Source organism: Chryseobacterium sp. CH21, assembly GCF_004119445.1.
In the GTDB taxonomy this organism is placed as follows: Bacteria; Bacteroidota; Bacteroidia; order Flavobacteriales; family Weeksellaceae; genus Chryseobacterium.
This window is the reverse complement of sequence record NZ_QICI01000062.1, coordinates 1-57671: the sequence shown is the minus strand read 5'-3', so window position 1 is coordinate 57671 and position 57671 is coordinate 1. Positions and strand designations below refer to the sequence as shown.

The window sequence follows — 57671 nt, the reverse complement described above, 5'->3', positions numbered from 1 at the left end:
GCACATATTCAGGATATTCCTGAAGTTTATTGGCCGCATAATTCATTGCATACCCTTTAGTTCCATCAAAACCTTCAATCGCAGTTTCTTTTCCTCCGGTCGTAATCAATGTTTTAGTAAGATTCGGACGCTGCTGAAAAATTCTGATCGGATATTCATCTTTGATTCCCAATACTACTTTTCCCTGAAGCAATACTGAGTTCAGTAATTTCCAATTGGTTAACCCTCCGGATAATTCAATGTTTTTGTCAATAATTTCCTTTGCGGTCTGTCCAAATATCACTTGCGAAAATATCAGTCCAAATACGAATAGTAACTTCTTCATTAATTTTATTTATAAATTCAAATATAGGGGGATTTATGTAAAATTGCAAAAACTCAAAAGTGCTAAAAGGGCAATTTGCCAATTTACTTTACCAGCTTTACTGATTTTAAATTAATTTTCGGGCTTTTTCCAGATCTTCAGGTGTATCAATGCCTACTCCAACGAAATTGGTTTCTATCATTTTGATTTTCATCCCATATTCAAGATAGCGGATGCATTCAATCTTTTCTGATATTTCCAATGGTTTCATCGCCAGTTTTGAGAACTGCAGCAAAGCTTCTTTTCTGAAAGCATATACTCCAATATGTTTAAAATAGCTTACATCATAGGAAACTTCTCTGTGAAAAGGAATTACGGAACGGCTGAAATACAAGGCAAAACCGTTATTATCGGTAATCACTTTTACGTTATTCGGATTTTCAATCTCTTCTTTTTCGTGCAGTTGTATTTTTAAAGAAGCTAAAGATATTTCCTGCTGGTCATCATGTTTAAAAACTTCAATCAGCTGGCGTAAAGGTTCCAGTTTCAGGAAAGGTTCATCTCCCTGAACATTGATCACGATATCACAGTCTATATTCTGTACAGCTTCAGCAATACGGTCGCTTCCGGTCTCGTGCTGTCCTGTCATTACGGCTTTACCTCCGTTTTTTACGATTTCATCAAGAATAATTTCGGAGTCTGTAGCGACAAATACTTCGTCAAACAGTCCGGTTTCCACTACATTCTGATAGGTTGTGGTGATCACGGTTTTTTCTCCTAAAATTTGCATTAATTTCCCGGGAAAACGGCTTGCTTCATAGCGCGCAGGGATGACAGCGATTATTTTCATTCAATACGATATTAAGTAATTCCTTTTAAATCAACAGGTTTCATTCCGGCATTTACAAAAGCCTGAATAAACCTTTTATCCTGAGATCAAATGTAGTGAAAAGTATCTTATCTACTCTACAAAACAGAGATTTCAGCAGTTTAAAAAGAGAGTTTTACGCCTACCATATTATATTCCCATTGGCGGGATGCAGTAAAGTTCAGATTATATTTTGTCTTTCCGATTGTTCCTTCAGATGAAGTGTATCTGCTTTTTGAGATGGTTTTTCCAATAAAATACCCCATTAATAAAGCTAAAGGATAATCTGAAGCCCAGTGAACTTTACTCTGCATCATTTGAAAACAAAGTGCTCCGGCTAAGGTATATCCTACCGGTTTGATCCATTTTGCATCCGGATAGTTGTCTGCAATCACGGTGATACCCGCCATAAAAGTCGTTAAATGCCCTGATGGCATCGCATCATAATTCGAGGTATTCTTGCCAAATGCTGAAAAACTTGGAAAGGGATTCCATGCACCTCCTTTATTACCGTTGATTTCTGCAATAAAAGGGCTTTCTCTCCCGGTAATTCTTTTAATAGTCTGGGTAAAAACTCCTGAAAGAATTAAACTTTCCATCAAACCACTGGCTGTAGCCTGTGCTCTGTAATCATTTTTTATCAAACCATACGTTCCAAAACCAATTCCCAGTAACACTAATGTAGAACCGTTTCCTATCAGATACAAGGTAGATCCTATATCTTTTGGAATCTTAAAAACACCTCCAACTTTGGTGTAGTTATTATCTTTGTCCATTCCCCATCTTTCTCCCAGCTCTCTGGAATTGTCAATCAGTTTCTGGTCAACTGGTAAAAGAATCAACGTAGCTGCAACAGCTCCTCCAAGATAGTAAGCGTGGTCTTGAGCTACAAAATCTTTATTGGTATTGATAAAGTTTCTGGGTAGTTTGGTTACAAAATCTAATAATTTAGGTTTTGGGTACGTTCTGACAGATCCGTCTTTTAGGGTGTAGGTTTGTACTTTTGGTAATTCGAGTTCCTTGGGAAGCTCCTTTACCTTCAGTGTATCAACCTCTTGTGAGCATACCAGTATTGAAACTGGTAAGAGTAGAAATCTCAGTTTTTTCATCGTGTAATTTTCGACTTTATTATATTTAAGTGTGTGTAAAAGCCCCAAAGATAATTCCTAGTTGAGCTTACTACAAAGAAGTAATTTAATTTTTAATATTTATTTAATTTTTTATAAATAAACGCAACTTCAATTTAAATATTTTATCAAAAAAATAATTCCATACATCCAGGAAATATAGAGAAAAGAGTAAAAAAATCCGAATCCAAAGCTTTTTAACAAATCTCCTTTACATTTTCCTGAGTTTTTAAAAACCAATCTTAGTGCTCTGAAAAATATCCAGTACAAAATTGCGCCCAGTAAGAATACTGCCGACCAAAAGAAAAGTCCAAAAAAATAAGAAAGAAAAATGAGCAGAATAGAAATTACAATCCATGCAAGAATGGAAAGAATAACTCCTCCTATTCCATCACCGGCATCATGAATATCAATATCGAAACCATCAAATTTTGGTGTTTTATCAGCATATCTTTGTATTCTTTCTTTGTTTAAAATGTTTCCTATGTTATCTTTTAACTTCAAACCCGAATAGAGCCCTATACTGATAAAAAGGAAAAATGCTCCGCCCAAAACAGAAGTTGATAAGATTGAATTCTGAAATAGTGAACGATGATCTGCTTTCCCTGAAAGCCATACGCTTAAAATTACTATCGTTATAATCGCCAAAGTTGAAAAAAATAAATATTTTGTTTCTAGAAAATATTTCTGTGGAAGTTTCATGGTTTTTTAGGGGATGTAAAAACACTTCGACTCTGCTCAGCGTGACATGGTTCATACTCTTTTCGAGATCAAGCAGTGTCATGCCGGGCAGAGCCGAAGTTTATATTTTATCAGAAAATTACTTTAATTGATTCAAAGCGCTTTCCAGTTTTGGAAGCATTACTTTGATCTCATCTACCGCTAATCCTCCTACAGAAGCACGGAACCAAGGTTCTGATTTTTCTTCTCCGAAGGCTGAGAATGGTACTAATGCTACTCCTGCTTCATTAATTAAATAGAAAACAAGATCTGAAGAGTTTTCAATGACAGCTCCGTCTGGTTTTGTTTTTCCGATATAGTTTAATTGAATGGTAAGGTAAAGAGCTCCCATCGGTTCAATACTGTCAACAGCAAGTCCTTTTCCTTTTAGATCCTGAATTCCACCGTGAAGAACTTTTAAGCTTTCTTCAAGTTTAGCTTTAAAATCGTCAACGAAAGTATTTACATTCTCTGGATTTTCATAGAATTTGGCAGTTGCTTCCTGCTCCGGTTTTGGTGCCCATGCTCCAACGTGAGTAAGAAGCGCCTTCATTTTATCAAGGATATGAGCAGGACCGAATCCCCATCCAACACGTACTCCTGTTGCTGCAAGGCATTTTGAAATACCGTCGATGTAGATCGTATATTCTTTCATTTCAGGGAAAAGAGAAACCGGATCTACGTGCTCAGCACCAAAAGTAAGGCAAGAATAGATCTGGTCATACATTAAGTATAACGGTTTTTTGTCTGCTCCTCTTTTTTTGTTTTCAGCAATGACCAATTCGCAGATCTCTGAAAGCTGATCTTTTGTAAACATTGTTCCTGTAGGGTTCAATGGTGAACATAATGCCAATAATACTGCTCCATCCAAATGAGGTCTTAAATCATCAGCAGTCGGAAGGAAATTGGTTTCAGGCTTTGTTTTTACTTCTACAGCATTGGCTGAAGTAAGGTAAGCATAGTGATTATTGTTCCAAGATGGTGTAGGATATACTACTTTATCTCCTTCATCTACGATCGTTTTGTATACGGCATAGATCAAAGGTCTTGATCCTGCAGTAATCAGTATGTCTTCAGGAGAATAATCAAGGTTCCATCTCTTTTTAAGGTCTTTGGAAACTTCTTTTCTTAAAGATAAAAGTCCGTTTGCAGGAGGATAGTTCGTCAGATTATTCTGATATGCTTTCTGAATCTCTTCCTTCAGCAATGCCGGAATAGGATAGATATTAGAATTCAGATCACCAATAGTAAGATTGGCAATTTCCGCTCCTTTTGCTTTTAGGTCATTTACTTCGTTACCAATTTTTACAATTTCAGAACCGATCAGGTTCGCTGCTAATTTTGAAACTTTCACTTTTTCTTATTTTAAATTTATATTATCGTTCTCCATGAATCTTCTCATATATTTGATCTACCGGCGTTTGTGCATCAAAAAGGGTAATTATTTCTTTTGCTTTTTTTGCCGTATTGGAATTCGGATATTTTTTGATCATCCTGTTGAACTCCGCTCTGTTTTCATCGTTTAGTTTTCCGGTTCCTTTGTCCTGTTCTCTTTCGTAAGTGGGTGTATTATCCATTCCTAAAAGATAATCGGACAAATAGTAGTTATAGTCTTGTTTTACAGTCTTTATCAGCTTGCTTTCAGGATATTCATTCATGAAATTCTCCCAGAAAATCAATCTATTACCTAATTGTTCCCAGCTGATAATCAATCCTGCATCTGCTGCATAATTGGTTTCACTTTCTTTATCAGTCTGTGAAATATAGACTTCATAATCCGGAGTCACTTTATTCTTAAAAAGAGAAGAATAATATCCCGGAATGGTCCATATTTCAGTTATTCCTTCTCCTACTTCTCTGAATTCAAGACCTGCTTTCATCAGTTCTGAAGCTATTTTTTTAACATTATCCGGAAAATTGTACTGATCCTTATCATAGTTATAATAATTCACATATTTATTCAGGACATCAGCATGAAGGTTCATCAGACATTCTGTATACTTTCCTCTTATTTTTAAATAATTTTCGTATACTCTGTCGTTCTGTTCCGGACTGTTAGTTGCCATCTCTTTTTCGATTTTGGTACGATACCATTGGAGAGATGTAATATAATCCTCTGTTTTGTTAGAAGATGAACAAGCTGTGTCTATAGGTTTGTACTGATCTTCTTTGGTCTCCGTTGTAGCAACCGAATCGTTTACTGGTTTTGTATCTGAAACTGCAGCTTCCTTTTTACAGGAAACTACAGCTGCAGACAATAGGCAAACTGCTATTATTTTTTTGATCATCTGCTGTTTTCGGAGAATTAATCCAGTTTTAAATCTGTTTTAACAGCTCCGATTTTAGCTTCCAGTGATTTTAATTTGTCTCTGAAATCAGCTTCTGAAGTAATGGAATCCTTCACTGAAACATAGAACTTGATTTTTGGTTCTGTTCCTGAAGGTCTTACGCATACTTTTGTTCCATCCTGAGTGTAATAGATCAAAACGTTAGATTTCGGAATGCCATTCATTACTTTTTTCTCATTCGTAGAAATGGTAAGGCTTGTCTGTTCTTTAAAGTCTTTCACTTCTTCTACCAGTGAACCTGCCAATTCTTTTGGAGGATTCTCACGGAAGTTTTTCATCATGTTCTGAATTTCTTCAGCTCCTTCTTTTCCTTTTCTTACGATATTGATTAATCCTTCATAATACATTCCAAGATCTTCATAGATCTCAATCATGTATTGGTACATTGTTTTTCCGTTGGCTTTGCACCATGCAGCAATTTCACAAGCCACAAGGATACTTCCGCAAGAGTCTTTATCACGAACAAAATCTCCGGTCATGAATCCAAAGCTTTCTTCACCACCACATACAAATTTTTGTGTTCCTTCTGCTTCACGGATCATTTTTCCGATCCATTTGAATCCGGTAAGACCTACTTTGCATTCTACTCCGAATTTTTGTGCAATATCAAAGAAGATATCCGAAGTTACGATTGTAGAACCAATAAATTCTTTTCCGGTGATTCTTCCTTGTTTTCTCCATTCATTCAGAATGTAATACGTAAGAATTGTGTTGGTTTGGTTACCGTTCAATAATTGCATTTCACCATCAAGGTTTCTTACTGCAATCCCTAATCTGTCTCCGTCCGGATCTGTTCCGATCACGATATCTGCATTGGTAATTCTTGCCAGATCCATTGCCATTTCCAACGCTGCAGGCTCTTCCGGGTTTGGAGAATCTACGGTAGGGAAATTTCCGCTCGGAATCATCTGTTCTCTTACAAGATCTATTTTTTTGAATCCAGCTTTTTCTAAAGCTTTCGGAATGGTAGTATAGGTTGTTCCGTGGATAGACGTGAAAACAATATTTAAATTTTCTTTTCCAACATTCTGATAGGTAGAGTTTTCAATACAGGCATCGATATAAACATCATCCTGCTCCTCTCCGATCCATTCAATCAGATCATCATTTCCGTTGAATTTAATTTCTTCAAATTTCACAGAATATACTTCATTGATGATCGCTTCATCATTAGGCGGAACAATTTGTGCTCCGTCATTCCAGTATACTTTGTAACCGTTATATTCCGGTGGGTTGTGAGAAGCTGTCAATACAATTCCTCCATTACATTTTTTATCACGAACAGTGAAAGACAACTCCGGAGTGGGTCTGTGATCTTTGAAAAGCAATACTTTGATTCCGTTGGCTGTCAAAACATCTCCTACCAGTTTCCCGAATTCTTTTGAGTTATGACGAACGTCATAAGCGATGGCTACTTTAATCTCTTCTCCTTTAAACTGCTGCAGCATATAGTTGGCTAATCCTTGAGTAGCCTGTCCTAATGTATATTTATTCAAGCGGTTGGTTCCTACTCCCATTATTCCACGCATACCTCCTGTACCGAATTCCAGTTCTCTGTAGAAAGAATCTTCCAGATCAGGTGAATTGCTGTCAATTAATGTCTGTACAGCATCTCTCGTTTCTTTATCGAAGGTATCACTTAACCAAAGTTTCGCTTTTTCCAGTGTATTCATATTTATGTCTAAGTTTTTTAAGCGGGAAGAATGAAGCTGGAGGCTGGAAGATACAGTCTGCCTGGTTTCAAAATTCCGGCTTTGTTTTAATTTTCTATTTTTTATTTTAAAGTTTGGAACTAAGTCTTTAATCTGAAAACAAGAAGTATGAAAACTAACATCACTCCTAGCCTCCAGCTTCTGACTTCCATCCTTACTTTACTCTTTTATCTGATTTCTGAAAGCAATAATTTGATTCATTAAGCTATAACTTTCATTGTATATTTCACTAAATTTTTCTTCTGTAATATATTTCCTGTTTTTTGCTTTATATAAACAGGTTACTGTTTCTGCTAAAGAGCGAATCGAATATCCTAAAAATTTTTTAAATTCTAATTTTGACTGCAAAATACACCCTTCCGAAATATTAAGAGCAATAGAATCCGATGCTCTTCTTATCTGAGACGTAAGATTAAAAGCCTCATCCTTTGGAAAATATTGGGATAAATTAAAAATAATTTCTCCAAATTCCATAGATTTCTGCCAAATAATCAATTTCTCAAATTTAAAACTCATATTTCTTTTTAAGCGGGAAGAATGAAGCTGGAGGCTGGAAGATACAGTCTGCCTGGTTTCAAAATTCCGGTTTTGTTTTTATTTTTCTATTTTTTATTTTAAAGTTTGGAATCAAGTCTTTAATCTTAAAACAAGAAGTATGAAAACTAACATCACTCCCAGCCTCCAGCTTCTAGCTTCCATCCAAATTACTCTAATTTCTTATTTTCGACTTTTGTCGTTTTATCAATTTTGAACGCTCTTATTGGATCGTTGTAATAAATAAATTTTGCAGTATTCTGAATATGTCCTTTTAACGAATCTTTTACATTTACTTCTGCATAATTTCCGTTTTTAGAATCAATATTCAGATTGGTTATTTTCCAATAAGGAGCAATTAAACTTGCAGTATCTGAAATCTTTATCACTGCATCTTTAGACAATCCCAAAAAGTTGGCGCGGCTTCTGTTGTGCATTTCCACTTCTGCTCTTCTGGTATTTACAGATCCCATGAAACTTGCATTATTTTTCATGTTGAGTCTGAAATTGTCTGTTTTGATTTCACTTGAAATATTGACTTCAACAGAATCAGAAACGGCTACTTTTTCCAGGTTATATTTTGAATAAATCGTTACGTTATAAAAATCTACTCCTTTTGTCCCTCTTTTTTCTTTGATGAAAAGAGTTTTGTCTTTTACATCCACATCCAGATTGCTCGCCACATTCGGATAGGTTTCTATTTCAACAAAATTTTTAGGACCTCTGGCATAAAATACACGGAATTTCCCTTCTAAATCAAGGTTTACAAACTCCGAAACATCCACATCTTTCTTTTCAATATTTCCTTTTGGAGAAACTTTTCCACAGGAAACTACCGCCACCAGCATTAATGTGTATACAACTTTTTTCATATTTAATTTTAAATATTCTTTATTATAATCGCAACGATATTTACTGAAGATCCCTAAAAGTTTTTTCATGTCTCTCACAGGGCTTTCAATATTACGTTTGAACAAAAATAGGATTAAAATTTCTAAAAATCTTTGTCTTTTGACAATAAAATACCTGATAATTTTCAATTTTGTGCTTTTTTGGAAAAGACTATTTCTTAGTCTGCTTTATTTTATTTTATTTTATTTTTTATCTGATTAGTTTAAAATATAAAAAAGCACTCTGTTTTTTACAGAGTGCTTCTTGTTTATTGGAATTGAAGTGATTATAATCTGTTAACCACCCCGTCAAAAATTCTTTGAATTTTCGCCACCCCTCCAAGGATGGGAATGGTCATATATCGACTGAACATTTACATTAACAGATTGATTTTCATTTGAAACAAAATGAAAATCTTTCGGTTTTATATCACTTCATCAATATTATAGTTCTTGTGCTCGCGGTTTGTTCTGATAATCATTTCTCCTAAAAATCCTGCTACAAACAGAAGGCTTCCCAAAATCATCATTGTTAATGCAATAAAGAACCAAGGATTATTGGTAATTAAATGTCCGTAGATTCCTCTTGCCACATCAATAAGTTTAGAAATTCCCAACCAAAGTGCTGAAAGAAAACCTACGATGAACATTAAAGTTCCTACAGCTCCAAAGAAATGCATTGGCCTTCCTCCGAAACGACTTACAAACCAAAGGGTTATCAGGTCCAGAAATCCTCTTACAAATCTTTCAGTTCCGAATTTTGAAGTTCCGTAAGGTCTTGCCTGGTGCTGTACTTCTTTTTCTGTGATTCTTCTGAAACCTGCATTAGCAGCCAATACCGGAATATAACGGTGCATATCTCCGTAAACATCAACGGATTTTACGACCTGTCTTTTGTAGGCTTTCAAACCACAGTTGAAATCATGAAGATACACTCCTGAAACTTTTCTCGCTGCTGCATTGAATAATTTTGACGGAATATTTTTCGTCATTACATTATCAAAACGTTTCTTTTTCCAACCGGAAACAATATCATAATTATCATGAACCACCATATTATACAGTTCCGGAATTTCTTCAGGGAAATCCTGTAAATCGGCATCCATTGTAATCACGACATCCCCATTTGTTCTTTCAAAAGCTGCATGAAGGGCCTGTGATTTTCCATAATTTCTGGAAAATTTAATAGCGTGGATCTGAGGATGCTGAACTTTCATATTCTCAATAATACTCCACGACAAATCCGTACTTCCATCATCTACAAACCAGATCTCGTAAGATAAACTGCTGGTTGTGCATACTTTATCAATTCTTGAAAAAAGCTCTTCCAGAGAGTCTTCTTCGTTCAGTAACGGAATAACTATAGATAAATTCATTTAATTTTAATAAAAATTAGGCTTGATTGGTTTCTTCAGGTTGATGTATCGTTCTTGTTCTGAAAAACGCTCCGAAAAACACCGACAAAACTACGTAAAATATAAGAATTGCTGCAAAATATCCTGAAAAATGACTTGCGGTAAGCATATCTTTTCCTTTAACAGCCTCAGGCGTGAAGCTTTGTAATCTTTCTTTATACTTTTGATCCAGTTCATCAATATCTTTCTGATGCTTCAGAATTTTTCTTGCAGAAGTATATTCTGTATCCAGTTCTGATTTTTGTCTTTGAACATATTGGTAGTTCAACAAGCTTTTAGCTGCAGGATCTACAAAGGTTAAAAAAGCATAAATACTGAAGATGGAAAGAATTCCTCCAATGAACATTGGAACAAATGCTCTTTTGAAAGCGTCTTTGAATTTTACCACTCTATGGGTGTTCCAGTAGGATTTTACAGACCAGAAAGCAGCTCCGGCATATAAAAGCGGCAAAACAAAAGCATTGGCTTTCAAAGAGATATCAAAATAATTGATTCCTGAGAAAAAAGTATACACTACAAAGAAAACGATCATTGTAGCGATAAAAAGTATAATTCCTAGTGTTGATGGACTTTTCGTCATATTTAAATTTTTAGAAAAAAGTTGAAAAATTTTCCCTCTAAATGTCAAGCGTTTAGCTTTACCACTGCATTTTTTCGACTAATTTTCTTTAATAAAGTTTTGAAGTTTATAAAATATTCCTACCTTTGCAACGGCAAGTCCTAAACAACCAGCTCCTGAGAATCCTCCAGGGTGGGAACGCAGCAAAGGTAATCGGTCGTAGCGGTGTGATTTAGGTAGCTTGCCATTTTTTTTGTTTTAAAGTAAGAAGAGAGGTAATTTGATAATTATCTTTTTTTGTTTTTAATACCTTACGCATCATTTTCATTTTCTAATTTTCAGATTACCTCCGGTTTCGTTATTGATTAAAATTCGAACGTCTCGCCTAATTTTGGTAAAACAAGTTCTACATTTTTATCTGCAAAATGCTTTAATGCGCTTTCATGATTGATCTCAATTGCTGGAAAAGTATCAAAGTGACATCCGATTACTTTCGGTGTTTTTAATAACTCTGCTGCTGCAAAAGAAGCTTTTCTAGGGCACATTGTGTAGTGACTCCCGATAGGAAGAATAGAAAGGTCAATGTTTCCGTATAGTCTCGGAAACAGCTCCATATCAGCCATTACTCCTGTATCACCAGCCAAATAGATGTTTTTACCTTCAGGAAGTCTGAAGATATACCCTACAGGAACGCCTCCATAGCTTCCATCCGGGAAAGAACTTGTATGATGAGCCGGAACCATGGAAATTTTAAGATCGTCGATTTTTGCCGATCCTCCTAAGTTCACATCGTCTGTATTTTTAGCCTGCTTGAAGTAACCGCATACTTCAGGAACTCCAATTACAGTAGCTTCCGGGTAATGCTGCAATACTTCTGCTACGTCAGCAATATGATCACCGTGCGCATGGGTCAACAGGATGTAGTCGATTTTTTGAGCAGCAATATCAAAACCTGACTCTGCTTTTTTGTAGTTGTAAAAAGGGTCGCTCAAAATTGTTTTGTCCTTGTAGGTGAACAGGAAACAATTTTGCCCTAAGAATTGTATTTTCATTTTAAATTTTAGTTTAAATTTTTAAACACAAATGACTCAAAAATTTTCACAAAGAGCACAATGAGATTAGTGACATTCGTGAAAATATTCGTGCCATTCGTGTTTCTTTAATGTATTATTTCGATGGAAATTTATCTTCGATCAGTCTTAGATTAATTCCATGTTCCAAATAAGCTTTACACCCGTCTAAAACCGTTGTAAAACCTCCTGTATTGTCATTAATTACTTTTAACAGATCTTCGCCTGTCTGGCTGAATCCGTAGCTTTTAATGATAACAAGAGTTCCTTTTTCCATGGTTTTGAATTCATAGTCTACTTGTGTTGAAGGTTCTCCCCATTCTGTTCTGATCAGTTGGTTTGGAATAATCTCGTGAACTTTCACTTCGGATTTTACGCCGTACATTTCCCATTCCCAGATAATTGTTTTACCTTCTTCCAGTTTTCCGGTAGATTTTGTAAACCAGAAATGAGTGGTTACTTCAGGATTGATGAATGCTTCAAAAACATCTTCAACCGGTTTTCTGATAAGCATTTGAGCTTCAACATAGACATTGGAATTCATAAGTGTTTTATTTTAAAAAATTAATTAAATAAATTAAGTCCGACCGCCGTTAGAATAGCCATTACAAACGTCATAATTCCTACCTGCTTCAAATATTGGTCTAATTCTTTCGGTTCTTTTACAGATAATATCTTTCTTCTTAATTTTGATAGTGGAAATAACAGAATCATTACGATAAAGACGTAATAGTTTTGCTGCTGCATAAATCCATTCATTCCTAAAAATGCAAGAATAAGCAATAACGGAAGCTGTAACAGAACCATTTCATAGATCATTGCATTTCTGAATCCGATTCTCAATGCAAAGCTGTTTTTCCCTGATAATCTATCACTTTCGATATCTCTCATGTTATTCAGGTTAAGAACGGCCATACTCATCATTCCAACAGCAGTTCCGGGTAATAATATATCCCAGCTGAAAGTTTTTGTAAATAAGAAATAACTTCCACATACAGAAACCAATCCAAAGAAGATAAACACGAAGATATCTCCCAATCCCATGTATCCGTAAGGTTTTTTACCTACTGTATATCCAATCGCTGCAAGAATACATGCTACTCCCAATCCTATGAAGATGTAAAATTCATTCATATAGTTTGGAATGAATGCTACGTACAGCAAAGCAATGGTAGCAATGAAAGATAATGCTGCGAAAAGGATTACTGCATTTTTCATCTGTTTTGCTGTAATTTTCCCTGATGCTACAGCTCTTGCTTCTGCTTCATTGATCCTTTTAGCGTCTGTTCCTTTTATCCCATCACCATAATCATTGGCATAATTTGATAAAATCTGGTATAAAAGCGTCACCAAAAGAGCGAGTGCAAGGATCTTCCAATCCCACGTTCCACCTTCTCCGTAAAGTCTCCATTTTGCAATGAAAGCTCCCATAATAATTCCGCTTAGGGAAAGCGGTAAAGTTCGTAGCCTTGCGGCTTTTATCCAATCCGTCATAAATTTATCATTGATAAGCGATAATTGATAAATGATAATCTCAATCATCATTCATCAATTATCAATTATATTTTTAAGATATCCATTGATCTTCTCCGAAGTTGGGCTTTCTTTTTTCAAGGAATGCATTTCTTCCTTCCTGAGCTTCTTCTGTCATATAGGCAAGACGTGTAGCTTCTCCTGCAAAAACCTGCTGTCCTACCATACCATCGTCTGTAAGATTCATAGCGAATTTCAGCATTCTGATAGATGTTGGAGATTTAGCCAGGATTTCCTGAGCCCATTCGTAAGCGGTATCTTCTAATTCTGCATGAGGAACTACTTTGTTTACCATTCCCATTTCGAAAGCTTCCTGAGCGGAATAATTTCTTCCTAAAAAGAAAATTTCACGGGCTTTTTTCTGTCCTACCATTTAGCAAGGTAAGCAGAACCATAACCACCATCGAAACTTGTTACGTCAGCATCTGTCTGCTTGAAAATAGCGTGTTCTTCACTTGCTAAAGTAAGGTCACATACTACGTGAAGTGAGTGTCCTCCACCAACTGCCCATCCCGGAACTACTGCAATAACCACTTTAGGCATGAAACGGATCAGACGCTGAACTTCAAGGATATTCAAACGGTGTCTTCCGTCTTCTCCTACATATCCCTGGTGTCCTCTTGCTTTCTGATCACCTCCACTGCAAAATGCCCATCCTCCATCTTTAGGACTTGGCCCTTCTCCTGAAAGCAATACCACTCCTATGGAAGGATCTTCATAGGCGTCATAAAAAGCATCGTATAATTCTGAAGTTGTTTTAGGTCTGAAAGCATTACGAACCTCTGGTCTGTTGAAAGCAATTCTTGCTACTCCGTTAGATTTTTTATAGGTAATATCTTCGTATTCCTTGGCGGTTTTCCACTCGATCATCTTATAAAAATTTTTCTCAAAGATACGGAATTACAGAGAAATTCTCAGGTTGAAATTTAAGGTTCATCTGTATAAAAAAAAGAAATTTTGAATGCATGAATTCGCAATGAAAAATTTTCAGCAGAAACTGCATAACACGGTTGAATAAATTAAACCTAACAGGTTTTAAAAACCTGTTAGGTTTATAATTCATAACAGATCTAAAAGCTCCTGCATGAAACATAGAATCCAAATAAGAAACTCAGCAAACACTTTCTGTTTACAATAAAAAAAAACCGGAACGTTTCTGTTCCGGTTTTCATATCTGTTATTATAAAAAAATGATTATTTTGCTCCAGCAGCTGTAAGTTCAGCTTCTTTCGCTTTCATTTCTTTAACTTTTTCAATGTTTTTAGTTACTACATAAATTTCTTTTAATGCAGAAACTGCGTCAATGCTTTTTGGATTTGCTTTATACCATCCTTCAGCGTATGGTAATGCTTTTCCAAATCTTTCTCTTCTTGCATCGATCAATTTAGAAGCTTCATCCGGCTTGTCTTTTCTCAATGCATTAATTTCTGCTACTACTTTAGCATCATCACCAATAGTAGTGTACACTAAGTTTTGGTAGGCATCAGAGAAATCAGGTTTAAGCTCAATTGCTTTTTTGAATGATTCCACCGCATCGTTAACAGTAGCCGGGCTTTTTGCCTGCATAACTCCAAGGTTATACCAGTTTGTAGGATCACTTGGGTTCTTAGCCAACTGTTCTTTTAATCCTGAAACAAATTTATCCGTGTTTCCAGACTGAAGGTATGCTGTAGTCTGAGCTTCTTTAAGCTTAGCACTGTTCGGGAATTTCACTAATCCTTTTTCAATAACAGCAAGAGCTTCAGGTCCTTTTTTCGCATTAAGAAGTAATGAAGCCAAAGTTTCATACAAATCTGGTTCTATACTTTTAGTCTGCTCTGTTTTGAAGTCAGAATAGTCAGAATTTTTCTTCATAAGCTCCCAAGTGGATTTATCAAGATTTACTACTTGTCCTGTTTTCTTTTCTTTAGCAGTATAAGTAGTTTCTACTCCTGTAAATCCTGAATTAACAAGGTCTGTATAAATTTTGATTGATTGGTCACTGTTATTAGCTAACGCGTGGCTAAGACCAGCATAATACATATATATTTTGTTGTCCTGACCGCTAGACTTTAATAAGTCATAAACTTCAATAAACTTCGGTGCTGCTGCTGCATAATTCTTTGCATTATATGCATCCATAGCAACTTTGTTAGCTTCCTGAAGCTGAGCATTCAAAGCAGCGGCATCTTTTTTCTGCCCAAAAGCAAAAGCAGATGCTACGATAGCCATTCCTAAAATTAGTTTCTTCATAATAACTATTTTATATTTATATTGTACAATTTATTCTTCAGAATCAGGATTTTCCTCTGCTGTATTTTCATTTTCAGCCTGAGGTGCTGTATTCTCTTCCTGATCATCAAATAGTGTTCCTACTCCTTCTTCCCCTTCTTCAAGTTCTTCAGAATCTTCTTCTACATCTTTATCCATTTCTACTTTTGCAATGGCTGCAATTTCGTCATTTTTCTTAAGGTTAATCAGCTTCACTCCCTGCGTATTTCTACCCATTACTCTCATTTCATCCATTCCCATTCTGATGGCAACACCAGATTTATTGATGATCATCAATCCATCTTCATCTGTTACGTTCTGAATAGCGATAAGATTTCCTGTTTTTTCAGTAATGTTCAGGGTGATAACTCCTTTTCCTCCTCTGTTGGTAATTCTGTAGTCTTCTACTGCAGTTCTCTTTCCGTATCCTTTTTCAGAGACTACAAGTACTGTTTCGTTCTCTACATCATTCACAACTATCATACCAATAGCTTCATCACCATCTTCAAGCAAGATACCTCTCACCCCGATAGATCCTCTTCCTACTTCTCTTACTTTTTCTTCAGGGAAACGGATACATTTACCGTTTTTAGTAGCGATCATAATCTGAGATGTTCCGTTCGTAAGGTAAGCTCCTAATAACTGGTCATTATCTCTGATCTCAATAGCATTTACTCCATTTACTCTCGGTCTTGAATAAGCCTCTAATGATGTTTTCTTGATTGTACCGTTTTTGGTTACCATCACAACACTCATTTGATTGACATATTCTGAATCCTTCAGGTTGTTGGTTCTGATATATGCCTTGATCTTATCGTCCGGTTCAATGTTGATCAGGTTTTGTACTGCTCTTCCTTTTGCTGTTTTGGAGCCTTCAGGAATTTCAAACACTCTTAACCAGTAACATCTTCCTTTTTCTGTAAAGAATAACATATACTGGTGGTTGGTAGCAGAAACAATATACTCAAGGAAATCAGAATCCCTTGTTGTTGCCGCTTTGTTTCCTACACCTCCTCTACTTTGAATTTTATATTCTGAAAGTGAGGTTCTCTTGATATATCCTGCATGAGAAATTGTAAGAACTACAGATTCGTTCGGAATAATATCTTCGATAGACATTTCTCCTCCTGAATAATCAATCTCAGTTCTTCTTTCATCTCCGTATTTTTCTTTGATTTCGATCAATTCGTCTTTGATAATCTGGAATCTTCTTGGCTCGTTGGCTAAGATATCTTCTAAATTTTCAATTTCTTTCATAATCGCATCATATTCATCACGGATCTTGTCAAGCTCCATTCCTGTCAGACGAGCTAATCTAAGATCAAGAATCGCCTGCGCCTGAATATCAGAAAGTTCAAATGCCTCGATCAAGCCTTCTTTTGCAGCCTGAGGGTTTGCACTGTGGCGGATAATAGAAATGGCTCTGTCTAAAGCATCCTGAGTTCCGATCACTTTCATGAATCCTTCAAGAATGTGCGCTCTTTCTTTTGCTTTTTTAAGCTCATACTGAGTTCTTCTTACGATTACCTCATGTCTGTGCTCTACAAAGTGATGAATGATATCTTTAAGATTCAGCTGCTCCGGTCTTCCGTGTACCAATGCAATGTTATTGACACTGAAAGAAGTCTGAAGTGCTGTATATTTATATAATAGGTTAAGAACAACATTCGGGATTGCATCATTTTTCAATTCGTATACAACGCGAAGTCCTTTTCTATCCGATTCGTCTCTGATCTCGTGGATACCAGGGATTTTTTCGTCTTTAACAAGTTCTGCTGTTCTGGCGATCATTTCAGCTTTGTTCACCTGATAAGGAATTTCAGTAACGATAATAGCGTTTCTGTTTCCGATTTCTTCAAAGTTAACCTTAGCTCTTAGAACTACTCTACCTCTTCCTGTATGGAAAGCATCTCTTACACCATCATATCCATAGATGATACCACCTGTAGGGAAATCCGGAGCAATGATATGCTGCATCAGCTCATCAATTGTAATTTCTTTATTATCAATATAAGCACAGATAGCATCTACTGACTCAGATAAGTTGTGTGGCGCCATATTGGTCGCCATCCCTACTGCAATACCTGAAGTACCGTTTACCAAAAGGTTTGGAACTTTGGTAGGCATTACTGTCGGCTCCTGTAAACTGTCGTCAAAGTTATTCTGGAAATCAACTGTTTCTTTGTCCAGGTCAGCAAGAACCTCATCAGAGATTTTTTTCAATCTTGCCTCAGTATAACGCATTGCTGCAGGCGGGTCACCATCCATTGAACCGAAGTTACCCTGCCCGTCTACCTGAGGATAACGTAAGCTCCAGTCCTGAGCCATTCTTACCATAGCATCGTAAACAGAGGAATCTCCGTGCGGGTGATATTTACCCAAAACGTCCCCAACAATTCTCGCAGATTTTAAATATTTTCTATTAGAAAACACCCCTAATCCATACATACCATAAAGTACTCTTCTATGAACGGGTTTCAAGCCGTCTCTTACATCCGGTAACGCTCTTGAAACGATAACGGACATCGAATAATCGATATAAGACGACTTCATTTCATCAACAATGTTGATAGGAATCAGTCTTTCTCCTTCTTTTTGCATAAACAAATTTTATTGTAATGATATTCAAACCTTTAGCTGTAAGTCTGAAAATTATTTATTTCCAATTTTTATTAACGGGCTAATTTACGAAAAAAATGCCGATTTTTGCTGTAGAATTTATCCAAAAAATCTTAAAAATTCATAAAAAATGAGCGTATTAAGTATAACTTTCCACTGTACAAAAGATAACCTGGAAGAATGGGAAAATTATATTGATGAAACACTGGTTTTAATGACGGAAAACCTGATGGATGTAAATAAATATATTCTTTCTGAAGTACACAGTGATTTTATTGAAGAAGGTAAAAATTATAATCTTCTGTTAATCTTTGATAATGATGAACTGCGGGAAGACTTCATTCAAAGTGAACTTTTGAATATTTCGGAAAGGATCGAGAAGAAATTCGGACAGGAAGTTATGATTTTTAACACTTTCCTGAATCCCAAAAAATCGAGATTATAATTGATCATAAAAAAGCACTGAATTATCAGTGCTTTTCTTTTTTATCTGTGATGTCCACGGCCACGGCCTCTATGATGATGGCCACGCTCTTCATAAATATAGACTTTCTGAACCTGGCCAGGTGCATAGTATCTTGCACTTCCACCATAATACCTTTTTGCGTGTCCCGGCGGCATTCTTCTTCCATGAGGTTCGTGCACTACACATGAGGACAGCATTAACAGGACTACGCCTGCCCCTACAATTTTCAACATACTTCTCATTACTTTCACTTTTTCAATTTCGATAGCGAAATATATCAATGTTAATGCCAAAAATGAAAGTTAAAAGTTGTAGTATATACTCTTATTATCGTCAATGGTCAATATTGCTTCGCAAGTCAATGGTGAATTTTGTTTTGGAGATTAGTGTGCTTATCAAACAAATTCATCATTTATGATTATTTAAATTGTTTCGCTTCTTTTCTCCATCAGGACAAGATCTTTCCATTCTCCATTGAGCTTGCCGATTTTTTTACGAACTCCCACTGTTCTGAAGCCGTTTTTCTGATGGGATTTAATGGCCAGTTCATTTTCGGAGAAGAGATTGGTCTGTAATGTCCAGAATCCGTGGTCTTCGCTATCCAGAATTATCTTTTTAAGCAATATGGAACCCAATCCTTTGCCTTGGTATTCTTTATCGAAATAAATGCTTACTTCTGCCACTCCTTTAAAACTTTCTCTTTTACTGAAAGGCTTCAATGCGCACCATCCTATTACTTCATTATTTTCATTTTCCAGCACCCATCGGCAGTCATTGAAATATTCCATGCTCCAGGCTTCCGGAGTAGGAACTTCTGTTTCCAAAGTGGCAATTCCACTGTCTATTCCCTGTCGGAAGATCTCAAGCACTCTTACTTCGTCACTGGGAAGCATTTCTCTTAATTCGTAATTCATCGTATTTAATGGTATTTTCTTTTCATTTTTCTTTTAATTCTCGAATAGTGAGTCTGTTTACTCTTCTCATCCTGAGAAACAACGCTGATATTTCCATCCACTTCCATAACGGAAAGCTTTACATTATGCATGTCTTCAATTCCGTGTTCTCTGATGGCCTCTTCCAATTCACTTTCGGTGATCTTTACCCTGTTCAGGGCAGCCTGATCTGCAATTCCGTCTCTGATCAGAATTACAGGTTCATCTTCCATAAAAGTCTGAAAAGAACGATTGGAAAACATAATTCTTTTTAAAATGAAGTTAGCAGCAAACAAAACCAATGCCGCAATAATTCCTCCCTGAAGAGAGGTATCAGGGCCTACCATTGCGTTCTGAACAGCATTTGAAATTAACAATAATAACACAACATCTCCTGCATTGAGCTGAGAAAGCTGATTTTTACCAAATAAACGAATGGCAATTACCATGAAAAGGTAAACGCAAAGAGAACGGAGGGCGACGTTAAGAATAGGGTCCACAATTTTTTTATCTACTCAAATGTATTGATTTTTGTGATTCATAAAAAATATTTCATGAACAGATTTTGGTATACATTTTGAGCTTAGGATTCTGATAAATAGCACAAAAAATACCATCAAATGAAAAAAGTATTTCTCTTTTTAGGAATTATCCTATTCTTTGCATCCTGCAAAAAAATGGGCCTAAACCTTCTCCCTCTTCAGATGCAGCTATCAAGGAAAAAGTAAATGAACTTTACACGCAGTATGGAAAATCTAATGAAGCTATATACAACCACCCGATTCCTGACAGTTTGTTTTCACAGGATTTTAAAAAAGTTTTAGATGAAGCAATACATGCATCAAAAGCAGATATTGAGAAGGTGAAAAAAAGTGATCATCCTGACGAAAAACCTTTAATCTTTGAAGGAGCTATTTTTTCCAGTCTGTATGAAGGGTTTACAAGTTATACAATAAAGTCTGTCAAAGTACAAGATAATACGGCTGAAGCATTGGTGGCTTTTGAATACAATATGGCTGAGCCTAAAGTAACATGGATGGATACGGTACATCTTACCAATACGGAGAAAGGATGGAGAGTAGATAATGTTACTTTTGATACAATAGGAAACTCTAACGATCTTAGATCAAGATTAACAGAGTTTGTTCAAAATACAAAATAATAGGTAAGCCGCTTATAAAAGCGGCTTTATTTTTTAGGGGCATTGAACGATTGGAATATTACTGCAAATTACTTTATTTGCCCATTCGCAAAACGTACAGTATTTTTTAGGTTCTCCTCCGTACACTGACTTCAAATCTGACTTTGCCAGCTTTTTTAAATTTTTCATATCGTTTTAATTTTATGGTAATCCAAAATTAAAACCTTGATGTTTATCCTTTATTACAACTTAATCTGATAAGTTTTCATTATTCACATATTATTGAATAATATGATTGAATACTATCTGCTGTGGATCTCTACTGTCACTGGCATTACGTAAGTGTAAGCAACCATGTTATCAGTTAGTTTATTACGATCTACTCTATAATCAAGATCGCTTAATACGGTTTCAATTTCTTTGCTTACTGTTTTGCAATCTCCACTGGAGTGAACATTAACAATCTTCCCATTTCTTGCAATATCAAATTTCACCACTGAGTTTACGGTTCCCTGTTTATAATCCGGGTTGGTAAAGTCAAAATTGGCTTCTAATTTATTTCTGATATCATTAAATGTTTCACTTCTGTTCAGCTGAATTTCCTGAATGGTATTATGATCTGTAGTTTGAGCTTTAGCAGTGTTCAAAACAGCAGCAAATCCGCAAACGAAAAGTGAAGCCATCAATATTTGAATTCTATTTTTCATAACTAACTGGTTTTAAATATTATACTAACTTATTTTTGTATCTCTTAACCAAAGTTATTAAAAATAATTCATATTAATTTTACATTCAGTTAACATTGAGTTAACATTAAAGTGTAATAAATTGATTATCAATAATATAAATTTTTAAAATAATTGAAAAATTAACATTGGAAGGTAAGTTTTAAAGCAAATTATCTTGTTTTTTGTTATAGTATTAATTTCAGAAAGCTAGATATAAAAAAAGAACCTGCATTAGCAGATTCTTTTTGAATGATTTATAAGCCTTTAATTATTCTTTGTGTTTCAAGCTCATCAATAATAAATTGAGCATCACTTTCTGAAATATATTTACTTTCATAAAGCCAGTGAATTCTTGCAATCTGAGTATGTATAGGAATCAGATTGTCAACTCTATAATACTCCTTCAGGTAATAATCTTTTCTGCACTTCTTAATTTCATCAATAAAAGCATCTACTTCTTCCATTTCTTTTTTAGAATAGGAAAAATTAATTGGCTTTGCAGCGGCCAGACTCTTAGAACTCACTGCTTTGAATTCATTATTACACAACCCGGTTACAATAAGAGACGGAAACAGAGCAATCACAAAAACAACCATTCCTGATGAAGCAGAGAGGTGATAAGTTTGGTTAATCACAATCGTAAGCAATATGGAATTGAATACAACGGATACAGCAATTGCCAAAAGCACCCAATCTTTTGTTTTTCTAAAGACAGTCTCATCATCATAAATATCTGCAAAATGAACTTTATATTCATGCAGCTCCTTGGTAAAACTATTCTTTACAAAGACACCATCTTCTTTGATTTCAAAATAGCTTGTATTTCTTCCATTCTTTTGTGTCAGTGCTTTCATTAAAAAAAATCTTTACTCCAGTTCTCTCTTTAGGAATTTCCCAGTCAAGCTCTTCTTAGACTTCACAATTTCCTCAGGAGTTCCCTGTGCTACGATCTGTCCACCATATTTTCCTCCTTCCGGTCCTACGTCAATAATATGGTCTGCTAATTTGATTACGTCCATATTATGTTCGATGATGATGAATGAGTTTCCAAGTTCTACCAGTTGGTTAATGGCATCCATCAGAATTTTTACGTCTTCAAAATGCAATCCTGTGGTGGGTTCATCAAGGATATAAAGGGTGTTTCCTGTCTGTCTTTTTGCTAATTCGGTTGCCAGCTTGATACGTTGCGCTTCACCTCCTGAAAGGGTTGTCGACTGCTGCCCAAGGGTAATGTACCCTAAACCTACATCCTGTAGTGTTTTCACTTTCGCAAAAATCTTAGGAATCGGCTGGAAGAAATCTACCGCTTCATCAATCGTCATGTCCAATACATCAGAGATTGATTTTCCTTTGTAACGAACTTCCAGCGTTTCTCTGTTGAAACGTTTTCCGTTGCAGGTTTCGCAGTGTACGTATACATCCGGAAGGAAGTTCATTTCGATGACTTTTAATCCTCCTCCCTGACAGGTTTCGCATCTTCCGCCTTTTACGTTGAAAGAGAATCTTCCCGGTTTATACCCACGGATTTTACTTTCCGGAAGCTCTGCAAAAAGATTCCTGATATCGGTAAACATTCCGGTATAAGTCGCAGGGTTCGAACGTGGCGTTCTTCCGATTGGAGTTTGGTCTACGTCTACAATTTTATCAATATTATCTAACCCTTCAATTTTTTTGTATGGTAACGGTTCCTGAACCGCTCTGTAGAAATGTTTGTTAAGGATCGGATACAATGTTCCGTTAATCAGAGAAGATTTTCCACTTCCAGAAATTCCGGTTACTACCACCAGTTTTCCAAGAGGAATATCTAGGGTTACATTTTTAAGATTGTTTCCTGTAGCTCCTTTTAAAACAATATTTTTACCACTTCCTGCCCTTCTTTCTTCAGGAATTGCAATTTTTCTTTTTCCATTAATATATTGAGCAGTGATGGTATCAGCTTTCAATAAATCTTTCGGTTTTCCCTGCCAAAGGATTTCTCCACCAAACTTTCCGGCTCTTGGACCAATATCCAGCACCTCATCAGCTTCAAGAATCATGTCTTTATCATGTTCTACCACCAATACAGAGTTTCCGATGTCTCTAAGGTTTTTCAAAGAATGAATCAGTCTTTCGTTATCTCTCTGGTGAAGCCCGATACTTGGCTCATCAAGAATATACAATACATTCACCAACTGAGAACCGATCTGTGTCGCCAGACGAATCCTCTGTGACTCTCCTCCTGAAAGGGTTTTCGAACTTCTGCTCAAACTTAAATAATCCAAACCTACATCCAGAAGGAACTGAAGTCTGGTTTCAATTTCTTTTAAAATCTCGTGAGCAATGATTTTATTTTTTTCTGAGAATTTATCTTTTACGTCGGCTAACCAATCTTTTAGATCTGCTAAGCTTAATCCATTAACCTCAGCAATATTTTTCCCATCAATTTTAAAACTTAAACTTGAAGGCTGAAGACGGGTTCCATGACATTCCGGGCAAGTTTCTTCAGTGGTGAAATGTCTTTCGAGTAAAATCGCTTCGTAAGATTCTCTTTCCTCAATGATTTCTTCCATGAAAGCAATCAGTCCATCAAAACCAATTTTTATTTTCTTGGTAATTCCTGCGTATTTGAGGTCTTTATTGAATTCTTTGTGACATCCGTTGTAGATGTAATCCAGTGCTTCTTCCGGAATATCTTGCAAAGGTGTTGTTAATCCTAATCCGAAGATCTCTAGGATATTTTTAATTTGTGACAGAATCCATTTGTTTGATTTAATATCTTCCAAAGGCAATAACCCTCCCTGATTGATTGATAACTTTGGATTATCTATGAAATAATCAGTATTGATTTTTTTAATAGTTCCCAGACCTTTACAGTTTGGACAGCTTCCTTTAGGAGAGTTGAATGAGAAAGTATTCGGTTCCGGCAGCGCCAAAGAATGTCCTGTTTCTGCATCCATCAGATTTTTGGAAAAGTATTCAATATCTGTACTTCCCAGTTTCTGAATTCCTATAATTCCTTCTCCCATTTCCATTGCGGTACGCAATGATTTTTCCATTCTGCCTTCAGAAGCATTCTCCCCGATGATCCAACGGTCGATAACAATGTCGATGTCGTGGGTTTTATAACGATCAAGTTTTAAATCATATTCAATATCCTGCAGCTCGCCATCAATTCTTGCCTGTCCGTAACCTTTTTTCGCCATCTGAACAAAGAGCTCATGGTAATGTCCTTTTCTGGAACGAACCACTGGCGCCAAAAGCATGATTTTTTCTTTTTTATAATTTTCTTTAATGGTTTCAAGAATCTGATCTTCGGTATAGCTTACCAGCTTTTGTCCTGTAGACAAAGAATACGCATCCGAAACTCTTGCATACAAAAGACGCAGAAAGTCATACAATTCTGTAACAGTTCCTACGGTAGAACGAGGATTTTTATTGGTTGTTTTCTGCTCGATGGCAATTACCGGAGAAAGTCCTTCAATTTTATCTACATCAGGACGCTCCAGCCCGCCCAGAAACTGGCGTGCATAAGCAGAGAATGTTTCGATATAACGACGCTGGCCTTCCGCAAAAATAGTGTCGAAAGCCAATGACGATTTTCCACTTCCGGAAAGGCCGGTAATTACGACCAATTCATTACGTGGAATTTTTACATTAATATTTTTAAGGTTGTGTTCACGTGCACCGTAAACTTCTATATATTCTGTTGATTTGCTCATAATTTGGAGTGACTTTGCCTGAAAATCACAACGTGCAAAAATACGGAATTTTATGGAATTTTTTTGAATATAAAGCCGATAAAAGTTTCATAAAAAATTCTTATGTTTTGTTAAGAGATTGAATCGGAAATTGTTGAATGGTGATTCCTATTATTATGAATTTGCTTAAACTTTTTTGAAACATTAGGGTGTTTAGAGTATTAAGATGAGCTTCGCTTTAAGCTTAAAAATCAGAATGATTTATCTTAACTTAATTATGCTTTACTGCTTAAATCTTTCTTAATGATTTAAGAAAGATCCAATATTTTTTGATACATTTAAACAACTCCTACATTAAAAATGCCGTAGCGGGTACGGCATTTTATATTTTAAACTGATTTACTTTGAAGAGATTACATATCCTGAAAATCAACATCTTCATTGTTAATTCTTACAATATATTCGATCCCGTCAATAGCTTTAGCAATAATCTGATTTCTGATAATATTCGCCATGTTTTCCCAATAAGCTCTTCCGTAGAAAGAATAATTCTGAGGGATAATTTCTACCTCAACCGTTCTTACAAAACCTTCTTTAGGCTTATTGCTGATCATTGTTCCTCTTCTTACTCTTACTTCTCGTACCTCATCTTTCAGGATCATTCGGCAATAGTTTTTAACGTCTTCCAAAGAAATGATTTTATCTCTGGTCGTGAGTGCATATTTATAAGCCTGAATACTGTCTGTTCCTTTCTGTTCTTCAGCTCCGCCCAATGTTTCTGTAAGTAGTACAACAGTTTGAGACTTCAATTGATTGGAAAGTTCGGTTCCCGGACGCATATGATTGGCAAGCGTACAATGAGTTACCCAAAAAGCAGCATAGGTATGGTCTGTTTTTTCTACGGGTTCCATGATCACATAATTCAGCTCCTGTCTGATATTCCTTTTGGCATTGTTTACTTTCTGTACCATGGATTTCATCTTATCAGACATTTCACTAAGAACTCCTTTTACATTATCTCTGTTCAGCAATGAAAATGCGGCAATTTCATCTCTTGTCAGTTCCAGAACATTGGCAATCATATCCACTGCATTTCTGCTGGTGAAACGTTCCATTCCTCCTTTTCTTACTGTATATAAACCTTTTTTAAGGTCATCTGCCGGAGTAAAAGGAATTTCGGTATACTTTCTTCCGTCACCGTCCTGTACTTCATCCACATAAAGGAAATGCTCCCCTTCATCGGTAACCAAAGGAATATTATTCCCCATGATGTCAAGGCTGTATTCTGTTTTTTCCAGCCTCTGTTGTATACGGGAAAAGCATTCAGAACAAAGGAGAAATTATCAAGGATTTCTGCTGAAAATTGTGGTGGAAACTCAAATGTAAGCCACAGATAACGTTTATTATCCAGGAATTTGGTAATTTCTTCTTTCTCTGCAAGAAAATCAAGATTCTGTGGAAGCTGTCCAGGTTCTGAGAACAGACTTTGAGAAATTCCTGTTACCTCAATAAATTTATGGCGGTAGATACTTTTAATATCCTCAATTACTTTATTTCTGATTGATTGTTCTTTGAACATCTGCTCATAACCATCATTTTGAGTTTCTGTAAGATAGCTTAATCCTTCTCTTACAAACAGAGGATTACCATTACTTGTCACGTTGATATACGGCAATAATTTATACACAAAATCAAGGTGTTCAAAAGCCGGATTGGAACAGAATACACTCAGATATTTTGGAAAATTTTCACTTACATATTTACTGACATCTACTCCAATTGTAATTTTTCTGTAATCTTCAGGTCTTCCCTGAAATCTTGCAATAGGAATTTTATTGAACCTGTCATCTATACTGTAGCAGGTATTTCCTACAAACATAATGGAGGTGTGAACTTTATTGATTCTCACATTTCCTACCGGAGTAAAAGGAATATTAATCTGCTTATCTGATTCTGATTTTACTGTGGAAGTCATCTGTTTACGGAAGAAAAACTCCGTGTGTTCCAATAAAATTTCGGATGAATCATAAGGCTGTGTAAAAGCCACAGAATGGGCAGGAATAGGATGTGTATAAATAGACGGTGTAAGAAGTTTTGCCAGTTTTTCTAAGATACGGGCATTTACCGTTTGTATTTCATTATTCGCTTTAAAAACTTCTGTACTGAATGCGTCTATTAAAAGTTTTACAAAAGGATCTAAAGACTGAGGGCTTCTCAATCCCCATACTTTTGTGGCATTCTGCAGCATTCTTGCTTTTACAGATTCTTTGGAATATATATTCTGATCTAAATTCATAATTTTCTTTCGCTGTTAAAAATATTAATCAATAGACATTGGGCTTAGAAACAGCTCTGTTGAAAAACTGAAACGTTCTCCTGTTTCTTCCATTTTTGCATTGATGGCAATTCTTACTTTCTTTTTAATTTCGGTGTGTTCTTTAGTATCGTAGCTGTGCTCTACAAACTGGATGTGAGCATCAATCTGCGGGTTTACAATTCTTGGTTCATATTCCTGAATCTGTCTCCTTAGGCTTTTGATAAAAACGCTTTCCCAGATGGCGCTTGTAACTCCATTATCGAATTCAAGGTTCCAGACATCGTTTCCATAGTTTTCATCATATCTGTTCTCTCCTTTTTGGTGGTGATCAGCAGCATAATATTGTGGGCAATACTTTCCCCCATATCGCAGGTATCGATACTTCCGCCTTCGGTCATTAAAGTAGACGGTACGAAAGGCATTCTGTAATTTGGTGTATCCATAACTTTTAGTTTTTACTTCATGGTTCCCGCTTATCTAAAAACGGAATACCAAAATACGCATTTTCACCAAATAATAAATATAATGTTCTAAATATTATTCAAAAAGAAAGGTCTTCAAACTGAATTGAAGACCTTGTAATCTGTTATATTTTTATTTCATTTAAGCATCTGCTTTTTCCTGTTGATAAAATAGTATACCGGAAGCCCGAGTAATACCAATACAAAGCCAGGCCATGTATACTGCTGTTTATAGATTAACAATAAAATGCAGAAACAGGTTCCTATTATAAGATAAACCACAGGTGTAACCGGATATAACCATGTTTTATAAGGTCTTTCCAGATCTGGTTGTTTCATTCTTAAATAAATAACTCCAAAAACAGTAATCATATAGAACAAAACGATCACAAAAGAGATCATATCCAATAAATTTCCATACTGCCCGCTCAGACACAAAATGGAAGCCCAAACTCCCTGCATCCATAAAGCATTTTCAGGAACTTCATTTTTGTTGTTTTTTTCTGCTGACTTGAAGAACATTCCGTCTTTTGCCATCGTCTGAAAAACTCTTGCACCTGCCAGAATCAATCCGTTATTACATCCAAACGTAGAAATCATTACCAATAAAGCAATGATGATCGTTCCTGCACTTCCAAAAATATTCTGAGAGGCTGATACTGCTACTCTGTCATTGGCAGCAAATGCAATTCCGTCTCTGTCTAATGCATTTAAGTATACGTAGTTTACCGCAATATAAAGAATCATTACAGCAGAAGTACCATATATCATGGATTTTACAACATTCTTTTTAGGGTTTTCAATTTCACCGGAAACAAATGTTACACTTTCCCAAGCCACAGAACTGAAAACAGAGCCTACCATGGCTGCAGCAATTCCACCTAAAAGAGTCATTCCTCCAATAGGTTCCCAGCCTTCTTTAAGAAAATTACCACTCAGATCTTTTTTAAGATTATTAAATGAATCGGTACCCCAGCTAAAGTTTTCTGATAAATGAGAGATATCTACCAATATAAAACCAGCAGCAATTAAACCTAATAATGCAATAATTTTAGAACCTGTAAAGATATTCTGAAGAATTTTCCCGCTTTCTACTCCTCTGGTGTTGATGTAGGTAAGCAAAATAATAACTGCAATCGCCATAATCTGTATCCAGGTAATTTTAAATTCACCACTTTGAAAAATAGGTGCTGCATCGTTGAGAGAAGGAATAAGATACGCTGTAAATTTACCAAAAGCCATTGCTACGGCTGCAATCGTTCCGGTTTGTATCACCGTAAATAATCCCCAGCCATAAAGGAAACCCATTCTTTTTCCAAAAATTTCTTTCAGATAAGTGTATTGCCCTCCTGCTTTCGGAAATAGCGCTGATAGTTCTCCATAGCTTATGGCAGCGGCTACCGTCATTATTCCTGTAATCACCCACACCACAATCAGCCAGTATCCGGATCCCAGATTCCTCATCATGTCAGCACTTACAATAAAAATTCCGCTTCCAATCATAGATCCCATCACGAGCATGATAGCATCCCATAGTTTTAATTTTTTCTGCATAGTCAAGTATAGGCGTCAAATATAATCAAATCTGCCTTTTATTTTCAATTTTGTTGAAAATACATTAAAAACACTTGTTTTTTGTTATTTTTTATGCTGTCAGGATTCAATTTTAATTAGTACTTTTGGAAAAAATAATAAATATGAAATTTAAAACGATTGTATTGGGTGCAGCGTTAACAGCTTCTTCATTAGCATTTGCTCAATCCGGACCACCGGAAGGAAAAGCTTTGGTAGGTGATACTTACGGAGATCAGGTAACTTCTTCTGCTGAATCCAAAGCGGTTTCAGTAGATAAATTAAATAAACAGCTTAAGAAAGATAACAAAAAGGTTGAGAATGTATCCGTTAAAGGAAAAGTAACCGATGTTTGTGACAAAAAAGGATGTTGGCTTACCATTCAGACAGAAGACAATTCCAAATTTTTTGTGAAAATGAAAGACTATGCTTTCTTCGTGCCTACAGCCCTAAAAGGTAAGAATGTAGTATTGGAAGGAAATGCAGAAAGAAAGGTAACTTCTGTAAATGAACAGAAACATTATGCTGAAGATGCTAAAAAGCCTCAGTCTGAAATTGATGCGATTACGCAGCCAAAAGAAGAGATCAGATTTGTAGCAAACGGAATTAAAGTGGTAAACTAAACTTTTATTCTTGAGTAAAATCTAAATTCTATAATTTCCGAGATTAGGTTTTGGCTAAAGCCAGTTAAATATTTTATGTTCAATTTAATGCTAATCTATTACAAAAAATAATTATAGAAAATAATAAAAAATAAAGCCGATAATTTAAATTATCGGCTTTATTTTTTGGATGTATAGTAAAACCATTAAGTAAGACTTAAGGAATAAAGTATAGTTAAGATAAATCATTCTGATTTTTAAGCTTAAAGCGAAGCTTATCTTAATACTCTTAAACTCTTATTACATCTTAATGGTTCAAAAATAAAAATAAGTTTTTTTAATCTTCAATTGTAAAATCCACCACAGAATCCAGCTTTGGATATTTAGTAGCAGAAATAAATTTCTTTCCGGTACAGTCTATTTCTTTCCAGCCTTTTCTTTTTTTAACGTCTCCGGCTTCCATTACAAAAGGAAGGAATGAAATTTCGCTCTTCCCTTCTTCTTTTATTTCTCTATACTGAACGGCAATATCTAAAATACATTCATGATCAGTATTCAATCTTACATTTCTGTAAATTAAATCATAATGGGTTTCTTGATTTTCCGGAATTTCAAGGTACTTTTCCCAGCCTGTACTATCGGAGTTTAATTCGCTGATCGCCTTTAATGCATAATAAAGAGCTATCGTATAATATTTTCTTGTTCCTGTTCTGGTATAATCATCTACAAAGTGACCGCCTTCAAATAAAATCGTGGGCATTCCGGCTTTGATAAAGTTGTCTCCTGTAGAAGTCGGATAAATTCATCAGAATATCTTCCAATCTGATTGGGAATCATTTCCTTTAAATGATTATAAACACTTCCGATTACTGCCATGCATTTTTTTCTGTTTTCCGTCACAGTACGTTCTACGTTTTCAGAAGGTGCCAAAAAGGAAAGTGTAGCAGGATGAATGCCATCGGTCGTAAAAATCGTTCGCTGCTCATGGAGGTTTAATGCATAATCATATTTCTTAGAGGCCGCTGCTTTCTTCAGAAATTTAATCTCCTTACTTGCTTCATTATGAAAGTCTCTGTTCAGATCAATATCGGCTGCATTCAATCGGGTCCATCTTTCAGATCCGTCAGGATTCAGCATGAATATAAAATCGAGTTTTATTTTACTGAATAAATCGTCTTTCATTTCCGGAGCTTTATCAAGGCTTACCAAAAGGTCGAGCATAGCATGAGTAGCGTTGGATTCATTGCCGTGCATTTGAGACCAGGCTAACACCTGAATGTTTCCGGTTCCGATGCTTAACTGATAAATAGGTTTATCTAAATAGGATGTTCCGATCTCCTGAATATAATCGCTGAGATTGGTCTGTAGATAAGAAAATAATTTTTCAGGGGAAATATAGCGATTTGAGAAATCGGGGGTTTGAGAATAGATCTGTTCAAAATTCATTTTGGGAATTGTTTACAGGAATCAAATTTAGCCATTTTTAGTCAAAACTTTAATTAACATTTGTAAATATGGACAAAATTCACAAATTTACATTTGACACCTGTTTTAAAAATCGTTTACAAGGTTTAAATCTTAGCATTTTTAAACTTTAAAAGCGTGTTAACACTTGTAACATTGTTAAACACTATCAGAAGACAATTTGTCTGTTGATAAAATTGTGGATTGCGAATAATTTAAAACAATATAATTAAATTATTAAAAATCAATACTTTATAAAATTTATCTCAATTGTATTTGTAATAGTACTTTAAGTGTATAAAAAGACTATTTTTGCCATTTGAGGGTTATTTTCCTAAACATTAAAATTGTGGATAACACTGTAATTTAATACCGTATACATATGTAAAGTGCTTATAAAATCCTATTTTCCTTTTAAAGTTTAATCAAACAGTCATTTTTTGAAGCATTTTAATTCAGAATAAAAACTGTTGCTTAACAGAAATACTATTTCTCTCCAATAACATCCAAAATAGGTTTAAAATAGTGTGTTTACATCAGTAATTTACCTATGTAACATTCACAAAAGTGCTTTTATATGGCTTTTATAAGATATTTATCTATAATTAAAGTCCTAAAAGAAATTTAGTTGGTTTAATAATGTATACTCTATTTTTCAAGAGATTTAAGGGACAAAATAACCCTTTAAAATGCATGAATTTACATTTTTAAACCAATATTCAGGGGTAAACCATGCTCCAATACTATATTAAAGATACCTGTTCAGAAGTCCTATAGTAGATTGTTATAACAGTTAAATACAATTGTAACTATATAATAATGGGTTGATTTTAAAATAATTACATACATATTACAAATGTATACAAATATTATTTTCATTTATTTACATTTGTGTTTTGCATTTGTAAATTATAAGAGTTACATTTGTAAAATAATTAAAGGCTTATTTTTATGAGTTTAAATGAAAGAATTTCCAAAATTATAGAGTATTCTAATCTTACTCCTTCTGAGTTTGCTGATGAGATAGATGTGCAGCGTTCCTCTATTTCGCATATTACTTCCGGAAGAAACAAACCGTCTCTTGAGTTTATCATAAAAATAAAATCCCGCTTTCCGGAACTTCTGTGGGACTGGCTGGTTACCGGTGAAGGTGAGATGCTGAAATCTCAGCTGCCCGAAACCGAAACTTATGAAGAACATACTGAAGAGGAGAAAATAAAAACAACTCCACTCCCCGATCTCTTTACTATGATGAATGAGGATGATGAATTTGGAAGTGATGAAACAGAGGTAGAAGCTCCAAAATCAAGTTCTGGAGAATCGTTTATACCTGCCCAAGATAAAGCTCCGGAAAAAATACCGGATTCTCAGCGATTAGAAAATCCTGGTGATCAGATTTTAGGGCAACTGTTTGGAAATCAACAAAGTAAAATAAAACGTATTGTTCTGTTCTATGAAAATGGAAAATTCGAAAGTTTTGAGCCCTAAAAAACCTGATCAAAAAATGATCAGGTTAAAAAATATTTGAAGAAGAAAACTAAAGCTATTGCTTTATTTTATTTTTGAAATATAATGGGAAATTAAAGAGATGAAGTTTTCATCTTACTGCATCATCTGTTCCACAACTATATTTTTATAATTTCGGTTATTTATTAAAGGGTAATCTGTTCTGTTTATCGTGTTGTAAAGATCCTGTTGGAGGTATTATAGAGGTAAATAAGGTCTTTTCATACATTGCTTTTTTTATGGCTATACCAAATATAAATATTTAAAACCAAATCAACAATAAAAATCAAATTATTCTAACATATAATTAATGTAAGTAGAAATTATATTGATTATTATTAATTTTGATTTATAATCCAAAACTGCAAATTCAAAAAATTCCCTCCCTCTTTTAATTGATTTAAACCAATTAAAAAGCCCGCAAATCTGCGGGCCTGATAAATATTAAGAGCAATCTTAATTGCTTATTACTTCTTTCTTCTTTCTAGTTCTTTCTTGATAAGTCCCAGCTCTCTTCCGGTTTGTCCGGCTACAGAGGTGTTTTCCTGAGCTCTTCTCGTTAAATAAGGTACAACATCCTTGACGGGTCCATATGGAAGATATTTAGCTACATTATAGCCTTTATCGGACAAATAGAAAGTAATATTGTCACTCATCCCATAAAGCTGCCCGAAATACACATGAGGATTGTCGGTTTCCAGAGATTTTGCTTTCATTTTATCCATAATCAACTCTGAAGAGATTTCATTATGGGTTCCGAAAAACGCTGAAACTTTGTCCAGATGATTCATGACAAAATCAATTCCTGCATTGTAGTTTTTATCTGAAGCGTCTTTGGTTGGCTGAATAGGATCTGCGTAACCTTTTTCTGCTGCTCTGGCTCTTTCTTTTTCCATATAAGCACCACGCACGATCTTATAACCAATAAAGTAGTTCTTCTCTCTTGCTCTCTGAAGATTAGCTTCCATATATTCCAGCCTTCCGGTTCTGTACATCTGAATTGTATTCCAAACGATAGGTTTTTCCTGGTTATATTTCTCCATCATCTCTTCGCAAAGGTGATCTGCTGCATCCTGCATCCAGGTTTCTTCAGCATCTACCATTACTTTTTTATCATTTTCGTGGCAAAGACTGCATACTTCATCAAATCTTTTCACGACTCTTTCCCATTCTTCTTTCTGGCTGGTAGTAAGTTCTGCCCCTTTTCCAACTGCTTCATAAAGATCAATCCTTCCGAAAGCCGTAGGTTTAAACACAATAAAAGGAATTGCCGGATTTCCCACCGAGAATCTAACAATGTCTTTAATTTCTTTGCATACCGCATCAAAAGTTGCTTCATCTTCTTTTCCTTCAATAGAGTAATCGAAAATACTTCCAACTCCTCTTTTGAACAGCTGTTTCACAACTTTCATGCTTTCTTCGCGGGTTTCACCACCACAAAACTGGGCAAATAAGGTACTTTTTACAATTCCGGTAACGAAAGGAAAGTTGTTGTGTACTGTAAAATTCAGGACAGATGTTCCAAGGCTTGTAAGAGCGGGCTGTTCAATCATTTTAAACATCCAGTAAGCCTTTTTCAATTGTGCATCAGACTTGTCTGCAAATGCGACTTTTGTATCGTTAAAAATGGGCATTCCTATTTATTAAATTTAGTTAGGCAAAGGTAGTAATAACCTCAGTTTATTTAAAGAATTTTTTTTATAATTTATGCTCTATTCCGTTTAAAAGCATTGCAATAATTCCTACAAAAACCCAAAAACGTAATACGTTCAATGTAAAGAAGTTACTCCTGCGGGATGCATTAATAAGAAGATAGATGCATAGAATCATAACAAAAAGCCCTCCGGCAAAGTAATAAGCCATGAATCCAGTAACTCCTGTTTTGGTGATGATTTTCATAGAAACTGCCATGGTGATCATCAGTAAAGAAGTCAGTATGATTTTTGTATTTCTGGTTTTAAAATAGTTAGGAATGGTAGTATATCCAAATGTTTTATCTACACTTTTGGTAAGGGTATCTTTTACAATATCAATACACAGCAAGATAAGAAAAAGAAAAACAGCCATCAGAAAGACCTTTTTGGAAAACGTTTCATAGTACACCATCATTCCAAAAAATGGGTATAAGGTAAGGCTGACAAAAGTAAGGTTGTTTACAATCAGTATTCTGCTTAGTTTATGACTGTAAAACCACATAAAGAACTGATAAACCACAAAGAAAGCAAATACATTATGGGAAATCATCCAGGCTACCCCTAAAGAAATAGCACTGAGAGCCAGATAAGCATATAAAAAATATTTCTGTTTGATGAAACTCTGAACCCTTGTTCTGAAAGGTTTTACAATGTGGTCTTTCTCGATATCATAGAACTGATTAATAATACCACCTGCCAGTATCGTAAGAACCGTACAGAAAATAATACCATGTACTTTGAAATCGAAGACGAATTTTTGAAAGGATTCATCCTGATTGAACAGGAAAAAAGTAGAAACATAAAGGGCAAATGTCAGCAGAGCAGCTACAAAAAAACGTGCTCCGAGGAGAAAGCCCACGAATTGTGAAAATCTGTAAAATATAGATTTTGATACATAGTTTTTAGATTGGAAAGTTTCTTTTTCAGAATTCATTCCAATCTGTTTAAAATCTGTAAATCACTTCTTTTTGGAAGCCTTCAAGCATTTTTTCTGCTTTTGCATAATCTTTGGTAAATCCTAAGATATAGCCGCCACCGCCACTACCACATAGTTTCAGATAATAAGCATTAGAATCCAGACCTTTTTTCCAGATATTAAAAATACTTTCAGGAATCATAGGGCGGAAATGCTCGTATGCCCAGTGAGAAAGTTTTTTCAGGTTTCTGAAGAAAGGATTCATGTCTTTTTTAAGGAAAGATTCAATACATGCGTTATTGTAACGGATGAATTCTTCTTTCAGGGTTTTACGGAAACCTTCTGTTTTCATTTTTTCAAAGAAAATCTGGATCATAGGTCCTGTTTCTCCTGTCATTCCGGAATCAATCAGGAAAATAGCTCCTTTTCCTTCTTCTCCTTCTGGAATATTTACCCTGTCTAAATTTTCTTTATTTTCGATCAGAATTGGAAGATTCATATAACAGATCAGTGGATCCATTCCAGAACTTTTTCCATGGAAATAGCTTTCCATTTCTCCGAAAACAGCTTTTAATTTTTTAAGATTATCTTTTGAAATGTTCTCAGGATTCAGTTTGCTAACTGAATATTTTTCAAAAATAGCAGCTACCAAGGCTCCTGAACTTCCCACTCCATATCCCTGAGGAATATTGGAATCAAAGAAAAGTCCGTTCGAAATATCGTTTTTGAAGCTCTCGATATCCAACTTAAAATCGTCGGAAAGGTCAAGTGCTGTAAGAAATTCAGAGTATTTCTGCAGATGTCTGTTGGAATTAAGTTCAAAATCAGAACTCAGATCTGAAAATTTCAAAGTTCCTTTATAGAAACTGTAAGGTACTACAAGTCCCTGGGAATCTTCGATCATTCCATATTCTCCGAACAGAATTATTTTTGCATAAAATAAAGGGTTGGTCATGTTGACAATAAATCTTTTTGCAAAGTTAAAAATTATTCCGCTGAATATAAGCAAAACTCAGGCCGAAATTTTTCTATGAAATATACAAAAAAAGCCTGAGATTATCAGGCTTTCATCATAAATTATTTAAAAATTACTGTTTGATCAGCTTTTTGTTGATGGTCTGTGTCTCTGTTTTAATGGTAATCGCATAGTTTCCTGTCTGAATTGAGGAAAGATTTATTTCCTGTTTATTCCCTTTTAAAGAAGAATCTGAAAGCACCAGTCTTCCGGCTTCATCATAGATTTTATACCCTTTCAGCCTTTCTTTTGAAGAGAGGGTTATCATATTTTTAGCAGGATTCGGGTAAATATCAATTGAGTTATTTTTTATCTTGATGTCTTCCACTGTCAGGACACTGCAAGAGAAATTTGCATTCCATCCATTTCCTGTTACCCCTCCATCAGAAACAAATTTTACGGTTATTGCCCCTGAAGGATCTGTTGATGCAAACGGACCTGGAATTGTGCTTCCACTTAGATTATTTCCATTGGCAAATAATGGTGACGCTGTAGAAGAACCATTATATACAGACATAAAATCGTAGCCCTGTTCCAGATCGAATGCCGTAAATGTCATGGTCATAGAAGAACCAGAAGTAGGATAAAATGTTTTTACCAATTCTTCATTATCTTTATACTGCCCTGCTAAACCTCCCGTATCTAAGAATTGAGTTCCGTCACACCATGCTCCATCTGTTAAAAATAGCTGTGATAACTGGAAAGCATTAGGGCCGCTGCAATCTGTTCCTACACTTGATCTGTAATATGTAGCCGGTTGAAGACTTGTAAAATTAAAAGAAGGTGCTGTTGCATTTCCGGAAGATATTAATGTTCCGTTACTTGTTGTCAGCTTATATTTCCATGATGTAGAGGCAGCATCTGTAAAAGTAGCATTTGCTGAGTTTTGTGTGATATTATTAATCGTAAGATTGGAGATCGTTGCAGTACAAGATGTTGTACAATTGGTTCCAAGACATCCTTTTGAATCGACTGTATTTCGGATCAGCGTTGCTGGCTGTACTCCAAAACCGTTTGCAAAATTAATTCCTACGCTGCTTACCAAATGGCAGTAGCTCATAATGGTACCACCACCGGCCGGAGGAAGAGCAGCAGTACATCCTTCGTTATTTCCTGATGCAGGTCCACATCCATCAATAGCGGTATTATTTCCATTCCAGAAGCAAGAGTGTGTATGTGGTGAGCCTAAATTGTGCCCAAGTTCATGGGTCATTACTTCTATATTCCAGGAATAAGCAGGTACGTTCTGATAGTTCAGATTCATTCCACAATAAGAATATCTATAATTGGTACATAATGAATTAACATAAGCAATACTTGTTGTAGCAGGGTTTCTTAATAACTGTGCAACATCTCCGTTAAAACTGGTTCTTGTAGTTCTAAACTGACTCAAAATTGCACTTGGTGATCCAGTATAAGGATCAGTAGTTGTCCAGACAAAAACTTCACTTAATGCCACATTCACATTCTCATTGGCATACAGTGTTGAAACGTTATTGTGCATGGCTGTCACCCAATTGGTTGTTGTCGTTGTATTGCTTCCATTTTGGGTGTAAGGACCGAAACCTGCTTCATAGTATATTCTTACACAGTTATCTGTTTTCTTTTTACTGGTATTATTAGGGTTAAAAACAGGTCTTTGAACCTGGTTTTCTTTCAGACCATCTACATCACATGCAAAAGGATTGGAACCTGTTAATTTAGAATCTGAATAGCTTACAAAATCTTCAGAATTTTTAGCTTTTCCTACTACTATGTTTCCTAATTCAGGAGTGGATACCACTCCTACAACATCATTATTAAAAAAGCTAAAAGCAATAATAGAAGCATTATCCCCTTTTACAATTCCCTGATAGTAAACTCCTGGTGTATATGGTACTGCGTTCCCTTTATCTGTAACTACTTTAAAATCGCTGGTCAGGATTTGATGTTTGTACATTTCAACAGTGATTTGTCTGCCATCAAAGGGAAAAGATATTTCAAGAAAATCTGGTTTATCTTTGATTAATCTTTTCAACTCTGCAGACTTCAGAGACATAACACTGATATCAGTTGCAGCCCGCTTGTATTCGTCTGATTTATCTGTAGTTTTATTGAGTTCAAATAGATCATAGCTTTTAAGCTCTGTTTTTTCATTATGAAATTCCGAAACTTTTTGAGCAACAGGTTTTAATTTTTGAGAAAAACCAAGAATAAAACATTGCAAAAAACAAATTAGTAGAAACTTTTTCATGATTTTGGTAATTTTGTCATTTTTACAAATAAACAAAAAAATCAAAACATAGTGAAAAATCATTACTGTATTTTAATATTTATTACATGTACATAAAATAAATCAAACAAAACTATCAAATAGGTGTTTTTTATTTTAAAGAATAAAAAAAGACGTTAAAAATAACGTCTTTTAATTTTATAATGTTTCTCTATCAGTTCTCATTTTGACCTTCAGGAATCGGATTAAAACCAATCCTGCACCAAAAAATATGGTCATTGATAAAGCGGCAATACGCATATTGTTAAAATGCTCAATCAATGTTGCAAAGATGAATGTTCCAATAATGATGGCAATTTTCTCCAATACATCATAGAAACTGAAGTAAGTAGTGTTCTCCATTGAATTTTCCGGAAGTAATTTTGAGTAAGTGGATCTGGACATCGCCTGAAGTCCTCCCATTACTAACCCTACTACTGCTGCAACTCCATAGAACTGATATTCTACCGTTGGATTTTCTTTATTCAGGAAATAAGCCCACAAACACGCTACTATCCAAAGTACAATCGCAATTGAAATTACGTTTCTATTACCAATTCTTTTGGATAATCTTGAGAAAATAACAGCCCCGATAATGGCTTCAATCTGAATAACCAAAAGGGTTCCGATCAGTTTATCCTGAGCAAGATTGATTTCACTCTTCCCGAATAAAGTAGCCATAAGGAAAATGGTCTGCATTCCGACACTGTAAAAGAAGAAGCTTGATAGGAAGAATTTCAGATTTCTATCTTTGAAAAGCTCTCCTCCTACTTTAAACAGTTCGTGGAAACTTTCTTTTGCAATATCTTTATAGAAGCTCAGGTTATCTTTAAAAACTTCAAAGAAACCTCCCTGCTCTTCATGCTTTTTGAAGATATTTTTATAATTCAGCAATACCAAATCTTTAGGAAGTTTATCTTTCACATCCCCAAATTGAGGAAGATGTTTGAAGGTATATTGGGAAAAACCGAACCACCATGCACCTGTTAACAGAAAACTGATTCTTGTAAATAATAACTGCTGAGCAGCTCCTTTGGCAAAAACCTGGATCAAAATTAAACAGATTACTACCAAAACTACAGAACCCAGATATCCGTACACATATCCTCTGGCAGAAAGCGCATCCTGCCTGTCTGGTGTAGCAATATCCGGAAGGAACGAGTTATAAAACACTAAACTTCCCCAGAACCCTACACTGGCAGTAATACTGAATAAGAGCCCCAGAAATACATTGTGCATTCCGGTAAACATGGCTAATCCCATACAAGATGTTGCTCCCAGATAACAGAAAAACTGCAGGAAAGATTTTTTGTTTCCGATGGTATCTGCTAATGAAGATAAAAACGGAGACAATAATACTACGATAAAGAACGATATCGTAAGTGAATATCCGTATACGGCATCCGGCTGATATCCTTCTCCAAAAATTTTGATAGAATGTCTTACCGGGACATCAATCCATGTTTTGGTTTCTGCTACGTATTCCTTTTTCTCATACGCTGTGGTAAGGATAGAGTAATAAATAGGGAAAATAGTAGAGGTAATAACCAGGGAATAAACGGAATTTGCCCAGTCATATACAGCCCAGGCTTTCATAATCTTCGGATTATTCTTTATGTTTTTAGGCTGTCGATTCTCAGTTTCAGACATTTCAAATATATATTAGTAGCACAAAAATAAAAAAACCATTAAGAAATGGATAAGTTTTTAAAAAAATTATCGATTCCTTAATGGCAATATATTCTGAAACAGAATATTAGATATTTTCAATCACGATAGCAGAAGCACCTCCACCACCGTTGCAGATTGCTGCGGCACCGTATTTTGCATTGTTTTGCTTCAGTACGTTAATCAATGTAACAATGATTCTTGATCCTGAACTTCCCAGTGGGTGTCCAAGAGCTACAGCTCCTCCGTTTACGTTTACTTTAGCTGCATCTAATCCTAAGATTTTGTTGTTTGCCAATCCTACTACTGAGAAAGCTTCGTTGAATTCGAAGAAATCGATATCAGAAACTTCTAATCCTGCTTTTTTAAGAGCGATAGGTAGTGCTTTAGCCGGAGCAGTCGTAAAGTTTTCAGGCTCGTGTGCCGCATCAGCGTAAGAAACGATTTTGGCAAGAGGTTTTAATCCAAGTTCTTCCATTTTTTCTTTAGAAACAAGAATTAATGCAGAAGCACCGTCATTCAGAGTAGATGCATTAGCAGCTGTTACCGTTCCTTCTTCTTTTTTGAATACGGTAGGAAGTGTTGAAATTCTGTCGAAGTTTACAGCTTTGTATTCTTCATCTTCAGCAAAGATTACAGGCTCTCCTTTTCTCTGAGGAATAGAAACCGGTACAATTTCTTCATTGAATTTACCTTCACTCCACGCTTTTGCAGATCTTTTGTAAGATTCAACAGCGAAGTTATCCTGATCTTCTCTTGTGATATTATAGTCTACCGCACATTTTTCTGCACATACTCCCATATGTACTTTGTTGTATACGTCTGTAAGACCGTCAAGTACCATTCCGTCAAGCATTTTGATATCGCCTAGCTTTGTAGCAACTCTTGCATTGTAATAGTGAGGAACTAAAGACATATTTTCCATACCACCTGCAACAATTACTTCTGCATCACCAGCTTTGATTGCCTGAGCAGCCATTGTTACAGCCTTCATTCCTGAAGCACACACTTTATTAACTGTAGTAGAAGGTGTATTGATTGAAAGACCTGCTCCTAAAGCTACCTGACGAGCCGGCGCCTGGCCTTCTCCTGCCTGAAGAACATTTCCCATATAGATTTCCTGAACCTGATTAGGATCTAAACCGATTTTATCTAATGCCCCTTTTACAGCAGTTGCTCCCAGTTTTGTAGCTGGAACTGTTGATAAGCTTCCCATAAAACTCCCCATAGGTGTTCTTACTGCGGAAACAATGAATACTTCTTTCATGTATATAATTTTTATTTAGCCAAAACGGAACCAGTGTTCCATTTTTATAGTTAGAATTTATTTTACTTTTACGTACACAACGTCGAATGATGTTCCTTCAATCTTAGTATTCACTTTCAGAAGATTATCTTGTGTGGCTACTATTTTATTGTTGAAAACATCTCCTACCTGTGCCGGATCATTTTTATCTGATTTCTCCATTACGATTGCTTTGTAATTGCAGTCATCTATAAAAACCAATGTTGATTTTATATAATCTTTTCCATTATTAAAATATTCGGTCTGAACATTATCTTTAATGGTCATATACCATATCCCTTCCGGGTAATTGGGTCTTACAAATTTACCTTCTTTGATATTGGTACATTTAGGCGGGCTATCCGGTTTTTTCTGCTCTGTTGCCTGAGCCTGAATTTGAATAGCTGCAGCCAACAGAACTCCTGCTGAAAATTGTTTTAAAAGATTCATTTTTATATTTGTGTTCTGTTATCTACTTTTTTATTTCCTCCTGCAAAAACCAGAAGAAAAGCTCCTAAAAATTCTATAACCCATCCCCATTTCAGTTTAACGATTCCTGCAAAAGTTTCCTGCCAGGATTTGAAGGGTAAAAAGCTGAAATATTGTAAGGACTGCATTTTTACAGCGAATAAGGTAAATGCAAATAAAAGGATAAGCAGAATACCAAAAAACCTTACAATTTTTGCACTGTTATTGACGATTCCAAAAACGGCACATGCGGAAAAAATCCAGCATGCTATGGCCAGATAATGATCAAGCTTCCAATAGTTCCAATTCCCGATGATAGGCACATGTACCAAGGGTAAAAAACTACCTACAATTACTAACAGTAATCCTAATAACTGAATATTTTTCATATTTACTAAAGTGCCAAAATACAAAAAAACACACTTTTAAAGAGTGTGTTTTAAAAATAGGAATTCTGTACCCGAACACTTGTTAGACACAAAAAAGCTTTCATATTTTTATTTATTAAACAATGAAAATAGTGATTTAGTATCAAATTAAAAATTAACATTTGCTATTTATATACCAATCTGAAGTCCATATTTTTTCTTCAGCAAAGCATTGTGTTGTCAAAAGTGGGAGTAAAGTCTTTCTGAACAAATAAATTCCAGACAGCACAAGGGTTTAAAACAAAAAAATTGCATTCTTTTTCAAAAATGCAATTTAATATTTCAATAAATGTAAGTTTAGATTAATGTTTTACTGAAGAAACATCTTCCGGATTGTGTTTATGTTTAAACAATACGGCAAAGAAAATCGCCAGTATCAACGCATAAATTGCGAAAGAAAGCCATATCTGCTGCCAGTCTTTTACCATTACTACAGCGGAAAGGGTTCCGTCTGCGTTCACAGCTGAGTTGAAACTGTTCTTTAAAATTTCCAGAAAAGTAGGATTATCCGGTGTAGTTTGCAGATAATTAGACAAATCTGAAGCTGTTGTAAATTTATGGGTAAAGAATTTATCAATAGCCCATCCTGCAATATAACTTCCAAAAACAGCTCCGAAACCATTGGTCATCATCATAAACAAGCCCTGAGCCGAAGAACGGATCTTTTTATCAGTGGTCGTTTCTACGAAAAGAGAACCTGAGATATTAAAGAAATCGAAAGCCATTCCGTATACAATACATGAAAGAATGATTAATGAAAGTCCAAATCCATCCGGAACACCATATGCAAAGAAGCCGAATCTTAAAACCCATGCTAACATTGACATCAACATTACTTTTTTGATTCCAAATTTCTTCAGGAAGAAAGGAATTGCCAGAATAAACAGGGTTTCTGAAACCTGAGAAATTGACATGATAATGGTAGATCTTTGAACTACAAACGAGTCCGCATATTTAGGGAAATGGGCAAATTCACTTAAGAAAACATCTCCATAAGCATTGGTAAGCTGAAGTGCCGCTCCCAAAAGCATTGAAAATAAGAAGAATAACGCCATTTTATAATTTCCAAAAAGCTTGAATGCATTCAATCCTAATTGCTCGGATAATGGTGAGTTTTTATCAATCAGCTTTTGTGGCGGACATTTTGGTAATGTAAGAGCGTAAATACCTAAGAAAATGGCTACTGCACCTCCAATATAAAACTGACCTTCTGTTGCTTTGTTTCCACTAAGATTCGTGATCCACATCGCTACAATAAAACCAATAGTTCCCCATACACGAATGGGGGGGAAATCTTTTACGACATCCAGATTATTATTTTTCAGGATCGTATAAGAAATGGAGTTTGCAAGTGCGATAGTAGGCATGTAGAAACACATGGCTACAAGCATTACCGAAAAGAAAGAATTCGGGTCTGCGGAATGAGGTAAAATGAAAAGAATAACCCCATAAAGGATGTGTAATACTGAAAATATGCGTTCCGCATTGATCCAGCGGTCAGCGATAATTCCGGTAATGGTTGGCATAAAGATGGAAGCAATTCCCATTGTTCCGAACACAGCTCCAAACTGAGTTCCTTCCCAATGTTTGGTGCCAAACCAGAAGTTTGCCATCGTTATCAGCCATGCTCCCCACACAAAAAACTGGAGAAAACTGAGGATGGTCAGTCGTAATTTTAAATTCATAGTTTATATAAAAAGTATCTCTTTAGTCAATTTTCTTTTTCCTCCTCTTGATTTCTTCCTGGATTTCAAGGGCGGTATCATAGTCTTCTTCTTTAACGGCATCTTCCAATAATTTCTGAAGCTCTTCCATGGAAAGAGATTTTAAATTATCTTCTGTCTGTACAGTTTCTGAGAAAGACTGCTCTTCTTTTGAAACATCTTCCAGTTCCAATAATATCCCTGCTTCATTTAAAACCTGCTGTGTGGTAAATATAGGGGCATCAAATCTTACCGCCATTGCAACAGCATCAGAAGTTCGGGCATCAAGGATCAATTCTTCCTCGGTGACTTTATTTTTAAAGTTGATATTTGAAAAGAATACTCCGTCTACAATCTGATAGATGATGACAGAAATTAACTCATAATTGGCAGAAACTATAAATTTTGTAAATAAATCATGAGTAAGAGGACGCGGTGGATGAATATCTTTCTCCAACCCAAGAGAGATAGACTGGGCTTCGAAATTTCCTATAACAACAGGTAATTTTATATGTGTTTCTTCATGTTCCAGTAACAATGCGTACGCCCCCGACTGGGTTTGGCTGTACGATATTCCGCGAATAATTAGCTGTTTATAATCCATAGCTACAAATATAGATTAATTTTTTGTTGTGTTTTCACTTTTTTACGCAAAAATAAAAGCCCGGAAAGCCGAGCTTTTATCTATATTGTTGATGATTGTCAAAAGTCAATAGTGAATTTTGCTTCGCAAGTGAATTATTTAATTAAAAATTGACCAGCAAAGCGAATTGACTATTCACAATTCACTTTCTTATCCTTTTATTGCTTTAATTTTCTCAGTTAATGCAGGAATAATCTGGAAAGCATCTCCTACTATTCCGTAATCTGCAGACTTGAAGAACGGTGCTTCAGGGTCACTGTTGATTACTACAATAGTTTTTGAAGAGTTCACTCCGGCAAGGTGCTGAATTGCTCCTGAAATCCCTACAGCAACATAAAGATTCGGTGCAATCGCTTTCCCTGTTTGTCCTACGTGCTCTGTGTGAGGTCTCCATCCGATATCAGAAACTGGTTTAGAACATGCTGTAGCAGCTCCTAAAACGTTTGCTAAATCTTCGATCATTCCCCAGTTTTCAGGACCTTTCATCCCTCTACCAGCAGAAACAACGATTTCGGCTTCTTTAAGATCTAATTTACCTGAGCTTTGTTCGTGAGAAATCACTTTAGTATCTTCATTAGCTATAGATAAGTTTTTCACTTCTTCTGAACCTGATACTGCATTTTCTTTAACACCGAAAGCATTTTGAGAAACGGTAACGATTACTCCGTTTCCTTCTGCTTTTGCGTGCATGAATCCTTTTCCTGAGAATGCTCTTCTTTTCACCTGGAAAGGAGAAAGGCTTTCAGGAGCCTCCAATGCATTAGTAATTAAAGAATAGTTCTTCATTACTGCAAGCATAGGAGCAATTGAAGAAGCGTCAGTAGTGTGAGGGAAAACAATGATATTTCCGTCTGCTACTTCGCTTACAGCCTGTGCAAATGCTTTTGCTGAGAAGTTTTTAAGACCTTCGTCTTTAATATTGATAACGTTTGATGCTCCATATTTGTATAATAAATCTGAAGAATCTGTTGGGTTTACAGAGATTGCCGTAACGGTATCTCCAGCTTTATCAGCAATAGCTTTAGCGTAAGAAACTGCTTCGAAAGCTGCTTTTTTGTAAACTCCATTTATATTTTCTGCGTATACGAATACTGCCATTTCAAAATTGTTTAAGGTTTGACGTTCAAGATTCAAGGTTATCAAACTCACTGAAAATTAATGGAAATGAGAGAGTTTCTAATTTACATCAATGTTATCCTGAATCTTTTTACTTTTTACTTGATTCTTATTAAATTACTTTAGCTTCTTCGTGAAGTAATCTTACCAATTCATCCAGGTTGTCAGGAGAAACCATTTTCACAGCTGCTCTTGCAGGAACGCTGTCATAAGATACTCCCTGAACTTTTACTTCTGAAGAAGAAGGCTCTACTACCTGCAGAGGTTTTGTTCTTGCAGACATAATTCCTCTCATATTCGGGATGATAAGGTCTTTTTCATCTACTAATCCTTTCTGGCCTGCAATAATTGCCGGTAATTTTACAGAAATAGTTTCTTTTCCTCCTTCAATTTCTCTTACTGCAGTAGCTTCGCTTCCGTTCACGTCTAATCCTACTGAAGCGTTCACGAAAGGTTGGTTCAATAGCTGAGCCACCATTCCTGGAACAGAACCTCCGTTATAATCGATAGATTCTTTTCCGCAAAGAATAAGATCATATCCTCCGTTTTGAGCTACAGCTGCAATTTCTTTTGCTGTAGAATAGCTGTCTTTCGGATCAAGATTTACTCTTACAGCATCGTTAGCACCAATAGCTAAAGCTTTTCTGATTACAGGCTCTGTAGCAGTATCCCCTACGTTGATTACTGTTACTGTTGCTCCCTGAGATTCCTGAAGTTTAACCGCTTTTGTCAATGCAAATTCGTCTAGCGGGTTGATTACCCACTGAATTCCGTTTTTGTCGAAAGCAGACTTATCTGCTGTAAAGTTAATTTTGGAAGTAGTATCCGGAACACTACTAATACAAACTAATATTTTCATGTGTACTATTTTATTTTTTCCCTTTAATGCATCCACCCATGACGATTTCCGCAGAAATTTTGTTTGAATTAATTTTTGCTAATATAAGCAAAAAATATATTATGCATGCATAATATATATTGATTTGTTATTCAGAGCATTAAAATTAACAAAACGCCCTATTACAGAGCGTTTTCGTGTTATTAAAAGTAAGATTAAGATTATTTTTTAATAATTTTTTTAGAAAATTTATTTCCCTTTATTTCTATGTTGACAGTATAAATTCCCGGGATAAGATTCCGGATATCTACTTTATTATGATTTAATTGAACCTCCATTTTTCTTCCTGACATATTTGTAACTTCAACATGGGTGGCTGGTGCTTCTGATTGTATATTAAGAAAATCAGTTGCGGGATTTGGGTAGACTGAAATTCTGTTTTCTTCTGCAACAGTTTCTTTGGTTCCCAATGTTGCAGCATTTACAGCTGTTACCGTATAATCATCAAAAGAAGTGATAGTCGCTACGGTGTTCCCTGTGCTGGCTACTGAAACGAAGTCCATTTCAAAGGGATCCACGCCTGCCGCTGCCGGAGTATGCGTTGATGCAGGGCTGTAAATACTACCACCAGGGGTTGTCCATGTAACAACTCCTGTCGTTTTATTGAATGTACAGTTCAAAGTAATCCAGGTATTGGGTGGATAGGTAGTCGTAGCAGGTTCCAGATAAAATAGATAATTCCCGGTTACCCCTGATGATATCTTGGTGTAGTATGCTATTCCAACAATTCTCTGTGTATTGTATTCATATCCAGCTCCTAGCAGTGTTTTATGGGTCGTTCCATCATAAATCAGTACAGTTCCCCGTCCTACACCTCCTGTAGAGCTTCCCGTGTAAAGATTAAAACTCAGTTTAAGGATATCATTTCCGAAGTTTCTTCCTGTCCAGGCTGTTCCAAGGCCATTTTTCCATATATATTTTGTTACCGGACCACCAGCGCTTCCTCTAACCTGTAAAGATTTTCCATGGGAAGCATCAATATTCACAATTTGTGCGTCCGAATTAGATCCTCCTGCAAAATCTGTATAAAACCCGCCTTGTCCAGGAGTAGCTGCTGTAATGTCTGTTCCAACATTTCCTAGAGTATAGGTATTAAAGCTGTCACTTTCCAGTGCCTGGGCATTCCATGTTTGAAATAAAATCAACAAAAATGCATTAATTGATAGAAAATTTTTCATATTTTTATTTTAATTCACCACCAAACTTACTTCAGTTTAAAAATAGAATCAATACCAGTTATTAGGTAGATTTAACTCCCTATCCTATTAATGATTAAATGAAGAAAGAACCGTTTCTGTTGATAAGACAACAAACGTTTTGAAAGGTTGTTTTTGAAATAAAAACATCTATCAATTAATGTATTTTTATTGAATTGGCTATACTAAAAAATTATTATTTGAAGTATCAATTTTTAAGATCAATTATTATGATGGCTTAGTAGCTCTAAATTCTATTTTACTAGGTAAAACTCTTGGATTCATCTTCAGAATATCCAGCACAAGATTTCCCATATCTTCCGGCTGAATTTTCCAACTGTCTTTTTCTGATGGAATATTTCCGTTAAAATGAGTTGCTACGGATCCGGGCATAATAACTGTGGACTTAATGTTATATTTCCTTAAATCTATCATAGCAGCTTGTGTGAAACCTACCACTCCGAATTTCGAAGCATTATATCCTGTCCCGTTTTCAAAGAAGTTGGCTCCTGCCAGACTGGAAATGGTAATATAATACCCTTCTGTCTTCTTCAATTCTTCTACAGAGGCTTTTAAAGTATAAAAAACCCCGGTAAGATTGGTTTCGATCATATCATTCCATTCTTCCGTCGTTAATTCATCTACGGGCTTAAAAATACCTAATCCTGCGTTGGCAATGATATAATCTAATCTTCCAAACTTTTCAACTGTATATTTTACAGCTTCCTGCTCGCTTTCCAGGCTTCTTACATCAGAAACAATTCCCAAAACATTTTCCGAATATTGTTTAAGTTCTTCTTCGGCCTTCATGACATCTTCTCTTTTTCTGCCTGAAAATGCTACTGATATTCCATTTTCAAGTAAAATTTTAGCAATTCCGAAACCAATACCTTTGGTTCCTCCTGTTATATAAGCTGTTTTATTTTCTGACATATGCTTTACAATTTTAATTCTTTAAAAATAACAAAAACGCCCCAATTGGAGCGTTTTCCTGATACTAAGATTGATCAGAATTTATTTTTTTATGAATTTCTTATTAAATCTTCCTTTCTCCGTATCGATGATAAGAATATAATTTCCGGCAGTCAGTTCTGATACATTTACAGAAGTATTATTTTTGTTATTACTGGAAAACACCGTCTTTATTGATTTTCCAGCCATATCGATAATACTCACCAGATTAATTTTTGCTTCTTTTGAGGTAACATTGATGATATCAGTAACTGGATTTGGATAAAATGTCAATTCTATATCATGTAAATCAGCATCTTTTACCCCCATAACCTGTAACTCAGTATTAATTTTAATATTATCAATATAAGCTGATCCTAACGCATTATTATGTACAAAACGTAGCTGGTTGATATTCATAGCCCCTGCTGCTGCACCTGTGTAAATGAGAACATCATTAAGATAATACCTGACATCTGTGGCAGTTCCAACAACTTTAAATCTATACCATGTATTCGGCAGCCAGGCTGAAGGGATGGAAATCAGATCCTGTACGCCTGATATGGTATTCAGAATCTTCACCAATCCGGTGTGATCAAAGTCCAATCTCACCACCAACTGATCATCAATATCGTTTACCCCCTGAAAACCAAAATCAGAACCGTTGAGCTGCGACATATTGATATCGAATGATACTGAGAAATTGTTGTAAGAAAGAGGGGTTGAGAGATTATAAAAACCTCCTATAATGGGTTCAGATTGGGTTCCATAGGTTGTTTCTTTGACAATTTTGAGGGAAGTGCTTCCGTCGCTCGCTTTATCAGAACTGATGGTTTGATGGGTTATATTTTCAGGAATACCTCCCGTGGGTGTACTGATCCAGCCAGCCTGTCCGTTGATATTTCCGGTATTAAATCCTTCACTGGATTCAAAAGATACTGTCTGTTGTGCAAAAACACACATAGATAATAGCAAAAATGCAATTGAGTAGTATTTTTTCATAGTAAATCAAGTTTTGTATTAAAAATATAAACTTTCCATGAATGGTGAAATAACTTATTGCAAATAAAAATTAACACTTTTATTTTCAGTGAATTTAATTTTTAAAGGACCCTAAAAACACATTTCTAAAAGGTGATAATGATATGAAATGGATAAAAAAATAAGGTATCTCTTTGCAGAAACACCTTATCATTTGTTATTTTCGTTGAATTACTTTGAATAATTTTCAAAAAACATTGGGATACTTTCAATTCCTTTATAGAAATTAAACAATCCATAATGTTCGTTTGGAGAGTGGATCGCATCAGAATCCAGCCCGAAGCCCATCAATACAGATTTAGCTCCTAAAACCTGCTCAAACATTGCTGTAATCGGAATACTTCCTCCTCCTCTGTATGGAAGAACTTCTTTTCCGAATGCAGATTCCATTGCTTGTTTTGCTGCTGCAAATTCTTTGGTATCCGTTGGTAAAACGTAAGGCATACCTCCGTGGTGAGGAGTAACTTTCACTTTTACAGTATCCGGAGCAATCTTTTCAAAATATTTCGTGAATTTTTCTGTAATCTCCTGCGGAGTTTGGTAAGGAACCAAACGCATTGAAATTTTAGCAAAAGCTTTTGAAGGAATTACTGTTTTCGCTCCTTCTCCTGTATAACCACCCCAGATTCCGTTGCAGTCTAAAGTAGGGCGAATAGATGTTCTTTCTAACGTTGTATAGCCTTTTTCACCTTCTATATTGCTTAATCCGATTGACTTTTTGAATTCTTCAGGATTGTCTTTCAATTTGTTCATTTCCGCTCTTTCTGCGTCTGAAACCGTTTCTACGTTGTCATAGAACCCGTCAATAGTAATGTGTCCGTTTTCATCAATCAGATTCGCAATCATTCTTGAAAGAACGTGAATAGGGTTTGGAACTGCTCCCCCATAAAGTCCTGAGTGTAAATCTCTGTTTGGACCTTCCACTTCTACTTCTACATAGCTTAAACCTCTTAATCCTGTTGTCACAGTAGGTTGTTCGTTGCTATAAATGTGAGTATCAGAAATTAAGATACAATCGCAAGCTAGTTTTTCTTTATTTTCATTTACCCAGTCTCCTAAGCTTACAGATCCTACTTCTTCTTCTCCTTCTAAGATAAATTTAACATTGCAAGGAAGAGCATTGGTTTTCATCATGGCTTCAAAAGCCTTCAGGTGCATGAAAAACTGTCCTTTATCATCAGCTGAACCTCTTGCGAAGATGGCTCCTTCAGGGTGTAATTCAGTTTTCTCAATATAAGGCTCAAAAGGAGGTTTTGTCCATAACTCTAATGGATCTGCCGGCTGAACGTCATAATGTCCATATACCAATACTGTAGGTAAATTTTTATCTAAAATCTTTTCCCCGAAAACAATTGGATACCCTTTCGTCTGGCAAACTTCCACATTATCAGCGCCTGCATTTTGAAGGTGTGCTGCCACTACATCTGCACATTTCAAAACGTCATCTTTATACGCCGGATCTGCAGAAATAGAAGGAATTCTCAATAACTCAAATAATTCATCCACGAAACGCTGTTTGTTTTCGTTAATGTAATTTAATGTCTCTTGCATTGTAAAAATTTATTTTGTTAAAATTAAAAAAAATGCGTGGCAGGGACAAACAAAAAGGGATGATTTTCCAAACCCGATGTTAATGAACCCTTTAGTCAGATTTTTTAATAAAAAATGCCCTGCAGAAACAGGGCACTTGTATATTGTATACTACTAATTAGTGTTCAGCTTTTGGAGCTTCTTTTGCTTCAGCAGGTTTTGCAGCAGCAGTACTGTCTGTTTTATGCGCTTCAGGTTTTGCAGCTTCTTCTTTGTGTCCTTCAGCAGTTGCAGCAGCCTCATGACCATGTCCGTGAGCTTCTCCTCCCTGTGCATCATCAGAATATCTTTCTACTCCTTCTTCTAGTTTTAGAGTGTTCTTATTCCCTCCCGCAGGTACTTTTTTACAGCTAACAGCTACAGTCGCAATAGCTAAACATATAATCAATTTTTTCATATGTAAAATTTAATTTTTTAAAAAATCATATAAAACCGCGCTATTTTTGGTTATTTAAAAAGCCAGCGATTTCATGCTTCAATTTTTGATTGCCCAAAATTAAGAAATCCTGTATTTTTCAGCAACATTTTTATACTGATTTTAAAATAATTTTCCCTTTTTTGGATTGTGTAAAAATAAGGTAGTGTTCTCCTCCATCTTTTAACCCATATTTCTTTTTGATTTCTTCTGGCTTTAAAGGGTAGTTTTTTGAAATGACATTGAACTGCTCTTTCTTTTTAATACTTTTAGAATCAATAATTTCCATTTCAAAAACTCTTCCGGGAAAGTCTTCATTTTTTTCAGCAGAAGTATATAAATGACTGTTTGGATGAAGCTTTTTTAATCCGAATTTTTGTGAGATCAAATTAAAGACTCCCGCCTTCAAAATAGAATGATTGGGGATATAAATGTATTTTTCCGGTTCAGAATATTCTGATTCTGCGGTTTCTTCTTCCCCAAATATGAATGTAAAGGTTTCTTCCCCACTTTCAAGGTTTACACAGTTACAAATAATCCCATCTGTATTTTTGTTGGATAAAAAGACTACAACTTCCTTTACATCATTTTTCAGAGCAATAATATCAATTCTTGAAATACCGGGCAGCACTGAAATAAGGTATTTAAGATCAATAAGCGGAGAAAGTTTTATCACCACCTGATCGGAAATAGAACATAATTTTTCCTGAATTTCAAGAATATCGGGAGACAGGTCTTCTAAAAGAAAAACTTTGTTTTTTTGCTCGTCTCTTCTGGCCGGATCAAGATAAATAACATCAAAATGCTCCTTATTCTCATCCAAAAAATCTTCAAGCTTAAGGTTGATAAATTTCGCCTGACGGTTTAGGATATTCCAGTTATTTTCAACAATCTTTAAAAGTTCGGTATTCTGTTCTACTAAAGTGATATGATCAAAATTCTGAGACAAATAATAGGCGTCAATCCCAAAACCGCTTGTGAGGTCTATAAATGTTTTCCCTTTCAGTATTTCGGATTTATATAAGGCTGTTTTTTCTGATGATGACTGTTCCAGATTAAGTTGCGGCGGGAAAAGAATACCTTCTTTTAAAAGAAATGGGAATTTTCTCTCTGCCACCTGTTTTCCTTTGATCTGCTGTACAATTTCCAGCATAGAAACCTCTGGAAATGGAGATTTTTCAGCAGTAATGTGTGTAAATCTGTATTCAGATTTGCGTTGATATAGTTTTGAATTTCTTTGTTTAATATTTTAACCACAGATGACACGGATTTTCACAGATGTTTATGTTGTATTTCTTTATGTATATTAATGTAGATGTACTTTCCTTTTCTTATTATTCTAAAGTTTTGTAAAATCGATAGTTGTTTTTTAATCACAGAGGGCACAGATTTTCATAAACGTTTATGTTGTATTTCTTATCTATTTCAATGAGAAATAATAATGATAATCTTTTTTTTAATTTTTTTTAAAATACACGCAATCATCTGTGAAAATCTGTGTCATCTGCGGTTATATTTAGAAAATTAATCTAAACTCCCTCTTACTTTACGAAAAATACTTTTGCTAATATAATCAGTATTAAAGTTAACCAGAATTCCTAATTTCAACCCCGTCAACTTTATATAGGTTAATAACTGCTGATGATGAATATTTGCTATTTCCGTCACTGCTTTCACTTCTATAATAATTTTATCTTCAACAATTATATCTGCAATAAAACTAGAGTCAATAATGATATCTCTGAATTTAACTTTCATTGGAACTTGAGTATTAACTTTTAATCCGTTATTCTCAAGTTCATAAACCAAAACTTTTTCATAAACTTTTTCCAAAAGCCCTGGACCAAGTTCATTATACACAGAAAATATGGATTTTCTGATAAAAAAACTTATCTCATTTTCTTTCATAATATTTGCATTTTGTGTTTTTATAAATCTACACAAAATCTTTCTAGAAAATGATTATTTACTAAAATTATCTCTTATAAAAAATATAATCAGTCAACACCGGGGTTATACCGTTCTGCTTAAGCAAAGAATTGATTTGCCCTCTGTGATAGGTGGAATGATTAACTGCATGAAAAAGCATTTCAAAAATGGTGTTTTCAAACTTTGTTCCTCTTGAATTCTGATATTCTATTCTTTTATCCAAATCAAGATTGGAGATAATATCAATACTTTTAATAAAATTAGCCTGATTGATTTCCATCAGGGATTCAAAAGGATTGATCTGCCAAACTTCAAAGGTTGTTTCTCCCAATATCCGGGCATTCCAGATCTGTTGTGCATTAAGAGTATGATTAATGAGATTGATTGTTTTATCATCTACAAGTTCTCTGTTTTCAGAGATCACTTTAATCATCTCAATATTGAAATGATAGGTATATTCGAATAAATCAATCAGTTTTTCTTTCATTCTTAAAACTATAAGTCTTTCTCTCTACGTAATGTCATTACATTTGGAGATGTAGGATCAATATCTGCCGGGGTTTCGTTTTCAAAGTCGAAGAATAGTAGCAATTCATCTTCATTAATAAATTTAATAAGTCCACTTAAAAATTTACTTTCTTCAAGTTTATTATTAAAATCATTGTATGATCCAATGAGATTGAATTTGATAATTTTTTTTGAAAAATCAGCAGTATATTTCACATGTCCAATTTTACCTTTATTTGGTCCATCAGGAATTACATGATTTCTACCATCAATATTCAATCCATCAAGTTCTGCTTTTACATAACCGTCTGAAAAAAACGTGAATGAGCCATATTTACCAGCGTCTGTTCCTACCCATTTTCCATACAAATCTTTCTCTATTTGAGAAAAACATAATCCGAAAAACAATAAAAAGACAATTATGAAGCTTTTTTTCATGGTATAATTAATGTTTTATTCAAACATTTCAGCCCAACGAACGGCTTTTATTTCTTTTTCGTTGTAAAGATCTCCAATAGACTTTTTAACGTCTAATTTAGGGTATAAATTAACTCCAATCAGCTTTATTTTCCCTTCTTCAATCCATTGCTGCTCTTCAATAGCATGATTATAGATCTTTTTCTGAACAATTCCCTGTTTCAAAAGCTCAAGATATCCTCCAGCTTCTTCTATTTCCACTAATAAATCCCATGCTTTTTCTGCAAACTGACGTGTAATATCTTCTACATAATAACTTCCGTTCGAAGCATCTTCAAATACATTGATAATACTTTCGTAAGCCAGAACAATCTGCTGCTTGAAAGATATTTCCTCCGAGTTATCCGTACTTCTGTCTACAAGATAATTATTGGAAAATACGGCATCAGCACCTCCGATCATAGCAGAAGCAAGTTCTAATGTGGAGCGGATAAGGTTGTTTTCGTTGTCAGCAACTGCTTTATTTCGAAGCGAAGTCTCTGCAAAGATGTAAGGAACTTCATCCAGTCCATATTCTTTGGAAAGCTGGTTAAAAACAATTTTAAAGGCTCTCAGTTTGGCCATTTCAAAGAAATAACTTCCTCCTACAGCTATTCTAAAGATCAATTTGCTTAAAATTTCAGTTCCATAGACCTCTACCAACTCTTTTGTTTTTGCCAAAGCAATGCCCAGCTGTTGATAGATAGCAGCACCAGCATTCTGATGTAGTGAAATATCAACACAGATGCTTCTTTTGAAGTCTTTTGCCAATAATTCTTTTACCAACTGATCATCAATGCTTCCTTCTTTTTCATTAAAAACATCTATCAATGAAAAATATTGGTCTTCTTCTTTGGGACTGATATGTCCTGCAAGTTCTTTATTATTAATAAAAAGGGTTTTCTGATCAAGAGTTTCTACATTCTGATCAAGAACAAATGCAAATACTTCATCTTCCAGACTTTCATGGTATCTTGCTACCAAATGGGTGCTTTCTTCAACTCTGGGAAGGTTTAACAAAGGTTTCTCAACTTCTGTATAAAAAGGCTTCACCTCTACTCCTTCCAGATTCTTTTTTTCTAAAACGGGATAAATATCTTCTGTTTTAAGCTGTTTTTTGACTAGAGTTTCCCAGTTTGAAAGTATATCTGTATTTGACATTAGTTTTAGTTTAAATTGTGAATTGTCAATGGTGAATTTTGTTTCACAAGTGAATGATACTATCAGACAAGCTGAATTGTCTATTCACTATTGACACTTTAGCATGCTTTTATTTCTTGGCAACTTTTGTGCTGTCTACCACCAAAATGAAGATTTCTTCATTCGGTTTTTTCATAAAATAATTTTCTCTTGCGTACTTTTCTTTTTCTGACTTGTTGTTCATCAGTTTTTTATAAAAAGCATCATTTTTCTCGTATTCTTTTTTATAATATTCCAATTGGTCTTCATATTTATGAATCTCACCATTCAGTTCATTAATTACAAGAAATGAGGTTTTATCGAAAAAAATCATCCATACCAAAAACAGACAGATCGTAATGGTATACTTATTCAAAACATATTTCTGGATAATTTTGAATGTTTCAGATTTCGGCTGAATGTCTTTGATAAGGTTATTTTCTTCCATTTTTTTAATGTTTTTTCAACGAATTTTTAATAACAGTAGTTAAAAAATCAATGGCTACAGAATTCTGCTTCATGTTAGGAATGATAAGATCGGCATCATTTTTAGACGGTTCGATGAATTCCTGGTGCATTGGTTTCAATGTAGTCTGATAGCGGTGTAATACTTCGCTCAGGTCTCTTCCTCTTTCCTGGGTATCTCTTCTGATCCTCCTGATGAGTCTTTCGTCTGAATCTGCATGAACAAATACTTTCAAATCGAATTCTTTCAGTAATTCTTTGTTGGTAAGAACAAGAATTCCTTCTACTACCAATACGTTTTTAGGTTCTACAGTGACATGATCTCCTGTTCTGGAATGGGTGACAAAGCTATAAATGGGCTGTTCAATAGACTCATTATTTTTTAAAGCTTTTACATGTTTTATCAATAGGTCAAAGTCTATGGATTTCGGATGGTCATAGTTTAGAGCTTCTCTTTCCGTCAATGTAAGACCTTGGTTGTCATGATAATAATTATCCTGAGAGAGGATATTCATTCCCTCAATATCAAGCTGCTGAAGTATCTTATCAACAACTGTAGTTTTGCCGGATCCTGTACCACCGGCAATTCCTATTACAAGCATTGTTTTTTTGTTTCTTTATAGTTGGTACAAATATACTATTTTAGATAAAATATGACAATGTAAGAGTATTGAGAAATTAAAAGTTTAAAGCATTTAAAGATTAAAAGATTTTCCGGAAACCTGCCAGTCTTTGTGATTTATTGCTATTCCTCAACTTTCGTCTCCGGATTCAATAAAAAAATCCGACAATTAATAGACTGCACCCAAAAGTTTAGACAAAATTAAACAATATTATTATATGAAAGAGTTCTGTACTGTACGGGACTCTTTCCTTTTAGATTAAGTCTTATCCTGTCGTTATTATAGTAATTGATATACTTCTTTATTTCTTTTTTGAGCTCATCAATGGTTTTAAATTTCTTAGTATAGAACATTTCAGATTTTAAAGTTCCAAAGAAGTTTTCTATTACCGCATTATCCAGGCAGTTTCCTTTGCGGGA

At 35.2% G+C, this 57671-nt stretch carries 55 protein-coding genes, 1 other RNA gene and 2 pseudogenes (1 of these 58 running past the window's edge); 5 read left to right on the top strand and 53 right to left on the bottom strand.

What is annotated here, in order from left to right; all coding sequences use genetic code 11:
- The 11 genes from BOQ62_RS13135 to BOQ62_RS13085 form a co-directional block, all read right to left on the bottom strand.
- Positions 1 to 325, bottom strand: the start of a protein-coding gene (locus BOQ62_RS13135; RefSeq protein ID WP_129040136.1) for a histidine kinase. The gene continues 338 nt to the left of window position 1, outside the view; 325 of the gene's 663 nt are visible here — the first part of the coding sequence; its start codon is at positions 323 to 325; its stop codon lies beyond the left edge, outside the window.
- A 106-nt stretch (positions 326 to 431) separates the two neighbouring features.
- Positions 432 to 1154 carry a 3-deoxy-manno-octulosonate cytidylyltransferase gene (kdsB, locus tag BOQ62_RS13130; protein WP_114822332.1) on the bottom strand — a complete coding sequence of 241 codons (723 nt, stop codon included), beginning with the start codon at positions 1152 to 1154 and terminating at the stop codon, positions 432 to 434.
- A gap of 140 nt (positions 1155 to 1294) precedes the next feature.
- Positions 1295 to 2281: a phosphatase PAP2 family protein gene (locus BOQ62_RS13125; protein WP_129040134.1), complete on the bottom strand. Its 987-nt coding sequence runs from the start codon at positions 2279 to 2281 to the stop codon at positions 1295 to 1297.
- A gap of 129 nt (positions 2282 to 2410) precedes the next feature.
- Positions 2411 to 3001, bottom strand: coding sequence for a hypothetical protein (locus BOQ62_RS13120; RefSeq protein WP_164976746.1), 591 nt, complete (start codon positions 2999 to 3001; stop codon positions 2411 to 2413).
- Positions 3002 to 3119: 118 nt separating this feature from the next.
- Complete coding sequence (locus tag BOQ62_RS13115; RefSeq protein WP_129040130.1) at positions 3120 to 4373, bottom strand: pyridoxal phosphate-dependent aminotransferase; 1254 nt, start codon at positions 4371 to 4373, stop codon at positions 3120 to 3122.
- 22 nt (positions 4374 to 4395) lie between these two features.
- The gene (locus BOQ62_RS13110; RefSeq protein ID WP_129040128.1) at positions 4396 to 5307 is read right to left on the bottom strand and encodes a hypothetical protein; all 912 of its coding nucleotides are present in this window, start codon (positions 5305 to 5307) and stop codon (positions 4396 to 4398) included.
- A 17-nt stretch (positions 5308 to 5324) separates the two neighbouring features.
- The gene (locus BOQ62_RS13105; RefSeq protein ID WP_129040127.1) at positions 5325 to 7040 is read right to left on the bottom strand and encodes a phospho-sugar mutase; all 1716 of its coding nucleotides are present in this window, start codon (positions 7038 to 7040) and stop codon (positions 5325 to 5327) included.
- 198 nt (positions 7041 to 7238) lie between these two features.
- Complete coding sequence (locus BOQ62_RS13100) at positions 7239 to 7595, bottom strand: four helix bundle protein (protein WP_129040125.1); 357 nt, start codon at positions 7593 to 7595, stop codon at positions 7239 to 7241.
- A 188-nt stretch (positions 7596 to 7783) separates the two neighbouring features.
- Positions 7784 to 8485, bottom strand: a complete 702-nt coding sequence (locus tag BOQ62_RS13095) for a GIN domain-containing protein (RefSeq protein ID WP_129040123.1) — start codon at positions 8483 to 8485, stop codon at positions 7784 to 7786.
- A 443-nt stretch (positions 8486 to 8928) separates the two neighbouring features.
- A complete protein-coding gene (locus BOQ62_RS13090) occupies positions 8929 to 9879 on the bottom strand; it encodes a glycosyltransferase family 2 protein (protein ID WP_129040121.1) in 951 nt (316 codons plus the stop codon).
- 16 nt (positions 9880 to 9895) lie between these two features.
- A complete protein-coding gene (locus BOQ62_RS13085; RefSeq protein ID WP_129040119.1) occupies positions 9896 to 10498 on the bottom strand; it encodes a DUF4199 domain-containing protein in 603 nt (200 codons plus the stop codon).
- Between the two features lie 131 nt (positions 10499 to 10629).
- Between BOQ62_RS13085 and ffs the strand changes: the two genes are divergently transcribed.
- An RNA gene (ffs, locus tag BOQ62_RS13080) (signal recognition particle sRNA small type) lies at positions 10630 to 10727 on the top strand.
- Positions 10728 to 10842: 115 nt separating this feature from the next.
- Here the strand turns inward: ffs and BOQ62_RS13075 are convergent.
- The 6 genes and pseudogenes from BOQ62_RS13075 to gyrA form a co-directional block, all read right to left on the bottom strand.
- A complete protein-coding gene (locus BOQ62_RS13075; RefSeq protein WP_129040117.1) occupies positions 10843 to 11529 on the bottom strand; it encodes a metal-dependent hydrolase in 687 nt (228 codons plus the stop codon).
- 115 nt (positions 11530 to 11644) lie between these two features.
- Positions 11645 to 12091, bottom strand: coding sequence for an SRPBCC family protein (locus BOQ62_RS13070; protein WP_129040115.1), 447 nt, complete (start codon positions 12089 to 12091; stop codon positions 11645 to 11647).
- A gap of 20 nt (positions 12092 to 12111) precedes the next feature.
- A complete protein-coding gene (menA, locus tag BOQ62_RS13065) occupies positions 12112 to 13041 on the bottom strand; it encodes a 1,4-dihydroxy-2-naphthoate octaprenyltransferase (RefSeq protein WP_129040317.1) in 930 nt (309 codons plus the stop codon).
- A 73-nt stretch (positions 13042 to 13114) separates the two neighbouring features.
- Positions 13115 to 13950: pseudogene (locus BOQ62_RS13060) on the bottom strand (1,4-dihydroxy-2-naphthoyl-CoA synthase).
- A 324-nt stretch (positions 13951 to 14274) separates the two neighbouring features.
- Positions 14275 to 15312: a tetratricopeptide repeat protein gene (locus tag BOQ62_RS13055; protein WP_129040113.1), complete on the bottom strand. Its 1038-nt coding sequence runs from the start codon at positions 15310 to 15312 to the stop codon at positions 14275 to 14277.
- A 30-nt stretch (positions 15313 to 15342) separates the two neighbouring features.
- Entirely contained in the window at positions 15343 to 17931 is a 2589-nt protein-coding gene (gyrA, locus tag BOQ62_RS13050) for a DNA gyrase subunit A (RefSeq protein WP_129040105.1), read from the bottom strand.
- Between the two features lie 148 nt (positions 17932 to 18079).
- Here gyrA and BOQ62_RS13045 point away from each other — a divergent pair, with 148 nt between their 5' ends.
- Positions 18080 to 18394, top strand: a complete 315-nt coding sequence (locus BOQ62_RS13045; protein WP_105701435.1) for a DUF4286 family protein — start codon at positions 18080 to 18082, stop codon at positions 18392 to 18394.
- Positions 18395 to 18435: 41 nt separating this feature from the next.
- Here the strand turns inward: BOQ62_RS13045 and BOQ62_RS13040 are convergent, their stop codons facing one another.
- The 3 genes from BOQ62_RS13040 to BOQ62_RS13030 form a co-directional block, all read right to left on the bottom strand.
- Entirely contained in the window at positions 18436 to 18708 is a 273-nt protein-coding gene (locus BOQ62_RS13040) for a hypothetical protein (protein ID WP_228414074.1), read from the bottom strand.
- 129 nt (positions 18709 to 18837) lie between these two features.
- Positions 18838 to 19329: a GNAT family N-acetyltransferase gene (locus BOQ62_RS13035; RefSeq protein ID WP_129040103.1), complete on the bottom strand. Its 492-nt coding sequence runs from the start codon at positions 19327 to 19329 to the stop codon at positions 18838 to 18840.
- 5 nt (positions 19330 to 19334) lie between these two features.
- On the bottom strand, positions 19335 to 19847 hold the full coding sequence (locus tag BOQ62_RS13030) for a DUF421 domain-containing protein (protein ID WP_129040101.1): 513 nt from the start codon (positions 19845 to 19847) through the stop codon (positions 19335 to 19337).
- A gap of 293 nt (positions 19848 to 20140) precedes the next feature.
- Between BOQ62_RS13030 and BOQ62_RS13025 the strand changes: the two genes are divergently transcribed.
- Positions 20141 to 20509, top strand: coding sequence for a hypothetical protein (locus BOQ62_RS13025; protein ID WP_129040099.1), 369 nt, complete (start codon positions 20141 to 20143; stop codon positions 20507 to 20509).
- Between the two features lie 33 nt (positions 20510 to 20542).
- Here the strand turns inward: BOQ62_RS13025 and BOQ62_RS24285 are convergent, their stop codons facing one another.
- The 7 genes from BOQ62_RS24285 to BOQ62_RS12990 all read right to left on the bottom strand — a co-directional run bounded on the left by BOQ62_RS24285 (position 20543) and on the right by BOQ62_RS12990 (position 29225).
- On the bottom strand, positions 20543 to 20677 hold the full coding sequence (locus BOQ62_RS24285) for a bacteriocin-like protein (protein ID WP_129040097.1): 135 nt from the start codon (positions 20675 to 20677) through the stop codon (positions 20543 to 20545).
- A 113-nt stretch (positions 20678 to 20790) separates the two neighbouring features.
- The gene (locus tag BOQ62_RS13015; RefSeq protein ID WP_129040095.1) at positions 20791 to 21195 is read right to left on the bottom strand and encodes a hypothetical protein; all 405 of its coding nucleotides are present in this window, start codon (positions 21193 to 21195) and stop codon (positions 20791 to 20793) included.
- Positions 21196 to 21470: 275 nt separating this feature from the next.
- Positions 21471 to 22070, bottom strand: coding sequence for a hypothetical protein (locus BOQ62_RS13010; protein ID WP_129040094.1), 600 nt, complete (start codon positions 22068 to 22070; stop codon positions 21471 to 21473).
- A 12-nt stretch (positions 22071 to 22082) separates the two neighbouring features.
- Positions 22083 to 24914 carry an excinuclease ABC subunit UvrA gene (gene uvrA / locus BOQ62_RS13005; RefSeq protein WP_129040092.1) on the bottom strand — a complete coding sequence of 944 codons (2832 nt, stop codon included), beginning with the start codon at positions 24912 to 24914 and terminating at the stop codon, positions 22083 to 22085.
- Between the two features lie 1105 nt (positions 24915 to 26019).
- Positions 26020 to 27189, bottom strand: coding sequence for a type VI secretion system baseplate subunit TssF (locus BOQ62_RS23280; protein ID WP_228414072.1), 1170 nt, complete (start codon positions 27187 to 27189; stop codon positions 26020 to 26022).
- A gap of 230 nt (positions 27190 to 27419) precedes the next feature.
- On the bottom strand, positions 27420 to 27632 hold the full coding sequence (locus BOQ62_RS24280) for a hypothetical protein (protein ID WP_410494195.1): 213 nt from the start codon (positions 27630 to 27632) through the stop codon (positions 27420 to 27422).
- A 177-nt stretch (positions 27633 to 27809) separates the two neighbouring features.
- A complete protein-coding gene (locus BOQ62_RS12990; protein ID WP_129040090.1) occupies positions 27810 to 29225 on the bottom strand; it encodes an APC family permease in 1416 nt (471 codons plus the stop codon).
- A gap of 143 nt (positions 29226 to 29368) precedes the next feature.
- Between BOQ62_RS12990 and BOQ62_RS12985 the strand changes: the two genes are divergently transcribed.
- Entirely contained in the window at positions 29369 to 29866 is a 498-nt protein-coding gene (locus BOQ62_RS12985) for a DUF4920 domain-containing protein (protein WP_129040088.1), read from the top strand.
- A 316-nt stretch (positions 29867 to 30182) separates the two neighbouring features.
- Here BOQ62_RS12985 and BOQ62_RS12980 read toward each other — a convergent pair.
- Positions 30183 to 31291 (bottom strand): annotated as a pseudogene (locus BOQ62_RS12980) (M14 family zinc carboxypeptidase).
- A 969-nt stretch (positions 31292 to 32260) separates the two neighbouring features.
- Between BOQ62_RS12980 and BOQ62_RS12975 the strand changes: the two are divergent.
- The gene (locus BOQ62_RS12975) at positions 32261 to 32797 is read left to right on the top strand and encodes a helix-turn-helix transcriptional regulator (protein WP_129040086.1); all 537 of its coding nucleotides are present in this window, start codon (positions 32261 to 32263) and stop codon (positions 32795 to 32797) included.
- Positions 32798 to 33282: 485 nt separating this feature from the next.
- On the opposite strand, the gene BOQ62_RS12970 is transcribed toward BOQ62_RS12975, so the two are convergent.
- From BOQ62_RS12970 to BOQ62_RS12850, 25 genes are all read right to left on the bottom strand, one after another.
- Positions 33283 to 34449, bottom strand: a complete 1167-nt coding sequence (locus BOQ62_RS12970) for a proline dehydrogenase family protein (protein WP_129040084.1) — start codon at positions 34447 to 34449, stop codon at positions 33283 to 33285.
- A 64-nt stretch (positions 34450 to 34513) separates the two neighbouring features.
- Positions 34514 to 35443: a UbiA family prenyltransferase gene (locus tag BOQ62_RS12965; protein ID WP_129040081.1), complete on the bottom strand. Its 930-nt coding sequence runs from the start codon at positions 35441 to 35443 to the stop codon at positions 34514 to 34516.
- Positions 35444 to 35453: 10 nt separating this feature from the next.
- Positions 35454 to 36380, bottom strand: coding sequence for a mevalonate kinase (locus BOQ62_RS12960; RefSeq protein ID WP_129040079.1), 927 nt, complete (start codon positions 36378 to 36380; stop codon positions 35454 to 35456).
- Between the two features lie 133 nt (positions 36381 to 36513).
- A complete protein-coding gene (locus tag BOQ62_RS12955; protein ID WP_228414070.1) occupies positions 36514 to 38673 on the bottom strand; it encodes a M12 family metallo-peptidase in 2160 nt (719 codons plus the stop codon).
- Positions 38674 to 38850: 177 nt separating this feature from the next.
- Positions 38851 to 40341 carry an MFS transporter gene (locus tag BOQ62_RS12950; RefSeq protein ID WP_129040078.1) on the bottom strand — a complete coding sequence of 497 codons (1491 nt, stop codon included), beginning with the start codon at positions 40339 to 40341 and terminating at the stop codon, positions 38851 to 38853.
- 106 nt (positions 40342 to 40447) lie between these two features.
- Positions 40448 to 41626 carry an acetyl-CoA C-acyltransferase gene (locus tag BOQ62_RS12945; RefSeq protein ID WP_129040076.1) on the bottom strand — a complete coding sequence of 393 codons (1179 nt, stop codon included), beginning with the start codon at positions 41624 to 41626 and terminating at the stop codon, positions 40448 to 40450.
- Between the two features lie 57 nt (positions 41627 to 41683).
- Positions 41684 to 42094: a hypothetical protein gene (locus BOQ62_RS12940; RefSeq protein WP_129040074.1), complete on the bottom strand. Its 411-nt coding sequence runs from the start codon at positions 42092 to 42094 to the stop codon at positions 41684 to 41686.
- A gap of 2 nt (positions 42095 to 42096) precedes the next feature.
- Entirely contained in the window at positions 42097 to 42501 is a 405-nt protein-coding gene (locus BOQ62_RS12935; protein ID WP_129040072.1) for a hypothetical protein, read from the bottom strand.
- A 341-nt stretch (positions 42502 to 42842) separates the two neighbouring features.
- Positions 42843 to 44225, bottom strand: a complete 1383-nt coding sequence (locus tag BOQ62_RS12930; RefSeq protein ID WP_129040070.1) for a nucleoside permease — start codon at positions 44223 to 44225, stop codon at positions 42843 to 42845.
- Positions 44226 to 44247: 22 nt separating this feature from the next.
- Entirely contained in the window at positions 44248 to 44847 is a 600-nt protein-coding gene (locus BOQ62_RS12925) for a bifunctional nuclease family protein (protein WP_129040068.1), read from the bottom strand.
- A 189-nt stretch (positions 44848 to 45036) separates the two neighbouring features.
- Positions 45037 to 45984, bottom strand: a complete 948-nt coding sequence (locus BOQ62_RS12920; RefSeq protein ID WP_129040066.1) for an electron transfer flavoprotein subunit alpha/FixB family protein — start codon at positions 45982 to 45984, stop codon at positions 45037 to 45039.
- A 130-nt stretch (positions 45985 to 46114) separates the two neighbouring features.
- Positions 46115 to 46861, bottom strand: coding sequence for an electron transfer flavoprotein subunit beta/FixA family protein (locus BOQ62_RS12915; protein WP_129040064.1), 747 nt, complete (start codon positions 46859 to 46861; stop codon positions 46115 to 46117).
- Positions 46862 to 47061: 200 nt separating this feature from the next.
- Complete coding sequence (locus BOQ62_RS12910) at positions 47062 to 48078, bottom strand: T9SS type A sorting domain-containing protein (RefSeq protein ID WP_129040062.1); 1017 nt, start codon at positions 48076 to 48078, stop codon at positions 47062 to 47064.
- A gap of 246 nt (positions 48079 to 48324) precedes the next feature.
- Entirely contained in the window at positions 48325 to 49029 is a 705-nt protein-coding gene (locus BOQ62_RS12905) for an SDR family oxidoreductase (RefSeq protein WP_129040060.1), read from the bottom strand.
- Between the two features lie 81 nt (positions 49030 to 49110).
- Positions 49111 to 50049: a T9SS type A sorting domain-containing protein gene (locus BOQ62_RS12900; RefSeq protein WP_129040058.1), complete on the bottom strand. Its 939-nt coding sequence runs from the start codon at positions 50047 to 50049 to the stop codon at positions 49111 to 49113.
- Positions 50050 to 50259: 210 nt separating this feature from the next.
- Entirely contained in the window at positions 50260 to 51639 is a 1380-nt protein-coding gene (locus tag BOQ62_RS12895) for a dipeptidase (protein ID WP_129040056.1), read from the bottom strand.
- Between the two features lie 157 nt (positions 51640 to 51796).
- Positions 51797 to 52075, bottom strand: coding sequence for a hypothetical protein (locus tag BOQ62_RS12890; protein WP_129040054.1), 279 nt, complete (start codon positions 52073 to 52075; stop codon positions 51797 to 51799).
- A gap of 130 nt (positions 52076 to 52205) precedes the next feature.
- Positions 52206 to 53246: a class I SAM-dependent methyltransferase gene (locus tag BOQ62_RS12885; protein ID WP_228414067.1), complete on the bottom strand. Its 1041-nt coding sequence runs from the start codon at positions 53244 to 53246 to the stop codon at positions 52206 to 52208.
- Positions 53247 to 53617: 371 nt separating this feature from the next.
- Positions 53618 to 54001 carry a GxxExxY protein gene (locus tag BOQ62_RS12880; protein ID WP_129040053.1) on the bottom strand — a complete coding sequence of 128 codons (384 nt, stop codon included), beginning with the start codon at positions 53999 to 54001 and terminating at the stop codon, positions 53618 to 53620.
- Positions 54002 to 54068: 67 nt separating this feature from the next.
- Positions 54069 to 54509, bottom strand: coding sequence for a DinB family protein (locus tag BOQ62_RS12875; RefSeq protein WP_129040051.1), 441 nt, complete (start codon positions 54507 to 54509; stop codon positions 54069 to 54071).
- Between the two features lie 8 nt (positions 54510 to 54517).
- Positions 54518 to 54967, bottom strand: a complete 450-nt coding sequence (locus tag BOQ62_RS12870; protein ID WP_129040049.1) for a hypothetical protein — start codon at positions 54965 to 54967, stop codon at positions 54518 to 54520.
- 15 nt (positions 54968 to 54982) lie between these two features.
- Positions 54983 to 56146 carry a methylmalonyl-CoA mutase family protein gene (locus tag BOQ62_RS12865; RefSeq protein WP_129040047.1) on the bottom strand — a complete coding sequence of 388 codons (1164 nt, stop codon included), beginning with the start codon at positions 56144 to 56146 and terminating at the stop codon, positions 54983 to 54985.
- A gap of 109 nt (positions 56147 to 56255) precedes the next feature.
- Positions 56256 to 56612, bottom strand: a complete 357-nt coding sequence (locus tag BOQ62_RS12860; RefSeq protein WP_129040045.1) for an FtsB family cell division protein — start codon at positions 56610 to 56612, stop codon at positions 56256 to 56258.
- A 4-nt stretch (positions 56613 to 56616) separates the two neighbouring features.
- Positions 56617 to 57231 (bottom strand): uridine kinase, encoded by a 615-nt coding sequence (udk, locus tag BOQ62_RS12855; RefSeq protein ID WP_034697618.1) that lies wholly within the window; start codon positions 57229 to 57231, stop codon positions 56617 to 56619.
- A 221-nt stretch (positions 57232 to 57452) separates the two neighbouring features.
- Positions 57453 to 57671 (bottom strand): IS3 family transposase (locus BOQ62_RS12850; RefSeq protein WP_164976702.1); only part of this gene is annotated, 219 nt, incomplete at its 5' end.

Bases quoted from the DNA above. Each gene is read 5' to 3' on its own strand.
- kdsB (WP_114822332.1), bottom strand. From the start codon at position 1,154: ATGAAAATAATCGCTGTCATCCCTGCGCGCTATGAAGCAAGCCGTTTT.
- BOQ62_RS13125 (WP_129040134.1), bottom strand. From the start codon at position 2,281: ATGAAAAAACTGAGATTTCTACTCTTACCAGTTTCAATACTGGTATGC.
- BOQ62_RS13120 (WP_164976746.1), bottom strand. From the start codon at position 3,001: ATGAAACTTCCACAGAAATATTTTCTAGAAACAAAATATTTATTTTTT.
- BOQ62_RS13110 (WP_129040128.1), bottom strand. From the start codon at position 5,307: ATGATCAAAAAAATAATAGCAGTTTGCCTATTGTCTGCAGCTGTAGTT.
- BOQ62_RS13105 (WP_129040127.1), bottom strand. From the start codon at position 7,040: ATGAATACACTGGAAAAAGCGAAACTTTGGTTAAGTGATACCTTCGAT.
- BOQ62_RS13100 (WP_129040125.1), bottom strand. From the start codon at position 7,595: ATGAGTTTTAAATTTGAGAAATTGATTATTTGGCAGAAATCTATGGAA.
- BOQ62_RS13095 (WP_129040123.1), bottom strand. From the start codon at position 8,485: ATGAAAAAAGTTGTATACACATTAATGCTGGTGGCGGTAGTTTCCTGT.
- BOQ62_RS13090 (WP_129040121.1), bottom strand. From the start codon at position 9,879: ATGAATTTATCTATAGTTATTCCGTTACTGAACGAAGAAGACTCTCTG.
- BOQ62_RS13085 (WP_129040119.1), bottom strand. From the start codon at position 10,498: ATGACGAAAAGTCCATCAACACTAGGAATTATACTTTTTATCGCTACA.
- BOQ62_RS13075 (WP_129040117.1), bottom strand. From the start codon at position 11,529: ATGAAAATACAATTCTTAGGGCAAAATTGTTTCCTGTTCACCTACAAG.
- BOQ62_RS13070 (WP_129040115.1), bottom strand. From the start codon at position 12,091: ATGAATTCCAATGTCTATGTTGAAGCTCAAATGCTTATCAGAAAACCG.
- menA (WP_129040317.1), bottom strand. From the start codon at position 13,041: ATGACGGATTGGATAAAAGCCGCAAGGCTACGAACTTTACCGCTTTCC.
- BOQ62_RS13055 (WP_129040113.1), bottom strand. From the start codon at position 15,312: ATGAAGAAACTAATTTTAGGAATGGCTATCGTAGCATCTGCTTTTGCT.
- gyrA (WP_129040105.1), bottom strand. From the start codon at position 17,931: ATGCAAAAAGAAGGAGAAAGACTGATTCCTATCAACATTGTTGATGAA.
- BOQ62_RS13045 (WP_105701435.1), top strand. From the start codon at position 18,080: ATGAGCGTATTAAGTATAACTTTCCACTGTACAAAAGATAACCTGGAA.
- BOQ62_RS13035 (WP_129040103.1), bottom strand. From the start codon at position 19,329: ATGAATTACGAATTAAGAGAAATGCTTCCCAGTGACGAAGTAAGAGTG.
- BOQ62_RS24285 (WP_129040097.1), bottom strand. From the start codon at position 20,677: ATGAAAAATTTAAAAAAGCTGGCAAAGTCAGATTTGAAGTCAGTGTAC.
- BOQ62_RS13015 (WP_129040095.1), bottom strand. From the start codon at position 21,195: ATGAAAAATAGAATTCAAATATTGATGGCTTCACTTTTCGTTTGCGGA.
- BOQ62_RS13010 (WP_129040094.1), bottom strand. From the start codon at position 22,070: ATGAAAGCACTGACACAAAAGAATGGAAGAAATACAAGCTATTTTGAA.
- uvrA (WP_129040092.1), bottom strand. From the start codon at position 24,914: ATGAGCAAATCAACAGAATATATAGAAGTTTACGGTGCACGTGAACAC.
- BOQ62_RS23280 (WP_228414072.1), bottom strand. From the start codon at position 27,189: ATGAATTTAGATCAGAATATATATTCCAAAGAATCTGTAAAAGCAAGA.
- BOQ62_RS24280 (WP_410494195.1), bottom strand. From the start codon at position 27,632: ATGCCTTTCGTACCGTCTACTTTAATGACCGAAGGCGGAAGTATCGAT.
- BOQ62_RS12990 (WP_129040090.1), bottom strand. From the start codon at position 29,225: ATGCAGAAAAAATTAAAACTATGGGATGCTATCATGCTCGTGATGGGA.
- BOQ62_RS12985 (WP_129040088.1), top strand. From the start codon at position 29,369: ATGAAATTTAAAACGATTGTATTGGGTGCAGCGTTAACAGCTTCTTCA.
- BOQ62_RS12975 (WP_129040086.1), top strand. From the start codon at position 32,261: ATGAGTTTAAATGAAAGAATTTCCAAAATTATAGAGTATTCTAATCTT.
- BOQ62_RS12970 (WP_129040084.1), bottom strand. From the start codon at position 34,449: ATGCCCATTTTTAACGATACAAAAGTCGCATTTGCAGACAAGTCTGAT.
- BOQ62_RS12965 (WP_129040081.1), bottom strand. From the start codon at position 35,443: ATGAATTCTGAAAAAGAAACTTTCCAATCTAAAAACTATGTATCAAAA.
- BOQ62_RS12960 (WP_129040079.1), bottom strand. From the start codon at position 36,380: ATGACCAACCCTTTATTTTATGCAAAAATAATTCTGTTCGGAGAATAT.
- BOQ62_RS12955 (WP_228414070.1), bottom strand. From the start codon at position 38,673: ATGAAAAAGTTTCTACTAATTTGTTTTTTGCAATGTTTTATTCTTGGT.
- BOQ62_RS12950 (WP_129040078.1), bottom strand. From the start codon at position 40,341: ATGTCTGAAACTGAGAATCGACAGCCTAAAAACATAAAGAATAATCCG.
- BOQ62_RS12945 (WP_129040076.1), bottom strand. From the start codon at position 41,626: ATGAAAGAAGTATTCATTGTTTCCGCAGTAAGAACACCTATGGGGAGT.
- BOQ62_RS12940 (WP_129040074.1), bottom strand. From the start codon at position 42,094: ATGAATCTTTTAAAACAATTTTCAGCAGGAGTTCTGTTGGCTGCAGCT.
- BOQ62_RS12935 (WP_129040072.1), bottom strand. From the start codon at position 42,501: ATGAAAAATATTCAGTTATTAGGATTACTGTTAGTAATTGTAGGTAGT.
- BOQ62_RS12930 (WP_129040070.1), bottom strand. From the start codon at position 44,225: ATGAATTTAAAATTACGACTGACCATCCTCAGTTTTCTCCAGTTTTTT.
- BOQ62_RS12925 (WP_129040068.1), bottom strand. From the start codon at position 44,847: ATGGATTATAAACAGCTAATTATTCGCGGAATATCGTACAGCCAAACC.
- BOQ62_RS12920 (WP_129040066.1), bottom strand. From the start codon at position 45,984: ATGGCAGTATTCGTATACGCAGAAAATATAAATGGAGTTTACAAAAAA.
- BOQ62_RS12915 (WP_129040064.1), bottom strand. From the start codon at position 46,861: ATGAAAATATTAGTTTGTATTAGTAGTGTTCCGGATACTACTTCCAAA.
- BOQ62_RS12910 (WP_129040062.1), bottom strand. From the start codon at position 48,078: ATGAAAAATTTTCTATCAATTAATGCATTTTTGTTGATTTTATTTCAA.
- BOQ62_RS12905 (WP_129040060.1), bottom strand. From the start codon at position 49,029: ATGTCAGAAAATAAAACAGCTTATATAACAGGAGGAACCAAAGGTATT.
- BOQ62_RS12900 (WP_129040058.1), bottom strand. From the start codon at position 50,049: ATGAAAAAATACTACTCAATTGCATTTTTGCTATTATCTATGTGTGTT.
- BOQ62_RS12895 (WP_129040056.1), bottom strand. From the start codon at position 51,639: ATGCAAGAGACATTAAATTACATTAACGAAAACAAACAGCGTTTCGTG.
- BOQ62_RS12890 (WP_129040054.1), bottom strand. From the start codon at position 52,075: ATGAAAAAATTGATTATATGTTTAGCTATTGCGACTGTAGCTGTTAGC.
- BOQ62_RS12885 (WP_228414067.1), bottom strand. From the start codon at position 53,246: ATGCTGGAAATTGTACAGCAGATCAAAGGAAAACAGGTGGCAGAGAGA.
- BOQ62_RS12880 (WP_129040053.1), bottom strand. From the start codon at position 54,001: ATGAAAGAAAATGAGATAAGTTTTTTTATCAGAAAATCCATATTTTCT.
- BOQ62_RS12875 (WP_129040051.1), bottom strand. From the start codon at position 54,509: ATGAAAGAAAAACTGATTGATTTATTCGAATATACCTATCATTTCAAT.
- BOQ62_RS12870 (WP_129040049.1), bottom strand. From the start codon at position 54,967: ATGAAAAAAAGCTTCATAATTGTCTTTTTATTGTTTTTCGGATTATGT.
- BOQ62_RS12865 (WP_129040047.1), bottom strand. From the start codon at position 56,146: ATGTCAAATACAGATATACTTTCAAACTGGGAAACTCTAGTCAAAAAA.
- BOQ62_RS12860 (WP_129040045.1), bottom strand. From the start codon at position 56,612: ATGGAAGAAAATAACCTTATCAAAGACATTCAGCCGAAATCTGAAACA.
- udk (WP_034697618.1), bottom strand. From the start codon at position 57,231: ATGCTTGTAATAGGAATTGCCGGTGGTACAGGATCCGGCAAAACTACA.